This window comes from Nocardia pseudovaccinii NBRC 100343, assembly GCF_001613225.1.
Lineage (GTDB): Bacteria > Actinomycetota > Actinomycetes > Mycobacteriales > Mycobacteriaceae > Nocardia > Nocardia pseudovaccinii.
The window spans coordinates 1-54599 of record NZ_BDBY01000178.1; the positions used below are offsets into that span (position 1 = coordinate 1).

The 54599-nt window shown below is 65.6% G+C and carries 53 protein-coding genes; 29 read left to right on the forward strand and 24 right to left on the reverse strand.

The window, feature by feature from the left end; all coding sequences use genetic code 11:
- Window positions 1-53: 53 nt before the first annotated feature.
- A complete protein-coding gene (locus NP3_RS50535; RefSeq protein ID WP_245721055.1) occupies window positions 54-695 on the reverse strand; it encodes an FAD-dependent oxidoreductase in 642 nt (213 codons plus the stop codon).
- Between the two features lie 71 nt (window positions 696-766).
- Here NP3_RS50535 and NP3_RS50540 point away from each other — a divergent pair, with 71 nt between their 5' ends.
- From NP3_RS50540 to rox, 3 genes are all read left to right on the forward strand, one after another.
- Window positions 767-1219 carry a hypothetical protein gene (locus NP3_RS50540; protein ID WP_245721056.1) on the forward strand — a complete coding sequence of 151 codons (453 nt, stop codon included), beginning with the start codon at window positions 767-769 and terminating at the stop codon, window positions 1217-1219.
- The gene (locus NP3_RS51550; protein ID WP_373864775.1) at window positions 1219-1857 is read left to right on the forward strand and encodes a TetR/AcrR family transcriptional regulator C-terminal domain-containing protein; all 639 of its coding nucleotides are present in this window, start codon (window positions 1219-1221) and stop codon (window positions 1855-1857) included. Before NP3_RS50540 ends, NP3_RS51550 begins: the two co-directional genes overlap by 1 nt.
- Before the next feature lie 90 nt (window positions 1858-1947).
- Window positions 1948-3375: a rifampin monooxygenase gene (gene rox, locus NP3_RS21775; protein WP_063043448.1), complete on the forward strand. Its 1428-nt coding sequence runs from the start codon at window positions 1948-1950 to the stop codon at window positions 3373-3375.
- A 190-nt stretch (window positions 3376-3565) separates the two neighbouring features.
- Here rox and NP3_RS21780 read toward each other — a convergent pair whose 3' ends face one another.
- Together NP3_RS21780 and sigJ are read right to left on the reverse strand one after the other, a co-directional pair.
- A complete protein-coding gene (locus tag NP3_RS21780) occupies window positions 3566-4744 on the reverse strand; it encodes an NAD(P)/FAD-dependent oxidoreductase (RefSeq protein WP_063043449.1) in 1179 nt (392 codons plus the stop codon).
- A gap of 81 nt (window positions 4745-4825) precedes the next feature.
- A complete protein-coding gene (gene sigJ / locus NP3_RS21785; protein ID WP_084508774.1) occupies window positions 4826-5770 on the reverse strand; it encodes an RNA polymerase sigma factor SigJ in 945 nt (314 codons plus the stop codon).
- Between the two features lie 106 nt (window positions 5771-5876).
- On the opposite strand from sigJ, the gene NP3_RS21790 reads away from it, so the two are divergent.
- The 3 genes from NP3_RS21790 (at window position 5877) to NP3_RS21800 (ending at window position 8625) form a co-directional block, all read left to right on the forward strand.
- Window positions 5877-6524, forward strand: coding sequence for an ABC transporter ATP-binding protein (locus NP3_RS21790; protein ID WP_245721057.1), 648 nt, complete (start codon window positions 5877-5879; stop codon window positions 6522-6524).
- Window positions 6521-7297, forward strand: a complete 777-nt coding sequence (locus tag NP3_RS21795; RefSeq protein ID WP_063043451.1) for an ABC transporter permease — start codon at window positions 6521-6523, stop codon at window positions 7295-7297. The genes NP3_RS21790 and NP3_RS21795 overlap by 4 nt, the downstream gene beginning before the upstream one ends.
- Window positions 7298-7416: 119 nt before the next feature.
- Entirely contained in the window at window positions 7417-8625 is a 1209-nt protein-coding gene (locus NP3_RS21800) for a site-specific integrase (protein WP_157124451.1), read from the forward strand.
- A 64-nt stretch (window positions 8626-8689) separates the two neighbouring features.
- On the opposite strand, the gene NP3_RS21805 is transcribed toward NP3_RS21800, so the two are convergent.
- Window positions 8690-9553 carry a class I SAM-dependent methyltransferase gene (locus NP3_RS21805; RefSeq protein ID WP_063043453.1) on the reverse strand — a complete coding sequence of 288 codons (864 nt, stop codon included), beginning with the start codon at window positions 9551-9553 and terminating at the stop codon, window positions 8690-8692.
- Between the two features lie 365 nt (window positions 9554-9918).
- Between NP3_RS21805 and NP3_RS21810 the strand changes: the two genes are divergently transcribed.
- The 3 genes from NP3_RS21810 to NP3_RS21815 all read left to right on the forward strand — a co-directional run bounded on the left by NP3_RS21810 (window position 9919) and on the right by NP3_RS21815 (window position 12199).
- Window positions 9919-11367 carry an amidase gene (locus tag NP3_RS21810; protein WP_063043454.1) on the forward strand — a complete coding sequence of 483 codons (1449 nt, stop codon included), beginning with the start codon at window positions 9919-9921 and terminating at the stop codon, window positions 11365-11367.
- A gap of 21 nt (window positions 11368-11388) precedes the next feature.
- The gene (locus tag NP3_RS48100) at window positions 11389-11562 is read left to right on the forward strand and encodes a hypothetical protein (RefSeq protein ID WP_157124452.1); all 174 of its coding nucleotides are present in this window, start codon (window positions 11389-11391) and stop codon (window positions 11560-11562) included.
- Between the two features lie 85 nt (window positions 11563-11647).
- Entirely contained in the window at window positions 11648-12199 is a 552-nt protein-coding gene (locus NP3_RS21815; protein ID WP_063043455.1) for a ribonuclease FAU-1 family protein, read from the forward strand.
- Between the two features lie 6 nt (window positions 12200-12205).
- Here the strand turns inward: NP3_RS21815 and NP3_RS21820 are convergent, their stop codons facing one another.
- On the reverse strand, window positions 12206-13597 hold the full coding sequence (locus tag NP3_RS21820) for an amidase (protein ID WP_063043490.1): 1392 nt from the start codon (window positions 13595-13597) through the stop codon (window positions 12206-12208).
- 121 nt (window positions 13598-13718) lie between these two features.
- On the opposite strand from NP3_RS21820, the gene NP3_RS21825 reads away from it, so the two are divergent.
- Window positions 13719-14357 (forward strand): MspA family porin, encoded by a 639-nt coding sequence (locus tag NP3_RS21825; RefSeq protein WP_063043491.1) that lies wholly within the window; start codon window positions 13719-13721, stop codon window positions 14355-14357.
- Window positions 14358-14362: 5 nt separating this feature from the next.
- A complete protein-coding gene (locus tag NP3_RS21830; protein ID WP_157124453.1) occupies window positions 14363-14668 on the forward strand; it encodes a hypothetical protein in 306 nt (101 codons plus the stop codon).
- Window positions 14669-14670: 2 nt separating this feature from the next.
- Here the strand turns inward: NP3_RS21830 and NP3_RS21835 are convergent, their stop codons facing one another.
- The gene (locus NP3_RS21835) at window positions 14671-15147 is read right to left on the reverse strand and encodes a nitroreductase family deazaflavin-dependent oxidoreductase (RefSeq protein WP_063043457.1); all 477 of its coding nucleotides are present in this window, start codon (window positions 15145-15147) and stop codon (window positions 14671-14673) included.
- Window positions 15148-15223: 76 nt separating this feature from the next.
- Window positions 15224-17506: a molybdopterin guanine dinucleotide-containing S/N-oxide reductase gene (locus NP3_RS21840; RefSeq protein WP_063043458.1), complete on the reverse strand. Its 2283-nt coding sequence runs from the start codon at window positions 17504-17506 to the stop codon at window positions 15224-15226.
- 88 nt (window positions 17507-17594) lie between these two features.
- Here NP3_RS21840 and NP3_RS48105 point away from each other — a divergent pair, with 88 nt between their 5' ends.
- The gene (locus NP3_RS48105) at window positions 17595-17780 is read left to right on the forward strand and encodes a hypothetical protein (protein ID WP_169814539.1); all 186 of its coding nucleotides are present in this window, start codon (window positions 17595-17597) and stop codon (window positions 17778-17780) included.
- Between the two features lie 141 nt (window positions 17781-17921).
- Here NP3_RS48105 and NP3_RS21845 read toward each other — a convergent pair whose 3' ends face one another.
- A complete protein-coding gene (locus NP3_RS21845; protein ID WP_063043459.1) occupies window positions 17922-18251 on the reverse strand; it encodes a rhodanese-like domain-containing protein in 330 nt (109 codons plus the stop codon).
- A gap of 92 nt (window positions 18252-18343) precedes the next feature.
- On the opposite strand from NP3_RS21845, the gene NP3_RS21850 reads away from it, so the two are divergent.
- The 3 genes from NP3_RS21850 (at window position 18344) to NP3_RS21860 (ending at window position 22266) form a co-directional block, all read left to right on the forward strand.
- Entirely contained in the window at window positions 18344-18817 is a 474-nt protein-coding gene (locus tag NP3_RS21850) for a MarR family winged helix-turn-helix transcriptional regulator (protein WP_063043460.1), read from the forward strand.
- A 239-nt stretch (window positions 18818-19056) separates the two neighbouring features.
- Window positions 19057-21312, forward strand: a complete 2256-nt coding sequence (locus tag NP3_RS21855; RefSeq protein ID WP_063043461.1) for an MMPL family transporter — start codon at window positions 19057-19059, stop codon at window positions 21310-21312.
- 129 nt (window positions 21313-21441) lie between these two features.
- Window positions 21442-22266, forward strand: coding sequence for a class I SAM-dependent methyltransferase (locus tag NP3_RS21860; protein ID WP_063043462.1), 825 nt, complete (start codon window positions 21442-21444; stop codon window positions 22264-22266).
- Here NP3_RS21860 and NP3_RS21865 read toward each other — a convergent pair.
- Window positions 22233-22943, reverse strand: coding sequence for an SDR family oxidoreductase (locus NP3_RS21865; RefSeq protein WP_063043463.1), 711 nt, complete (start codon window positions 22941-22943; stop codon window positions 22233-22235). The genes NP3_RS21860 and NP3_RS21865 overlap by 34 nt on opposite strands.
- A gap of 494 nt (window positions 22944-23437) precedes the next feature.
- On the opposite strand from NP3_RS21865, the gene NP3_RS21870 reads away from it, so the two are divergent.
- On the forward strand, window positions 23438-24760 hold the full coding sequence (locus tag NP3_RS21870; RefSeq protein WP_063043464.1) for a family 1 glycosylhydrolase: 1323 nt from the start codon (window positions 23438-23440) through the stop codon (window positions 24758-24760).
- A 44-nt stretch (window positions 24761-24804) separates the two neighbouring features.
- Here NP3_RS21870 and NP3_RS21875 read toward each other — a convergent pair whose 3' ends face one another.
- From NP3_RS21875 to NP3_RS21905, 6 genes are all read right to left on the reverse strand, one after another.
- On the reverse strand, window positions 24805-25734 hold the full coding sequence (locus tag NP3_RS21875; RefSeq protein WP_063043465.1) for a TauD/TfdA dioxygenase family protein: 930 nt from the start codon (window positions 25732-25734) through the stop codon (window positions 24805-24807).
- A gap of 109 nt (window positions 25735-25843) precedes the next feature.
- Entirely contained in the window at window positions 25844-27190 is a 1347-nt protein-coding gene (locus tag NP3_RS21880) for an LLM class flavin-dependent oxidoreductase (RefSeq protein WP_063043466.1), read from the reverse strand.
- A gap of 8 nt (window positions 27191-27198) precedes the next feature.
- Window positions 27199-28068, reverse strand: coding sequence for an ABC transporter permease (locus NP3_RS21885; protein ID WP_063043467.1), 870 nt, complete (start codon window positions 28066-28068; stop codon window positions 27199-27201).
- Complete coding sequence (locus NP3_RS21890; RefSeq protein WP_063043468.1) at window positions 28061-28900, reverse strand: ABC transporter ATP-binding protein; 840 nt, start codon at window positions 28898-28900, stop codon at window positions 28061-28063. The genes NP3_RS21885 and NP3_RS21890 overlap by 8 nt, the downstream gene beginning before the upstream one ends.
- Window positions 28897-29982 carry an ABC transporter substrate-binding protein gene (locus tag NP3_RS21895; protein WP_063043469.1) on the reverse strand — a complete coding sequence of 362 codons (1086 nt, stop codon included), beginning with the start codon at window positions 29980-29982 and terminating at the stop codon, window positions 28897-28899. The genes NP3_RS21890 and NP3_RS21895 overlap by 4 nt, the downstream gene beginning before the upstream one ends.
- A gap of 306 nt (window positions 29983-30288) precedes the next feature.
- On the reverse strand, window positions 30289-31053 hold the full coding sequence (locus NP3_RS21905) for an IclR family transcriptional regulator (protein ID WP_063043471.1): 765 nt from the start codon (window positions 31051-31053) through the stop codon (window positions 30289-30291).
- Between the two features lie 251 nt (window positions 31054-31304).
- Between NP3_RS21905 and NP3_RS21910 the strand changes: the two genes are divergently transcribed.
- Window positions 31305-32879 (forward strand): FAD-dependent oxidoreductase, encoded by a 1575-nt coding sequence (locus NP3_RS21910; RefSeq protein WP_063043472.1) that lies wholly within the window; start codon window positions 31305-31307, stop codon window positions 32877-32879.
- A complete protein-coding gene (locus NP3_RS21915) occupies window positions 32876-33214 on the forward strand; it encodes a 4Fe-4S dicluster domain-containing protein (RefSeq protein ID WP_063043473.1) in 339 nt (112 codons plus the stop codon). Before NP3_RS21910 ends, NP3_RS21915 begins: the two co-directional genes overlap by 4 nt.
- Here NP3_RS21915 and NP3_RS21920 read toward each other — a convergent pair.
- Window positions 33211-33909: a TetR/AcrR family transcriptional regulator gene (locus NP3_RS21920; RefSeq protein WP_063043492.1), complete on the reverse strand. Its 699-nt coding sequence runs from the start codon at window positions 33907-33909 to the stop codon at window positions 33211-33213. The genes NP3_RS21915 and NP3_RS21920 overlap by 4 nt on opposite strands.
- A 130-nt stretch (window positions 33910-34039) precedes the next feature.
- Between NP3_RS21920 and NP3_RS21925 the strand changes: the two genes are divergently transcribed.
- The 3 genes from NP3_RS21925 to NP3_RS21935 all read left to right on the forward strand — a co-directional run bounded on the left by NP3_RS21925 (window position 34040) and on the right by NP3_RS21935 (window position 37934).
- Complete coding sequence (locus NP3_RS21925) at window positions 34040-34969, forward strand: NAD-dependent epimerase/dehydratase family protein (RefSeq protein WP_063043474.1); 930 nt, start codon at window positions 34040-34042, stop codon at window positions 34967-34969.
- A gap of 63 nt (window positions 34970-35032) precedes the next feature.
- Window positions 35033-36757, forward strand: a complete 1725-nt coding sequence (locus NP3_RS21930) for a GMC oxidoreductase (protein WP_063043475.1) — start codon at window positions 35033-35035, stop codon at window positions 36755-36757.
- Between the two features lie 235 nt (window positions 36758-36992).
- Entirely contained in the window at window positions 36993-37934 is a 942-nt protein-coding gene (locus NP3_RS21935; RefSeq protein WP_063043476.1) for an acyl-ACP desaturase, read from the forward strand.
- 97 nt (window positions 37935-38031) lie between these two features.
- Here the strand turns inward: NP3_RS21935 and NP3_RS21940 are convergent, their stop codons facing one another.
- The gene (locus tag NP3_RS21940) at window positions 38032-38568 is read right to left on the reverse strand and encodes a DoxX family protein (RefSeq protein WP_063043477.1); all 537 of its coding nucleotides are present in this window, start codon (window positions 38566-38568) and stop codon (window positions 38032-38034) included.
- Window positions 38569-38593: 25 nt separating this feature from the next.
- Window positions 38594-39358 carry a dioxygenase family protein gene (locus NP3_RS21945; RefSeq protein WP_063043478.1) on the reverse strand — a complete coding sequence of 255 codons (765 nt, stop codon included), beginning with the start codon at window positions 39356-39358 and terminating at the stop codon, window positions 38594-38596.
- Between the two features lie 90 nt (window positions 39359-39448).
- Here NP3_RS21945 and NP3_RS21950 point away from each other — a divergent pair, with 90 nt between their 5' ends.
- Window positions 39449-39898 carry a MarR family winged helix-turn-helix transcriptional regulator gene (locus tag NP3_RS21950; protein WP_063043493.1) on the forward strand — a complete coding sequence of 150 codons (450 nt, stop codon included), beginning with the start codon at window positions 39449-39451 and terminating at the stop codon, window positions 39896-39898.
- A 482-nt stretch (window positions 39899-40380) separates the two neighbouring features.
- A complete protein-coding gene (locus NP3_RS21955; RefSeq protein ID WP_063043479.1) occupies window positions 40381-40860 on the forward strand; it encodes a hypothetical protein in 480 nt (159 codons plus the stop codon).
- A 6-nt stretch (window positions 40861-40866) separates the two neighbouring features.
- Here NP3_RS21955 and NP3_RS21960 read toward each other — a convergent pair whose 3' ends face one another.
- On the reverse strand, window positions 40867-41937 hold the full coding sequence (locus NP3_RS21960; protein WP_307678563.1) for an MMPL family transporter: 1071 nt from the start codon (window positions 41935-41937) through the stop codon (window positions 40867-40869).
- A 13-nt stretch (window positions 41938-41950) separates the two neighbouring features.
- On the opposite strand from NP3_RS21960, the gene NP3_RS21965 reads away from it, so the two are divergent.
- Window positions 41951-42247: a hypothetical protein gene (locus NP3_RS21965; protein ID WP_063043480.1), complete on the forward strand. Its 297-nt coding sequence runs from the start codon at window positions 41951-41953 to the stop codon at window positions 42245-42247.
- On the opposite strand, the gene NP3_RS21970 is transcribed toward NP3_RS21965, so the two are convergent.
- Together NP3_RS21970 and NP3_RS21975 are read right to left on the reverse strand one after the other, a co-directional pair.
- Window positions 42240-42923, reverse strand: a complete 684-nt coding sequence (locus tag NP3_RS21970) for a hypothetical protein (protein ID WP_063043481.1) — start codon at window positions 42921-42923, stop codon at window positions 42240-42242. The genes NP3_RS21965 and NP3_RS21970 overlap by 8 nt on opposite strands.
- Before the next feature lie 20 nt (window positions 42924-42943).
- A complete protein-coding gene (locus NP3_RS21975; protein WP_063043482.1) occupies window positions 42944-43573 on the reverse strand; it encodes an alpha/beta hydrolase in 630 nt (209 codons plus the stop codon).
- A 438-nt stretch (window positions 43574-44011) separates the two neighbouring features.
- On the opposite strand from NP3_RS21975, the gene NP3_RS21980 reads away from it, so the two are divergent.
- Window positions 44012-45130, forward strand: a complete 1119-nt coding sequence (locus NP3_RS21980; protein ID WP_063043483.1) for a TetR/AcrR family transcriptional regulator — start codon at window positions 44012-44014, stop codon at window positions 45128-45130.
- Here the strand turns inward: NP3_RS21980 and NP3_RS21985 are convergent.
- Entirely contained in the window at window positions 45107-46234 is a 1128-nt protein-coding gene (locus tag NP3_RS21985; protein WP_063824851.1) for a TetR/AcrR family transcriptional regulator, read from the reverse strand. The genes NP3_RS21980 and NP3_RS21985 overlap by 24 nt on opposite strands.
- 74 nt (window positions 46235-46308) lie before the next feature.
- Between NP3_RS21985 and NP3_RS21990 the strand changes: the two genes are divergently transcribed.
- The 4 genes from NP3_RS21990 (at window position 46309) to NP3_RS22005 (ending at window position 52199) form a co-directional block, all read left to right on the forward strand.
- A complete protein-coding gene (locus NP3_RS21990; RefSeq protein ID WP_218024905.1) occupies window positions 46309-47361 on the forward strand; it encodes a polyprenyl synthetase family protein in 1053 nt (350 codons plus the stop codon).
- Window positions 47358-48737: a cytochrome P450 gene (locus tag NP3_RS21995; RefSeq protein ID WP_063043485.1), complete on the forward strand. Its 1380-nt coding sequence runs from the start codon at window positions 47358-47360 to the stop codon at window positions 48735-48737. Before NP3_RS21990 ends, NP3_RS21995 begins: the two co-directional genes overlap by 4 nt.
- Window positions 48738-48739: 2 nt before the next feature.
- Window positions 48740-49648: a UbiA family prenyltransferase gene (locus tag NP3_RS22000; RefSeq protein WP_063043486.1), complete on the forward strand. Its 909-nt coding sequence runs from the start codon at window positions 48740-48742 to the stop codon at window positions 49646-49648.
- A gap of 457 nt (window positions 49649-50105) precedes the next feature.
- Complete coding sequence (locus NP3_RS22005) at window positions 50106-52199, forward strand: AMP-binding protein (protein ID WP_063043495.1); 2094 nt, start codon at window positions 50106-50108, stop codon at window positions 52197-52199.
- On the opposite strand, the gene NP3_RS22010 is transcribed toward NP3_RS22005, so the two are convergent.
- Window positions 52191-53624 carry an MFS transporter gene (locus NP3_RS22010; protein WP_063043487.1) on the reverse strand — a complete coding sequence of 478 codons (1434 nt, stop codon included), beginning with the start codon at window positions 53622-53624 and terminating at the stop codon, window positions 52191-52193. The two genes, NP3_RS22005 and NP3_RS22010, sit on opposite strands and share 9 nt — an antisense overlap.
- A gap of 155 nt (window positions 53625-53779) precedes the next feature.
- The coding region (locus NP3_RS49225) for a hypothetical protein (protein WP_169814541.1) at window positions 53780-54599 on the reverse strand (820 nt) is incomplete at its 5' end.

A 54599-nucleotide genomic window follows, 5' to 3' on the forward strand; every position in this document is an offset into this window, starting at 1 on the left:
CTCGTTTGTCGGCCTATGGCAGCACAGCTTCAGGAGCCGTATTCGGTGACATTTCAGCCAGGTTGGAAGAATGCGAGCATTTTCTGGGCGGCGTCCGGCGACGTCAGCAATTCCTGCATTTCCACGGACATCCGGGCGGCAGTGCTGGTGCGTTCGAACATCTCGCGTTCGTATTCTTTGACGGCGACGGGAAAGTCGTCCGGGTGCGCGGCCAGTGCGAGACCGAGCAGGGCGCCGTCGAGCAGTGCCATGTTGGCGCCCTCTCCCACCGGCGGCATCAGGTGCGCGGCATCGCCGAGCAGCGTGACACCTGGGGTCGACGGCCAGGTCAGGCCGACCGGGAGAGTGGTGATCGACCGCGGCACGACCGTGTCGTCGCAGGCCGCGATCAGTGCGGTGAACCGTGAGTCCCAGCCGGGGAGCAGGTCGATCAGCCGCGCCCGGGCGGCGGCCGGGTCGTCGAACGGGATCCCGCTGGTAGCGAACCAGTCCTCGGCGGTGTGATAGAAACTGATGCCGATGCGAACGCGACCGTCGCCGTTGCGCTGCGCCGCCAGGGACAATCCGTTGCCGAGCACCCAGTAGTTGCCGCGCCCGACCATCGCCGCGAGGTCGGGGTGCGTGCGGTCGATGTCGGGAATGCCGACCTCGACGACGTTCTGGCCGATATGCGCCGGGCGGGCGTCGGTGAGCAACGCGCGGACCCCGGACTGCGCGCCATCCGCCCGACCAGCAGGTCATACGTCGCACTGCTGCCGTCGGCGAAGTGCAGCAAGCCGTTGTCGGCGGATTCGAACGCGTGCCCCCAGCGCACCACGTCTTCGGGGAGGGAATCCAGCAGCAGGTTGCGCAGATCGGCGCGGTCGACCTCGGGCCGCGCGAGCGGTGCGTCGTCGGACGTGTCCTCCTGGAGCAGCAAGGCGCCGTCCGGCTCCAGAAGGCGCATGTCCTGCCCTTCGCCGCGGGCGATCGCGTGGAACTGGTCGATCAGGCCTGCCGCACGCAGCGCTCGCTGCCCGGAATGTATGTCGAGCATGCCGCCCTGACCGCGCGCGCCGCGCGAGAGTTCACGTTCGTACACGACGGCGTCGATGTCGTTCACGTGCAACACCCTGGCGAGGGTCAGGCCGCCCAGTCCGGCTCCGACAATGGTGATGGTCATGCGGGCCGATGCGGCTCTACGGCTACATCGCCACCAAGCAGGAGTTGCTCGACCTGATGGTCGATTCGGTCTACGCCGAGATTCGGCCGGTCGGAGATGGTTGGCGAGAGGTGCTACGGTCCCTTGCCGAAACCACTCGGCAGGCCGCTCACCAGCATGAATGGTTTGCCGACCTGATCGGTGGGCGGCCCCAGCTCGGGCCGCACGCGCTGGCCAGAGGAGAGGCTGTGGTGGCCGCGATGGGCGGCCTCGACGTGGACACCGTCATGCCGGTGGTCGACGCGGTCAATGCGTACGTGATCGGCGCGGTGCGCCGGGAGATCACCGAGTCCCCGCGCTGTCCACGGTCATACGCGACGGCGCCCACCTGGACGCCGACCAAACCTTCCACACCGGCCTCTACTTCCTCCTCGACGGCATCCAAACCCGCATCTCGAGCTGACACGCAGCCGCGGGACCAAAGGGGCCGCCGCGACGTTGAACCTGACCGGTGCCTTCACCCTCGGTCAGGTGGGATGGCGGTCCCACACGGTGCGAGCGCTGGCAACAAAACGGACGCTGTCGAGACGACAAAAGAAAGGCAAGAAGGTTACTCACTCCTTATCCCTTTCAACATATATCGCGCCCCGGGGCTTGCGGCAAGACCCCGGTCGTGCTGCAGAATCTCCAGCCGAAGCCTGTACCTGCGGAAATGAGGGCAGTGCGGGTGGGTTTCGCGTGATGTCGGAGCGCCGGTGGCGGGACACGGCGTAGCCCACATTCAACTGTGCCGAAAGAGGGGTTCCATGATTGATGTGATCGTCGCTGGCGGCGGACCGACCGGCGTGATGCTGGCCGGTGAGCTGCGCATGCGCGGCGTGGACGCGCTGGTACTGGAGAAGGATGCGGAGCCGACCAAGGTCGTGCGTGCGCTCGGCATCCACGCGCGCACCGTCGAATTGATGGATCAGCGCGGGCTGCTGGATCAGGTGCTCGCGCTCGGGAAGCAGTACCCGCTCGGCGGCTTCTTCGCGGGCATCAGGAAACCCCAGCCGGAAGGGTTGGACACCACGTATCGGTATGTCCTGTCCATCCCGCAGCCCGTCACCGAGCGTCTGCTGATCGAGCGTGCCAGCGAACTCGGCGTCGAAATTCGGCGCAGCTGTCAGGTGGTCGGGCTGAGCCAAGACGATGACGGGGTGACCGTCGAACAGGCCGATGGGACGCAATTGCGTTCGCGCTACCTCGTCGGCTGTGACGGCGGACGCAGTACGGTGCGCAAACTGCTCGGCGTCGGTTTCCCCGGCGAGCCCACCCGTAACGAGACGCTGCTGGGCGAGGTGGAGCTGACCGCGCCGCCGGAAGAGATAGCCGCCGTGGTGGCCGAAGTCCGCAAAACCCAGCTGCGGTTCGGCGCCGTGCCCCTCGGAGAGGGTGTGTATCGTATCGGCGCACCCGCTGCGGGCCTAGCCGAAAACCCCAGGGTCCCACCGACTCTGGATGAGCTGAAGCATCAGTTCCGAGCGCTCGCCGGCACCGACTTCGGCGCCCACTCCGCGCGCTGGCTCTCGCGCTTCGGCGACGCGACCCGCCTGGCCGAGCATTACCGGGTCGGCCGGGTGCTACTGGCTGGCGACGCGGCGCACATCCACCCACCGATGGGTGGGCAGGGTCTCAATCTCGGCATCCAGGACGCATTCAATCTCGGCTGGAAACTGGCCGCCGAGGTCACCGGGTGGGCGCCGGACGGGTTGCTGGACAGCTACGAGACCGAACGACGTCCGGTGGCCACCGACGTGCTCGAGAACACCCGGGCGCAGGCAGAGCTGATCTCGCTCGAGCCCGGTGCCCAGGCCGTGCGCCGACTGGTGGCGAAACTGATGGACTTCGAGGAGGTGAACCGGTATCTGCTGGAGCAGATCACTGCGATCGGGGTCCGCTACGACTTCGGCGAGGGGCATGAACTGCTCGGTCGACGGCTGCGCGATGTGAAACTGAATCGGGGACGCCTCTACGAGCTGATGCGCGGCGGCCGCGGACTGCTGCTCGACCAGACCGGCCTGCTCTCGGTGACAGGCTGGGCCGACCGGATCGACCACGTCGTCGATGTCAGCGAGGAACTGGAGGTGCCCGCGGTGCTGCTGCGCCCGGACGGGCATGTGGCGTGGGTCGGTGACGATCAGCAGGATCTGATCGGCGTGCTGCCGAAGTGGTTCGGCGCTGGCGTCAGCTGAGCGAACAGTTGTGGGGCCGGAAGGTTGCCCTCGGTACGCGCCGGGCTGGATCCTCGTGCACCACCCCGCAGGCGCTCGGCTGCCGTCGAATGAAGCCCTGCCGCACCAACATTCGCACGAAACCGAAGCCACCGGTCCGTGGTCATGCGGACCGGTGGCTTCGGGCTCGAACTGCGGTCGGATGGCCGCGTCACCGGGTGACGAACTGGGGCTCCACGTCGCCGATCGCCATGAGATGGCGCCGACGACTGGGCAGCATCATGGTCGGGTGGGAGATGCTCCAGGCCGCGGACGCGCAGATGAGCTCCTTGATGCGGGCGCCCATCCGGCCCGTGGCCACCTTGGACGTGGGCTGATCGTCGGGGGTCACCTTCTGGACGATGCCATCGCGGCGGCCGAGGCTGATGCACTGGCTGGCGTAGCCGATCGGGGCGTCGGGAACCTTGCGGCCGGTCAACCGCGCGGCGATGGCGTCGGCGCCCTGCCATGCCATCGGGGTTGCGGTGGCGCAGCCCATCCGTAGCGGTTTGCCGCCGACCCCTTCGGCGTACGCGGCGTCGCCGACGGCGTACACGTCCGGATGCGAGACCGAGCGCAGTGTGGCGTCGACGACGATTCGTCCGGAGTCGGACACCGCCAGGGTGGTCGCGGCCGCGATCGGGTGCACAGTGAAACCCGCTGTCCACACGGTCATTTGGGCCGGGATGTGCTGGCCCGACCTGGTGACCACACCCTTCGCGGTGACCCGCGTGACATCGGCGTGCTCGTGGACGGTGATGCCGAACCGCTCGAAAGCGCCGCGCAGATGGCGCTGGGCCTTCTCGTCGAGCCAGTCGCCGACGCCGCCGCGCGCGGCGATCGCGACCCCGAGGTCCGGACGTGCCTCGGCGATTTCGGCGGCCACTTCGATGCTGGTCAGACCGCCGCCCACGATCAGCACGGTCTCGCCCGGCCCCAACTCGTTCAGGCGTGCCCGCAGCCGCAGCGCCGCCTGCTTGCCTGCCACGTTGTAGGCGTGCTCGGCGACACCGGGGACGCCGAAGTCGGCGATGGTGCTGCCGAGGGCGTACACGAGGGTGTCGTAGCCGATGTTCTCGCCGGTCACCTCGACGGTCTTGCGGTCCACATCGACCGCGGTGACCCGCGCGATCCGGAACTGCACGCCGGTGCCCGCGAAGACGTCGCGCAGTGAGCGGACGGGCAGATCCTGCCCGCTCGCGAGCTGGTGCATGCGCACCCGTTCGACGAATTCGGGGTCGGCATTGACCAGGGTGATCTCGACGTCGTCGCGATGCAGCCGCTTGGCGAGGCGTCCGGCGGTGATGGCTCCGGCGTATCCGGCTCCGAGGACGACGATGCGGTGCTTCATGGTCTTACTCCTGTCTCGGTGGGTTCGCTTCCTGAACCGGACAGCGGCACGAATGCTGACAGGAGTGGACTGTGATGTGGGTCACCAGGATTCGAGGAGGGGTGCTCCGTGTTCGGAAGTGGCCCACTGCCGGGTGGCACGGTCGAGCTTTTCCGGATTGGCCTGGCCGTAAATGGCCGCGATGCCATCGGATGTCACCTGCAGAGACACGATGCCGACGACCCGGTCACCGACCACCATCACCAGCGCGGGCCCGCCGTTGGCGATTGCGGCGAACATGGCGGGCCTGCCGCCCAGCATGTTCCGTTTGGCATCGGTCGGCTTGATGGCCAGACGCAGGAACCGCACGACGCGCATCGCTCCGACGAGCGGCCTGGAGAGGGTCGGGATGAAGCCGCCGCCGTCGCCGATGCTGATGGCGTCCTCGGTCAGCAGGCTGATCAGCGTCTCGGTCCGGCCGCTGACCGCCGCGGCGAGGAACTCCTCGACGATCCTGCGGGCCGCGGCCTCGTCGACCTCCACGCGAGCCCGGTCGGTGGCCAGATGCTGCTTGGCGCGCCGATAGATCTGCTGGCAGTTCGACTCGGTGATATCGAGCATCTCGGCAATCTCGTTGTGCGCGTACCCGAATGCCTCGCGCAGCACGTACGCCACGCGCTCCTTGGCCGAAAGCCGCTCCATCAGCGTGAGCATCGCGATCGACACCGATTCACGCTGCTCGACGGTATCGGCCGGGCCGAGCATCCGGTCCCCGGCGAATACGGGTTCGGGCAACCACTGGCCCACATACGTCTCCCGCCTGGCCCGCGCCGAGGTGAGCTGGTTGAGGCACAGATTGGTGAGTACCTTGGTCAGCCACGCCTCGGGCGTCTCGACATAGTCGCGGTCGGCGGCCTGCCAGCGCAGAAACGTCTCCTGCACCGCGTCCTCGGCATCACCGGCCGACCCCAGCAGCCGGTAGGCGATCGCCTCCAAACGGCCCCTGATGCTCTCGAACAGATCGACCTCATGCGTACCGAGCGACATCCGCCCATCGTCGGGCATGTGCGCAGGCCGCGTCCACTCGCCCCGTGATCGGCCGGTTTTCCGGCCCCGTCCGGAAACACTCGCGCGGATAGGGAAAGGTGGGACGGTGCCGAACATCAGTCTGGATCGGGTCAGTGCGAGCCACGGCGAAACGTCGATACTCACCGACGTCTCCGTGACGTTTCCGGGAGGTCGGTGCACCGCTGTGGGCGGGCCGAGCGGGACCGGCAAAACCACGCTGCTGCGGCTGCTCAACCGGCTCGACGAGCCGACCGGCGGCACGATTCTGCTCGATGACATGCCGATCAACCGGTTTCCCGCGCCGGACCTGCGCCGCCGTGTCGGGTTGGTGCCACAGCGGCCGACACTGCTCACCGATATCGTCGCCGACGAGATCCGTGTCGGCCGTGCCGATCTCGCATCCGATCGCATCGACATGCTGCTCGCTCGGGTGGGCTTACCGGACTTCCGTGAACGGCGCTGTCTCGAACTGTCCGGCGGTCAAGCGCAGCGGGTGTGCCTGGCGCGGGCGCTGGCCGTCGAACCCGAGGTGCTGTTACTCGACGAACCGACCTCCGCACTGGACGCGGAATCCGCCGCTGCGGTGGCAACTCTCATTCGCGAGCACACCACCTCCGGCGGCGGAGTCATCCTGGTCAGCCACGACACCGCCTTCGTGACCGATGTGGCCGACGACACCTGGACACTGCAACACGGGCACCTGTCTCCCAGCGATGAACGGAAATCCCAGTGACAGAACAGCTTTCCGTACCCGGATGGCCAGGTGTGGCGACCTCGCTGGTGCTCGTCGCACTGGCCGCCGCGATCGCCTACCGTCAGCACTTGCATCTGACCCGCGAGCTGCTCATCGCCGCCACCCGCGCCGGAGCCCAGTTGGCCGCGGTCGGCGCCATCTTGCTGATCCTGTTCCGGCACACCGGATTACCGGGTGCGCTCGCCTGGGTCGTCTTGATGGTGCTGATCGCCGGGCAGGTGGCGGGCCGACGTGGCCGGGGTGTGCCGCGTGCGCGCCGAGCCGCGACCATCGGGGTCGGCACCGGGTCGGCCATCACCCTCGGCGCTCTCATTCTGCTCGGTGTGATTTCCACGCAGGCTCGCGTGGTCGTCCCGGTCGGCGGCATGATCGTCTCGGCCGCTATGCAGGCCACCGGTATCGCACTGCGCCGACTGCACGAGGACGCGCGCAATGCGCGTCCCGCCATCGAAGCCCGCCTGTGCCTGGGTCTTTCGGCGCGCGAGGCTTTCCTGCCGCACCGCCGGTCCGCATTGCGCACCGCACTGATCCCTACGATCGACGCGACGAAGGTCGTCGGGCTCATCAGCCTGCCCGGCGCCATGACCGGCCTCATCCTCGCCGGTGTCGATCCGCTCACCGCTATCCGCTACCAGATCGTGGTCATGTACATGCTGCTCGCGGCCACCGCTCTGGCCGCGCTCACCGCGGCACGGGTCGCCGAGTCCTATCTGTTCGACGATGCCCAGCGACTGGTGCCACTTCCCGACTGATCACTGTGCGACCACACCGAAATCGCCGAGTCGCTGCGGCGCTCGGAAATCGCCGGAGAGCGCATAGTGTTGGTCGTCGAAGCTCGGCCGGGCCGGGCCGGGTGGATGGGAGCGAGCGGGTGGGCGATGCGGTGGTCGCGGTGCCGGAGTCGGTGCGCACGGAGTTGCGGCGCGGCGTGCGCAGTGTGCTGGTCGATACCGTGGCGCTGCGGTTGGTGCGAGAACGGTTCGACGATGAGCAGGCCGGGGCGTTGCGGCGCTATCTGGAGGCGTCGCAGTCGGCGAATACGTTGCGGGCGTATCGAACCGATTGGATCGCATGGGCCGGATGGTGTGCGGCCGAGGGGCGGCAGGCGCTGCCAGCGGATCCGCTCGACGTCGCGGTATATCTGGCAGCGGCAGCGGATGCGTTGCGTCACGGTGACGATGGTTCGCAGCGGTGGGCGTTCAGTGCGGCCACGCTCGAGCGCAAGTCGGCGGCCATCGCGGCGGTGCACGCCGCCAATGGACTACCGTCGCCCACGCGTTCCGATGTCGTTCGACTGACGTTGCGCGGTATCCGCCGGACCCGCCGCACGCAGCCCAAACGCAAACGCCCCGTGCTGTTGCACACCCTCGAACAACTGCTCGCAGGGCTGCCGGAGCCGGGCTGGCCCACCGAGCCCGCACGCCGCCGCGACGCGCTGGCATTGCTCGTCGGATTCGCGGGGGCATTGCGCCGCAGCGAACTCGCCGGATTGCGGATCGCCGATGTGCGCGTCGATCTCGACCACGGCACCGGTGAACCGCTACTGCTCGTGCAACTTCCGACCACCAAAACCGACCCCACCGGCATCGCGGAACAGCGCGTCGCACTCCCCCGCGGCCGGCGCCCGCACACCTGCCCGGTCTGCGCCTTCGCCGATTGGATCCAGTTGCTCGAGGTGCAACGCGAGCACGGCGATATCCGCGCCTGGCTCGCCGAGACAACGTCCCCATCTCCGGACATCCACCGCTGCCACGGCTACCAGGGCACCGCACTTTCCGAAAACGACACCCTCCCACTGTTTCCCACCATTACCCGCCACGGCGGCATCGGCACCGACGCCATGTCCGGCCGTGCCATCGCCGAACTCGTCAAACGCTATGCCGCACGCGCCGGACTCGACCCCGACCTCTTCTCCGGACACTCACTGCGCGCCGGATTCGCCACCCAAGCCGCCCTCGGCGGTGCCAGCGACCGCGAAATCATGCGCCAGGGCCGCTGGTCCAACCCGCGCACCGTACACAACTACATTCGCACCGCAAACCCATTGGAAGACAACGCCGTCACCAAACTCGGTCTCTAGTGAATCAACTGAGATAAGTTGCATTAATTGCAGCTGTGGTGCGAGTCGAGGTGGCGAGCAATCCTCAGCGGCTCGCGCGCAGTATGCGGATCGCGCGCAGTGCGCGGGGCGGTTCGGCTTCGGATTGTGCGGATCCGTCGAGGTAGCCGGTGACGAGGTCGGGGGCGGAGTGGTCTTCGAGGTCGGTGAAGCCGAGGGCGCGCAGTTGTGTGGCGATGTCGTCGGGGGTGAAGTAGCTGAACACGGGTTCGCCGACGTCGGCGAGCCGATCGGCACGTTCCTGCTGGTGCGCTCGGTCCTCGTCGCTGTTCGCGGGCTGCAGGTAGTCGAAGACCACCGCGACCGGCTGGGCTTGACCAGCGATGTATTCGAGGGTGGCGTGGGCGGCGTTCGGAGTCAGATAGAAGACGACGCCGAGCCAGACGAATACGGCCGGGTCCGTCCGTTTGAATCCGGTGGATTCCAATCCCGCTGCCAGTGTCTGGCTTTCGAAATCGACCGGCACGAAGGTCAATGTCTCAGGGCGGTCGATTCCGGCGGTAGCAAGGCGTTCGCGTTTCCACGCTTGGGTGGCGGGGTGATCGACCTCGAAGACACGCACGTCCGGGTGCGGATTGCGATAGGCGAAGGTGTCCAGGCCCGCGCCGAGGATCACAACCTGCCGCACACCAGCGGCGACGGCCGCGCCCACGGCGTCCTCGGCGAAGCGCGCACGTGCGGCGAAGAACAAGCGGCGGGACCGATCGCTGGCCCCGGCACCGAGGTGATCGGTTGTGGGCGTACCCAATTCGGCCAGTTCCTCTGCGGTGACGCCGAGCAGAGGTGCCGCCAGGGGGTCGGTGAAGATCAGTGGTCGGTCAGCGATCTGATGATAGGCGCGGGCATAGGCGGTGATGAGCGCTGTCCGGCTGGGTCCGTCGTTATCCATATTCAAGAACCTACTTGCGAAGGTGGCGCGTGCTCTATGAACTCACTCACGCTCACTCCGTAAAGGAGCAAGCGAACACGATCGGTAACACCGATTACGGCCCGGCACCGCACGTCGCCATGACCAGCGGCCGGTCGAACAGCTGCGGCCGGAGGAGGGAACACGGTCGCCAGGGTGACATCTATCCCGTTGTGCGAAACGGCATTTCATGGCCTGCGCCAATCGAGTCGGCTCTGCCGACACCGTGACCTGGGATATGACAGAACGAGTGCGTCAATTTGAACTGAAACTCACCCCGTTCGACTTTCCTGTTTGCGCGAAACGGCATTTTATGTCCGCTGCGGCAGGCCAATAACGTCGAATTCATGGAGTGGAATTTTCGGTCGGCCGAAGAGCTCGCGGCCGCATTGCGTGCCGGTGAGGTGACCTCGGTGGAACTGACCGACGAAGCGATCGCCCGTATCGAGCGCGACGACAAGTTGATCAACGCGATCTGTGTGCGGACCTTCGACCGTGCGCTGGCCGCCGCGCACCGTGCCGACCAGGCACGCGCCCGCGGCGAGGACCGGCCGCTGCTCGGCATACCTGTGACGGTCAAAGAGTCCTATAACATCGCCGGGCTCCCCACGACCTGGGGCATGCCACTGCAGAGGAACTATGTGCCCACCGAGGACGCGGTGCAGGTGTCGCGGCTCGAAGCCGCGGGCGCGGTGGTGCTCGGTAAGACCAATGTGCCGTTGATGCTGCGAGATATCCAGAGCTTCAACGAGATCTACGGCACCACCAATAATCCGTGGAATCACGGCCGCACGTCGGGCGGATCCTCCGGCGGTTCGGCGGCGGCCCTGGCGGCCGGATTCGGCGCGCTGTCCCTCGGTTCCGACCTCGCCGGTTCGCTGCGCACCCCCGCGCATTTCTGCGGTGTCTACGCGCACAAACCGACACTCGGGCTGGCGCCGACCCGCGGCATGGTCGCGCCGCCCGCGCAGGCCTTGCCGATCGACCTCGACCTCGCCGTCGTCGGCCCGATGGCGCGTACCGCCCGCGACCTCACGCTGCTGCTCGACGTCATGACCGGACCGGACCCACTGACCCACGGCATCGCCTACGACGTCGCACTGCCGCCCGCGCGCCACGAGCGGCTGTCGGACTTCCGTGTCCTGATCATCGAGGACCATCCGCTCATTGCGACCGGATCGGCGGTGCGGGCGGGCGTGAACCGGGTCGCCGAGGCGCTCGTCGAGGAGGGCGCCCGCGTCGAACGGCGCAGTCGGCTGCTGCCCGATCCGACCGAAGCGGCGACGCTCTACATGCTGCTGATGCTGTCGAACGCCGCCACGAGCCTTTCCGTCGAGGTGTACGAACAGCTGCAGACCCACGCCGCCGGCCTGAGCGCGGACGACCGGAGTCTGGATGCGGCGCGGCTGCGCGGCATGGTGCTCAGCCACCGCGAATGGGTCGAGGCGAACAACCGTCGCGAACTGCACCGCCACGGCTGGCGACAGCTCTTCGCCGAGTTCGATGCCGTGGTGTGCCCCATCACGCCCACTCCCGCCTTCCCGCACGACCACAGCGGAGGTCTGGAGAACCGGCACATCGACATCGACGGCGTCGAGTACCCGTACTTCGACCAGCTCGTCTGGGCCGGTGTGGCCACCATGCCCGGCCTGCCTGCCACCGCCGTACCGGCGGGCCGGTCCCCCGAGGGCCTGCCGGTGGGAGTGCAGCTCATCGGTCCGATGTTCGAGGACCGCACCCCGCTGCGGCTGGCCGAACTGCTCGAGCAGAAGATCGGCGGCTTCCAGGCACCGTAGTGCGCGCACCGAATCAGACCAGTGCGTCGGCGGCGGTGCCAGGCCTGCGCACTCGAGTTCAAGAGGCGTTCGAAGCCAGGCCTGCGCACTCGAGTTCAAGAGGCGTTCGAACAGGTCGCCTGGGAGATGGGCGTCCTGGCTCTCGCCCCCGACCTCATCAGCTCGGCGATCCTCGCCGATACCGATACCGACTGAATCACCGCAGCCTCGCGCAAGGCGCGCAGACTAGGCTGGCACGGTGACGCCTTTCGCGGTGGGTCGGACGATTGTGGTGCGGGACATGATCTTTGGGCGGGCATTCACCGAGTGGCCGCAGCGGGTGGTGGCGGATCGCGGCGACGAGTTGCGGGTGTTGCTGACGCCGGGGACGGAGGGCGCGGGGCCGGAGCTGTGGATCAGGTCCATGCGGGAGGACGATCGGGGCGCGCGGGAGCGCTTGCTGGAGGCCTATGCGCGGCGGGAGTGGGAGATGGGGATGTGGGTGTGGCAGCGCACCACGCGGCTGGCCATCATGTACGCCGATCGTCATTTCGCGATTGTCCCGACGTGGAATGAGCAAGGCGAATTCCTGTGGTGGTATGTCAATTTCCAGTTGCCGTTCACCCGGACCGCCGACGGCGTCGACACCAGTGATCTGCATCTGGATCTCATTGTCGAACCGGATTTGAGCTATCGCTGGAAGGACGAGGACGAATACGCACTCGCCATCCGGCTGGGATTGGTGCCCGAGCAGTGGCAGCGCGCGATCGAGGGCGCGTGTGAAGAGGCCTTGGATATGGTGGTGCGCCGTGCCGGGCCCTTCGGCGAGGATTGGCGAGCGATTCCCGGGTAGCAGAGGTCAGTCCTGGATGCGCCGCCACGGACGTTCGGATTCGAGGGCAAAGGCGATTTCGAGCAGCGTGCGTTCGTCGCCGTGGGCGGCGGAGAATTGCATGCCGATCGGGAGGCCTTCGGCGGAGGCGCCCATGGGCAGCGAGATCGCGGGTGTGCCTGCGACATTGTTCAACGGGGTGAAGGCGACCCAAGAGATCAGGCGAGCGAACAGCTCGTCGAAAGGGACGGTCGGGTTCAGGTGGCCGAGTTGCGGAGTGGTGTGGACCAGGACCGGTGAGAGGATCAGTTCATGGTCGCGGAACATGCCCGCATAGGCGCGGCGCACTTGTGAAAGGCGGTAGAGGATGGCGGGTGTGCGTGCCATGGACTTGCGATACAGCGCTCCGAGTCCGTGCGTGAACGCATCCAGATCGCCCGGCTGGAACCGCGGATCGATCGCGAATTTCCCACCCGCCTCGATCAGGAACGCCAAAAGTCCCCAGTAGGTGCTGAAGTCCTCGACGAAGCGTTGCGAGACCGGCAGTGCGATCGGAAGCACCTCATGACCCATCTTCTCCAGCAGCGCGACGGTGTCGTCGAGTACGGCCCGGGTCTGCGGGCACGTTTCGGTACCGGTGATGGAATCGGCGATCACCCCTATCCGCAGCCGCCGCCGCGCCGGGCCCTCGACCAGACCGACCGGCGGCAGCTTCGGATTGCGCCAATGACGTTCGGCCGCGGCGAAATACGCCGCGGTATCGCGCACCGATCGGGTGAGCACACCTTCGGAAACCAGATTGATCGGCATCGACCGCGCCTGCGGACCATCGATATGGCGCCCTCGACTCGGCTTCAACCCGACCAGACCGCAACACGCGGCCGGAATTCGAATCGACCCGCCACCGTCATTGCCGTGCGCGATCGGCACCACACCCGCGGCCACCAATGCGGCCGCACCACCCGATGACGCGCCCGGCGAATAGTCCGTATGCCAGGGATTGCGTGTCGGTTCGGCCGCGGCGAATTCGGTGCTCGCGTTCAAACCGAACTCCGGTAGCCGACTCTTGCCCAGCACCGACATCCCGGTGCTCAGAAACTGTTTCGCATACGGCCCGTCTTCGGCGGCGGGCCGCCCGACGAACGCCGCGGTGCCGTGATTGGTCGGCAGACCGCGCACATCGGTGTTGTCCTTGACATACGTCGGCACACCGAACAGCGGCGCATCCGGATCACCCGCCGACAGCGCGGATTCCGCCGAGACCACCAGGGCGCGCAATGTCGGATCGACCTGCGCGGCCCGCGCTCGCGCCGCCTCGGCGAGCTCGGCTGTGCCGATTTCGCCTCGACGCACCAGTTTCGCAATCGTCACAGCATCGTGGTCGGCAAGCGCATCGTCGCTGAAGGCATGGAATCTCATATCCGGATTCTGCGCGCTGTGATACCGACCACGCACCGTTTTGGACGAGCGACCTGTCGACGGAGGTTCCGTACGGCGTCGGATATCGTTCGACTGCAACGTAAGCGAGGAGATCGACAATATGAATAGCTCGACCGGCGTCCCGCTATGCCTACTGGCCGCGGGGGTGCTGAGTTTCGTTCCAGCACAATCGGCTTCGGCTGATGCACTGCCGGATCAGTCCCGCACGGTCACCACCGAGGACGGCTGGCAGCTCACGGTGACGAAAACCGCCGAAAACCTCGATCGGGTTCCCAATCTTGCCGAGACCGCTTTCACTCGAGAGGGCTTCGTCAGTGTGCGCGCGGCCGCCGATATCACCGGTGCGGGCAGTGTGTCGGTCAACTCGGGCACGCTCACGCTGGGTTACCAAATCGGTTGCCAGATCGATGTTTCCAATGGCATCTCGCTCGGGCTCGCAGCGTCGGTCGGACCGAATGTCAATGTGATGGTCGCGCCGACTCCCGGTCTGAGCGTCGGCGTCGGGGCCGCGGCACTGCCCAGCGTATCGACCACCTTCAAACCGGGCACGATCACCACCATCCCGTTCGGCACCAAAGCCCTTGCCGGACCCCATGGTTCGATCACCACCGATCAGGTGCAGATCAAAATCGATGCCTGCATGGGGCCGGTCAGCCTGCGCTCGTATGTGATCGCGACCATTTCCACCGACACCGCCGACAATTCGGCCGCGGTGTACGGCGATCCGATCTGGTTGTGATCGCCATGTCCGTCACATTCCGCCGAGCCGTCCTGGTCGCGGCCGGAGTCCTGATGATCGCCACGAGCGCGCTGTCTGTCACCCATGCGGCCCCGATCGTGCCCGCCACCTGCGGCGAATCCGATGCTCCCGACTGCACCGAACCGACCCCTGACAAGACTCGGGTCATCGTTCCCGCACCAGCCGCACCGCCATTGCTCACACCGGCGCTACCGCCGCCACCGGCAAAGCCGGGTTCGCCCGCCGCCGCATTGACCCCACCAGCGCCGGTCCCGCATCCGGGCCCGCCGATCGTGCCTGCCGCGGAGTGAATTCAGCTGCGGCGCAACTCGAAAATGCGGAAGATCCGCCCGCCGGACAGCTCGCATTCCATTTCGTAGCCCGGCCAGAACTCCACCGCCAGATCCCAGGCCCGTTTGCGGTCCATCCCGGTGACCTCGCTGACGGTCACCTCGAACCGCTCGCCTTTCAGCCCGACAATGGCGGTGTCGGCGGACCGCAGGTTTGCCGACCACACCGGATGCTCGGGGCTGCCCCAGTTGGAGCCCACCAGCAGCAAGTCGTCACCGCGCGGCACGTACAGCAGCGATGTGGTGCGCGCGATCCCGGTTTTGCGGCCCGCGACGGTCAGCTCGATCGACGGCAATCCCGCCAGATCGAGCACACCGCGCCGACCACGGCTGACCCGCCGCACAAACCGTTCCAGCCGCATCACTATCGGCGCCGTGCGCATGACCCAGCGTTTCTGCGCGATCCGGCGAGCTACCGCGGGCAGCGGATTCGACACCATAATTCGAAATCCTGACAGAAATCCGACACCGGACCACAGCCGGGACGCCGCGTTGAGACCAGCCTCACCCGCGCCATCACGAAATGCTCTCGACCGTGGCCGGTGGCCGGACAACGGCCACATCCGGTAGCTCACCCTCGTAGGGCTCGATCTCGACGAGCGCCAATTGTCCGGCGCAGCTCTGACTCAGGGTCGATGCGGGACGGTCCGCGGTGAGCACATTCGGGTTGCCGTGCCGACAGAAGGTGGGGTCGGCCGGATCCGGGTCGTACCAGGCCCCCGTCGACAGCTGCGCGACCTGCGGCCGGACCGCGTCGTCGACGACCAGCCCGGCCAGGCAGCTTCCGCGATCGTTGAAGATCCGCACGATATCCCCGTCCCACAGACCTCGTGCCGCGGCATCGTCGGGATGTAGCCGCACCGGTTCTCGCCCACCGATTTTCACCGACTGACTGTGCGCGCCGACATCGAGCTGACTGTGCAGTTTGGCGCGCGGCTGATTCGCGACGAGCTGCAGCGGAAATCGTGTCGCGGCACCCAGCCATTCCTCCGGTTCCAACCACACCGGGTAACCCGGCGTATCGGCATATCCGAATCCGTCGATCGTTTCGGAAAAGATCTCGATCTTGCCGCTGGGAGTGGTGAGCGGGAAGCGCTCCGGATCCGCGCGGAAATCTGCGAACAGCACCTGCTCTGGATCGGGCACCTCGACCGTGAACGACTCGCTGTCCCAGAATTCGTCGAACTCCGGCACCGTCGGATCGGCGAGCCCGGCGCGCCATTGCTCGTACAGGTGCCGCAACCATTCCTCGACGGTGCGCCCCTCGGTGAATTCCTTACCGACACCGATACTTTCGGCCAGTTCAGCGAAGATTGCGTAGTCGTCACGGGAGGTACCATGCGGCCGGGTAAGCGCTTTCATCGGGAAGAACTCGCGATCGTTCTGCCCGGAGCCGAAATCATCGCGTTCGATGCTCATAGTCGCCGGGAGGACGACATCGGCGTGGCGCGCGGTGGCGGTCCAGAACGCATCGTGCACGACCACCGTCTGCGGCCGGGTGAACGCCGAGTGCAGCCGGGCCAGATCCTGGTGGTGGTGAAAGGGGTTCCCGCCGCACCAGTACACCAACTTGATATCCGGATAAACCAACCGCATACCGTTGAAATCGAAGGGCGCCCCCGGATTCAGCAGCATATCGGCGATTCTGGCAACTGGAATGAACGTCGAAACACCGTTGCCGCCTTGCGGAAACCTCGGCACCGACTGCCCGCGCGCCGGATCACCGACATGCGCGCACGATCCGTAACTGTGCCCGAATCCCCCACCCGGCAGACCGATCTGGCCCAGCATCGCCGCAAGCACCACGCCGAGCCACAGCGGTTGTACACCGTGCTCGGCACGCTGCAACGACCAGCTCACATTGATCATCGTGCGCGCGGCAGCCATCTCCCGTGCCAGCGACCGGATCCGCCCGGCCGACAACCCGGTGATCGCTTCCGCCCACGCGGGATCCTTGACGACGCCATCGGTTTCGCCCCGCACATAACCGATGAACCGCTCGTACCCGACCGTGTACCGATGCAGAAAGTCGTTGTCCGCCAACCCCTCCGCATCCAATACCTGGGCCAGCGCCAGCATCAGCGCCGCATCGCTACCTGGCCGCAGTGCGATCCACTCGGCCGCGGCCTCCGCCGGAATGTCATCGCGCAGTGGGCTGATGGATACGAATCGGCAGCCGCGCGCCCGCGCGGCCGCGATCCAGGCTCTGGTGTTGTGCCGCGACACACCACCCGGCGAGACCGCGGAGTTCTTCGGCGACAGCCCACCGAAGGCCACCACCAACTCCGTGTTCTCGACGAGCACGCTCTTCGCGGTCGCGTGCCCCTCGAACAGCCCCATCGAGCCGATCACATGCGGCAACAACACCTGTGAAGTTCCCAGACTGTAGCTGTGCACACTCCGGACATAACCGCCGAGACAGTTCAGAAACCGATGCACCTGACTCTGCGCGTGATGAAACCGCCCCGCACTCGACCACCCGTACGAGCCGCCGTACACCGACTCCGCGCCGTACTCGCCGTACACCCGATTCAACTCACCGGACACCAACTGCACCGCGGTGTCCCACGACACCGGGACAAACGACTCATCGCCGCGCCCCGGTGCACCCGGCCCGTGCGCCGACCACCCCTGTCGCACATAAGGCTGATCGATCCGCGTCGGATGATGTTGTGCCGAGGCCACATTCTCGATCAATGCCGTCGGTTCCGGATCCCCGCGCCACGGACGCACTGCGGTCAACCGCTGCCCGTCGCTCTCGGCTTCGAACACTCCCCAGTGCGTCAGATGCGCGGCCATCACTCCACGGTAGCCCGGCCCACCGACAGGTTCACTTTGTTATGAACGCCGCGCTGGTTCGCGGTTTCTGCCCGCCCGGCAATCTCAGATGCAGATGCTGAAGCTGAAGAAGGGACCCAGCGGGACGTTGAAGCAGAAAGCGACCGAACCGAACGCAGGTGTAACCGGTTCCGCCGATGCCGCGGGAGCGGCCAGAGCGCCAACAGATACGGTGATGGCGATCGCGGCGATCGCCGAGGCAATTCTGGTGGTCATTACAACGTTTCCTGACTGATCGACGATGATGATGCCCCCGACCAGAAATCGTTACGTCTACGATGATCCACTGATCCCCTAGCGGGCACAAGACCGCGCATCGTCTCGTCAATAGGCGCGCGGTCGGGCGGTGCACCGCCCGACCGCGATCCGGCCGGACTCAGGATTCGGATTCGATCGGCAGGCCCGCTTCGGTCCAATCCTGGATGCCTGCGCGGTAGGCACGGACGTTCGTATATCCGAGGGAGCGCAGTTTGACCGCGACGACCTCGCTGTTCTGGCAGGCGTTGTTCGAGCAGTAGGTCACGATGGGTGCGTGCTGGTCCGGAAGCAAACGCGCAGCTCGGGATTCCACATCAGCTTCGACCAAGGTGAGCGCGCCCGGCAGATGCGCCTTCTCGTAGTAGCCCGCACCGAGTGTGTCCAGGACCGTCACCGTACCGGCCTCGATCGCGGCGGCCAGTTCGTCACGGGCGATGACTGTGCTCATGAGATTTCCTTCCCGATGGCATACACAAATTGTATGTGCGTGCGCACGCTATTATATGCGTGCGGATGCACGCAAGTGGTTAGAATCGGCCCGTGACGCAATCGGAGAAGCAACGCGAGGCGGCCCGCAGCGCATGGTCGGCACTGCTGCGGGTGCACGCGAACCTGGTCCCACGCTTGGATGCCGAGCTGCGCAGGGACTTCGGACTCCCACTCGCGTGGTATGACGTGCTGCTCGAACTCGACGGCATCGAACCGCTGCGCATGACCGATCTCGGCGAACGCGTCGTGCTCAGCCGCACTCGGGTCAGCAGGCTCGTCACCGAGATGGCCGCCGCGGGTCTGGTCGCGCGCGAATCCAATCCCGACGACGGCCGATCCGCATTCGTCACTATCACCGACGCGGGCCGCGAGCGTCTGCGCGCGGCCGCGCCCGGCTATCTCGCGGGCATCGAGCGATGCTTCGCCGACAAGCTCGATCCAGACGAATTGCGCTCGCTCGCCGCGACTCTCGGCAAGATCATGGGCCCGACCGATCTCGCTATCACGCCCCCGCGGACTTCATAAGCCGCAAGTCCGCATCGACTGCCAGTGGGCACGAATCAGACACTCTGGCAGTCGATGCAATCCGCGTCACATCCGCGCACAAGTCGGCATCATTTCTGAAACACTTACACTTCACACCGGCCTGTACCTTTGATTACAGGCACATCGAGCGTGCACCCCCGGAAAGGATGCAGCCCCTTGGCGATCGGCGCGGCAGAGCAAGCAGCACACCAATTTTCCCGTCGGCAAGGAGCGCGCTGATGTTCACGCGCTGGGGGAAACTCGTCTACCGGCTGCGCTTCGCCGTACTCGCCGTCGTGGTGGGCGCACTCCTCGCACTCGGTGCATACGGCTTCGGACTCGAGGACCACCTCAGCTCAGGCGGTATGGACGATCCCACTTCCGAATCCGCACAGGCCGCACGCCTCGCCGACGCCGCATTCGGACGCAATCACGACTTCGACGTCGTTTTGCTCTACACCGCACCGGACGGAAAGACCGTCGACGACCCGGAATTCAGCCAACCGATCATCGACAATCTCAACAGCCTGCCGCACAAGTATCCGAACGAAATCACCGGCGTCAACGCGTCCTACTGGCGCGTCGACGGCGCGAAGATCAGCGGCGCGAAGGCTGCCACCGAAGACAAGAAGCGCGCCGTGGCCGCGATCGCCATCGCGGGCGATAACGACACCGACTCCGTGCGCAACTTCCGGAAAGTCAAGGACGACTTCGCAATACCCGGCATCGACGTGCAGGTCAGTGGCCTGCAAGCGGTGGCGGGCACACTCAACGACACGATGGCCGACGATGTGCACCGCATGGAAGTCCTGGCCATCCCGGCCGTCGCGGTGCTGCTGTTCTTCATCTTCGGCGGTCTCGTCGCGGCCGCCCTACCGCTGCTCGTCGGTGGACTCACCGTGATCAGCGCCTCCGGCATCATCATGTTCCTGACCCGCTTCACCGAGGTCAATTCCTTTGTCTCCTCGGTGCTCTCGATGATCGGACTCGGCCTGGCCATCGACTACGGCCTGTTCATCGTGAGCCGATTCCGCGAGGAACTGGCCGCAGGCTACGACACCCGCGCCGCGGTGCGCCGCACCGTCGTCACCGCCGGACGCACCGTCGTGTTCTCGGCGACCATGATCATCGCGAGCCTCGGCAGCATGCTGCTGTTCCCCCAGGGCTTCCTCAAATCCATGGCCTACGGCGCCATCGCGACCGTCCTGCTGGCCGCATTCACCGCCATCACCATCCTGCCCGCCAGCCTGGCCGTCCTCGGTCCGCGCGTGGATATGTTGGGGTTCAACCGGTTCCGAAGAACCAAGACCGCCGAACAAATCGAGGGCGGTTTCTGGGGCAAGACAACACGCTGGGTGATGCAGCGACCGCTCACCGTCGCGATCCCACTGGTCATCGTGCTCTTCCTGCTGATCATCCCGGTCAAGAACCTCATCTTCGGCGGCTTCAGCGAGCGATATCTGCCACCCGACAACCCGACTCGCGTCGCACAGGAACAGATCGACACCTTCTTCCCACAGCGCCGATCCGATCCCATCGAACTCGTCTTCGTCGCCGACAACAGCACGCCGGTCGGCGAGGCCTGGCGCGCGGCCGGACACGCCCCCGGGTTGGCCAGTCAGTTCGAGATGCCGTCCAAATCCTCGACCCGCGACAACGTGTACCGCTCCAAGGCAACACTGGTGAACCCGAACGAAGGCGGGGAAACCATCGAATACCTACGCGAGATGGAACTCCCCGACGGCGTCAGCATGTACGTCGGCGGCATTCCGGCCATGCAGAAGGACAGCATCGACGCACTGCTCTACCGCATCCCGGTCATGATCGCGCTGGTCCTGTTCGTGACCACGCTGCTGATGTTCCTCACCTTCGGCTCGCTGGTGCTGCCGATCAAGGCCGCACTGATGAGCGCGCTCGGCCTCGGCTCCACCCTCGGCATCCTGACGTGGATCTTCGTCGACGGCCACGCCGCAGGACTATTGAACTTCACCCCGCAACCGATCCAGTCGAATGTGCTCGTGCTGATCATCGCGATCATCTACGGTCTGTCCACCGATTACGAAGTCTTCCTGCTCTCCCGCATGGTCGAGGCCAGGGCCGAAGGCGCGAGCACCAGCGACGCGGTGCACACCGGCACCGCGCACACCGGCCGCATCATCACCGCCGCAGCGCTGATCCTGCTCGTGGTGACCGGCGCGTTCGCCTTCTCCGATCTGGTGATGATGCAGTACATCGCCTACGGAATGATCGCCGCACTGTTCATTGATGCGACCGTGCTGCGCATGCTGCTGGTACCCGCGGTCATGAAGCTGCTCGGCGACGACTGCTGGTGGGCGCCGTCCTGGATGAAGCGTGTCCAGGAGAAAATCGGGCTCGGCGAACCTATTCTGGACGATGAACGCCCGGGCACCGAGGATATGCACGAGCCGATCGAGACCACACCGATCACGCCGCGGCTCCCCACCGTCACCGCTGGACGGTCGAACGGTTCGTAGTCGCCCCCACCAAAGGGAACTCCGCGCGCCGCCTCGGGAGGTACGCTCACCGCCGGAGAGCCCGCGGACCCGATCGCCGAACCGGCGACCTGGTCAACCACCGGCCAACTGGACCGAAGGACGACCGCGATGTGCAGCTACCGTCTCGATGCCGAATACGCCGATCCGACACCGTTGAAGGTGCGGATCGATACCCACGAGCGCTATTCGGAGCGTCCCGACGACCCCACCGCGAATGTGCTGACCGCGCTGGAACTCACCGGAGCCGAACACCTAGCCGATATCGGCTGCGGCGATGCCCGGTTCCTCGCCCACCTCGCCGACACCGGTCACCGGGGTCCGCTGGTCGGTATCGACACCTCTCCCGCAATGGTCGCCGCCGCCAATGCCGTACCCGGGGTCCGCGGCGTATTCGGCAGCGCCGACCGGATCCCGTTCGACGACAACAGCTTCGATGCGCTCACCGCACGACATATGCTGTACCACCTCGCGAATCCGCTGGCCGCGCTCAGGGAATTCCGGCGCACGACCAAACCCGGCGGGACGGTTGCCGTGGTCGTCAATCATCCCGGAACCTACCCGTACACCACCGAACTCGTGGCCGCGCATGCCGCGACCTACGGCCTCGGCGTTGGCGAGGCGATGACCGTCGACTCCGACACCTTGCCGGAGCTGATGTCCGAGGTTTTCGGCGAGGTGCGGATCCATCGATCGGATAATGCGCTCGTCTTCGAAACTCCGGATCCACTGGTGCGCTTCGCCGAGGCGCTGTTCACGTTCTACGGCGTCACGCCGAATCACCCACGACGGCAGGCGATTCTGAACGATCTGCGCGAGGACGTCGAGGATTGGTTCACCCACCATCCGGGGCAGACGTGGCGCGATCCCAAGGGGTACATCGTCGCCACGGCCGTCGTCGATCACCAGGGCAGCGCGCCTTCGGCATCGACGTAGCTCCCGGTCGGCCCATCCGGGCGCAGCTGCGCCATGCGCACGATGATCTCGGCACCTTGCTCGACCGTCTGGGTGCCGGTATTCCCGTTGAGATCGGTCTTGGTGAAACCGGGCTCCACCGCATTGATCCGGATATCAGGGAACGCCTTCGCGTACTGCACGGTGAGCATGTTGACCACCGTCTTCGACGCCGGATATGCGACGCCCGGATAGGCGTATGCCGGGGTGCCCGGGGTCGAGACCCTGGTCAGCGACGCAAGACCGCTGCTGACATTGACCACGACCGGCGCCGCCGAGCGCCGCAGCAGCGGCAGGAAGGCGTGCAGGACGCGCACCGTGCCGAAGACGTTCGTATCGAACGTCTTTCGCATCACATCCGCGGTGAGGTCCGCGGCGCCGATGACGTCGCTCCGGTCGGTCATCTCTGCCTGGATACCGGCATTGTTGACCAGGACATCCAGACCGCCGTCGGCCGCGATGGTCTGCACCGCGGCCGCGACGGACGCATCGTCGGTGATATCGAGCTGAACTGCCCGCGCGCCCAACTCCTCGGCCGCCTGACGACCTCGTTGGGCGTCCCGGCTACCGAGGTAGACGGTGTGACCTGCCGCGACGAGTTGGCGGGCGGCCTCGAAGCCGAGACCCTTGTTCGCTCCGGTGATCAATATTGCTGCCATGCCAACCCACGCTAGGTTTTAGAGCGCGCTCGAAGTCAAGGACCTTCCTGGTAGCGCAACATAGTCTGGTCTCTCCTCTAGGTCTGCTTTGGTCGCTGGGTGCCGAGCGGTCTTTGGTAGGTGATTTGTGGTGGGGTTTGGAAGGTGAGGTTACATAATTAGATGCGCATATCTACCTACCTAAATGTAATATTGGACTCGCGTTGCCCTCAACTCCTTCAGGCCCACCTTCGCATCTAGGACGCCGACATGAACCGATTCCCCTGTGCCTCAATTTGTTTCCCACTGCCCTACCCTGCGCACCCCAACACCTCGCTCCCCCCAGCCAGATTCACCAGGACAAGCGTTGCTGTCGAGGCCGGTGCACAACACCGATAACCGCATCCTCCCTGCTAGAAGACGACCGACCAGTTACTCTCGTCGCGTGGTCCCGCCCGACCCGACCTGCGCCGGAGGTCCACAGCGCCCGTCACCGCCCAGGAAGCAGGAGTTCGATGCGATCGCTGCGTAGCCGCCATATCTTGATCACGCTGGTAGCCGGCACCGCCGCCGTAATAGCCGGTGGTCCAACGCCCGCGATGGCGCAGCCCGCACCGCCTGCGCAGGTGCGGCCGCTCGGCTCGGACTTTCTCTGGGGCGTGGCCGCGTCGGGATATCAGTCCGAAGGGTATGCGCCGGATAGCAATTGGTCCCGGTACGTCGCCGCGGGCAAGACGGACGACCCCTATCTGGAGTCCGTCGACTTCTACCACCGCTACCGTTCCGATATCGATCTGGCCGCGCAGCTCGGGGTCAAGGTCTATCGAATCGGCATCGAGTGGGCGCGCGTGCAGCCGCGGCCGGGTGAATGGGATGAGGCCGGACTTCGCTTCTACGACAATGTGATCGCCGCGATCACGGCTGCTGGGATGCGCCCGATGCTCACCATCGATCACTGGGTGTATCCGGGTTGGGAGGTCGACCGCGGCGGCTGGTCGAATCCGGATATCGTCGAGGACTGGCTCGCCAACGCGCGCGCCGTCGTCGACCGATATGCCGCGGCCGACCCGATGTGGGTCACCTTCAACGAACCCGGGGCCTACATCATGAACGAGACCTCGCACGGCGGCCTCTCCCCCGCCGCCATTCCGATGATGCAGGACCGAATCGCCCAGGCGCACAATGCCGTCTACGACTACATCCACACCGTGCAGCCAGGCGCGATGGTCACCAGCAACGTCGCCTACATTCCGGCCGGTGAGGATGCGGTCAACGGCTCGTTCATCAATGCGGTCGCCGCGAAACTCGACTACATCGGCATCGATTACTACTACGGCGCATCCCCCGATACCGTTACCGAGCTGAGCTTCAGCCAGTTGTGGAACAACCCTTTGGAGCCCGAGGGCATTTACTATGCCCTGCAACACTATTCACGAAAATTTCCGGGCCGCCCGCTCTACATCGTCGAGAACGGCATGCCCACCGAAAACGGCATGCCCCGATCCGACGGCTACACCCGCGCCGACGACCTCCGCGACACCGTCTACTGGCTGCAGCGCGCCAAGGCCGACGGCATGAACCTCATCGGCTACAACTACTGGAGCCTCACCGACAACTACGAATGGGGTTCCTACACACCGCGTTTCGGCCTCTACACGGTCGACGTCCGCACCGACCCGACCCTCACCCGCAAGCCCACCGACGCAGTACCCGCTTACACCGCCATCACCCACCAGGGCGGCGTCACCCCCGACTACCGCCCGACCCGCGCCCCCAAACCCTGTTCCTTCGTCGACGCCGCCGCGAGTTGCGCGGACCCGGTCACCGTCCCCCGCTAGCCGGATCAAGGGTCGGCACCCGTGGGTGCCGACCCCAACTCATGTCAGGATCCGGTGAACTGATCGCCCGAGATCGAGCGCGACTGCTCACCATCGACGCCGACCGGGATGTCGCCCTCGAGTGTGGTGCGGTACAGCACGCGGGTGACATCGAGGTGGTTGAGGTCGCCCGGGGCCAGGTGGGCGGTGGCGCGGTTGTCCCAGAATGCCAAGCTGCCCTTTTCCCAACGGAATCGGACGGTGTAGGCCGGGTTCGACAGTTCGTCGAACAGCAGCTGGAGTACGGCGTCGCTCTGGGCCGGGCTCAGGCCGACGATGTGGGTGGTGAAGCCGGGGTTGACGAAGAGCACCTTCTCGCCGGTCACCGGGTGCACGCGCACCACCGGATGTTCGGTCACCAGCGGGGCATCGGCGACCTTCTTGGCGTAGTCGCTTTCCTCGTTCCATGCCGGACGGCTGCCGCCGAACCGGTGCACGGCCCGCAGCCCCTCGACGAAGTTACGCAGCGTCTCGGGCAGGTTCGCGTAGGCGGCTGCGAGATTCGTCCAGCTGGTGTCCCCACCGCGCTCTGGCGCGATCTCGGCCCGCAGCAGTGAGGCGGCGGGCGGATTGATCAGTGCGGAGACATCGGTGTGCCAGTGGTTGGTGTAGGTGAATTTCTTGATGCCGAACCGCTTTTCGTAGAGTCGGCTGTCGACGGCCAGAATTTCGGGGAACTCGGTCGGCGCGTCATCGTCGTAGGGATGTGACGGCGTTACGGCACCGAATCGCCGGGAGAAGGCGATGTGTTCGGCGTGACCGATGTGCTGGTCGCGGAAGAACAGCACCTTGTATTCGTAGAGGGCCGCGGTGATGTCGGCGACCTCCTGATCGGTGAGTTCGGCCCGCAGGTCGACGCCCGCGATCTCGGCGCCGATATGTCCGGCGACGGGCGTGATCCGGAGGGTGGTGGTGGGCTCGCTGACAGTGGTCATGGTCGTACCTTCTTCGGCAATGGATGGGGATGGTCGGCAGAGCCCGGGCGACAACCGCTGCTGCCCATTCGCATGAAGTCGACGGCGCGCCGCCTGGTCAGCCGGGGACTCATGCGCCGAGTTCGGTTCGTACCTGGGTGAATTGGCTTTCCACCGGTGCCAGCCCGTAGTGCCCGCGCAGCGTCGTCGCGGTGTAGTCGGTGCGGAACAAGCCGCGCTCCTGCAGGATCGGAACCACCCGGTCCACGAAGTCCTCGAGACCGCCCGGCAGATACGGCGGCATGATGTTGAAGCCGTCGGCGGCGCCGTTCTCGAACCACGACTGCAGTTCGTCGGCAACATCGGTGGGTGTGCCCGCGAATGTCCGGTGCCCTCGCCCGCCGCCCAGTTTGCCGATGAGCTGGCGCACCGTGAGGTTCTCGCGCTCGGCGAGTTCCTTGACCAGTGTGAATCTGCTCTTTCCGCCCTCGATTTCGCTCTCCGCGGGCAGCGGCGGCAGTGGTGCGTCGAGTGAGTGTTCGGTGAGATCGACGCCGAGCAGCGCGGACAGTTGCCGCAGTGCGTAATCCGGTGAGATGAGGTCGGTGAATTCCTGTTCGAGGGCCAGTGCTTCTTCGCGGGTGTCGGCGATGAACGGCACCAGACCGGGCAGCACCTTCAGTTCATCGGCCGAGCGACCGTACTTCGCCAGCCGCGCCTTCAGATCGCGATAGAACGCTTGCCCCTCCGCGAGCGAGCGCTGTGCGGTGAACACAGCCTCGGCGTAGCGCGCGGCGAAATCCTTACCGCTCTCCGACGATCCGGCCTGTACGAGCAGCGGCCGCCCCTGTGGGCTGCGCGGCGAATTCAGCGGGCCGCGCACCCGGAACCGATCGCTGGCGTACTCGATGGTGTGCACCTTGTCCGGGTCGGCGAAGATGCCCTCGTCCGGATCGAGCACGATCGCCGAGGACTCCCAGCTATCCCAGAGCCGCACGGTGACATCGACAAACTCCTGTGCCCGCTCGTAGCGTCTGGCATGTTCGGGAATCGCGTCGAAGCCGAAGTTGAAGGCCTCGTCCTCGTTGCCCGAGGTGACGATATTCCAGCCCGCTCGACCGCTGCTGATGTGATCGAGGGAGGCGAATTTGCGGGCCAGGTTGAACGGTTCGTTGTAGGTGGTCGACGCCGTCGCGATGAGCCCGACCCGTTCGGTCGCCGCGGCGATCGCGGCGAGCAAGGTGACCGGCTCGAATACGGCGAGGGTATTGCGCTTGATCCGCGGTCCGACAGCCAATCCGTCGGCGAAGAAGACCGAATCGAGTTTGCCGCGTTCGGCGATCCGGCCGAGCTCCTGGAAGTGCCGCACATCCAGTACCCGGCGCTCCTCGGTCCGGGGATGGCGCCAGGCCGCCTCGTGATGACCAACGCCCATCAGGAAGGCGTTGAGGTGGAACTGCTTGCGGGGTAACGACATCGGAGTCCTTAGCGGGAGGGCTCGGCGCGCCACCGGGACAGGCGGCGTTCGAGAGCGACGAGTAGGCCGTTGAAACTCAGCCCGAGCAGCGAGATGGCGATGATGCCCGCATACATGTTCGGGATCTGGAAGTTCTGCTGGGCCGCGGTGATCAGATAGCCGAGTCCGGCACGGGCGCCGACCATTTCGGCGGCGATGAGCACCAGGATCGAGGACGCCGCCGCCATGCGCACGCCGGTGAAGATCGATGGCACCGCAGCGGGCAGGATCACCTTCTGGAACAGCCGAATCGGCGAGAAGCCGAGCGAAACGGCGGATTTGATCAGCAGCGGGTCCACGGTGCGCACACCGGTGATGGTGTTCAACAGGATCGGGAAGAAGCTCGCGTACACCACGAGTGCGATCTTGGAGGTCTCCCCGATGCCCAGGATCAGGATGAACACGGGCAACAGCGCCAGTGCCGCGGTGTTGCGGAACAATTCGAGGATCGGGTTCAAAAAGTCGGCCACCGGTCGATACCAGGCGATGGCGACACCGACCGGAATAGCCACCGCGAGCGCGAGCGAGAACCCGGTCGCCGACCGGGTCAGGCTGGTCGAGACGTGCTCCCACATCTCACCGCTGCGCACCAGATCGATGAAGGCCTGCGCGACGGTGGAAAACGGCGGCAGGAAGACCTCGTCCACCAAACCGAGCCGCGGCGCCGCCTCCCACACCGCGACCAGCAGACCGATGGCGAAGGTGGGCTTGAAGATGCGCCACGCCAGCAGCGCGACCGCCCGCAATATCCGCGACAGGTCGACTGTCGGCGCGGACTCCGCCCGACTGCGGACGACGACCGGCCGTGACTTCTCGACGACTTGTACTGCGCTAGACATGAACCGGCTTCCTCTCGGTGCTCGTGGTCGACAACGACTCGCGTTCGAGTCCCTGCGCCCGGGTGACTTCGCTCTGCAACTGCGACCAGATCTGGTGCCGCGCCTCCCGGAAGGGTTCGCTGGAACGCACATCCGCACCGGAGTTCCGATCGATATCGATATCGATCACCGCCTTGACCCGCCCAGGGCGTGAGGTCAGCACGGCGACTCGCTGACCGAGGTAGACGGCCTCATCGATGCCGTGGGTGATGAACAGAATCGTTTTACCGGTGGCCCGCCAGATCCGTAACAGCTCGTCCTGCAACGACTCCCGGGTCTGGGCGTCGAGTGCGGCGAACGGCTCGTCCATCAGCAGCACCCCGGGATCGAAGGCGAGGCTGCGGGCGATGGCGACTCGCTGTTTCATGCCGCCGGACAGCTCATGTGGATATCGGTCGCCGAATCCGGCCAGGCCCACCAGTTCCAGGTATTCGTCGGCGATCTTCCGGCGTTCCCGACGCCGGACACCCTTCGCCTCCAAACCGAATTCGATATTTGCCCGGGCGGTGCGCCACGGCAGCAGCGCGTACTGCTGGAAGACGATGCCGCGGTCGAGACCAGGCCCGCTGATCGGCTTGCCGTCCAACAGGATTCGCCCGGCACTCGGCTTGCTGAGCCCGCCGAGCAGGTCGAGCAGCGTCGACTTCCCGGAACCGCTCGGCCCGACGAGTACCAGGAACTCGCCATCGTGCAGTTCCAGCGAAATGTCCTCGATCGCGGTGAACTCCTCGTTCGACCCGCGGACCGGGAACTGTTTGCGCACTCCGGTGAGTGCGAGTTTCACCTGACTCATTTCGCCGCGACCACCTCTCCGGTCGGCCCGGTGGTCGGACCGTAGGTCCCGTTGGCGTACGGGTTGTCCTTGTTGGTGTACAGATCCTTCGCCGTCAGCTTTCCGGCGGGCACATCACCGTTGCGGACCAGCCAATCGATCCAGATCTGCAGTTCCTTCTCCGCGATCACCGCACCGGGGACCGGCAGGCCTGGGCTGCGCCAGAATTTCAGCAGATCGGTGTTCTCATTGCGTCCGCGCTTGTTGATGATCGAGGCGAAGCGCGCCACCACCTCGTCACGCGGGGTCACCTGCAGCCAGCGCGTCGCCCGCGCGGTCCCCTGGACGAAGTCCTTGACCGCCTCCGGGTTCTGAGCGATGTAGTCCTTCCGGAAAACATAAGTGCCGTAGTCGAATTGACCGAAAAGGTCCTTATCGGTGTACAGCGCGTGGATACCGCCGCGCCCGACCGCGCTCTCCCGGAAGACTCCGCCCAGCGCGCCGACATCTATCTGGCCTTTGCGCAGGGCGTCCTCGGTATTGGCAGGCGGCACCACGATCAACTCGACCTGTTTGATCTCCTGGTCGGTCAGGCCCTGCTGGTGCAGCCATTCGCGGGTGATGAATTCATGGTGTGCGCCAAGGGTATTGATGCCGACCTTCTTGCCGATCAGATCCCGTGGCGAGTTGATGCCCGAATCGTCACGAACGAAGTAACCGGTGAACGACTGCGCATCCGCGCCATACGAGCTGAGCACCGATGTGACGGGCGCGCCGCCCGCGGCCAACTTGACGACTGCGCCATTGAAGGCGCTGCCGAACTCGATCTGGCGGGTCGCGGCGGCCTGGATATTCGCCGGACCGCTGGTGGTGTCACCCTCCCAGTGCAGCGCGATCTTGGTGAAGTAGCCGAGATCGTCCGCCAGTTCGTAGGCCGAGACCTGGCCGGTCGATCCCTGGTAGCGCAGTACGGCCTTGCCGTCGGCATTGGTGCCCGGCTCGGATTTGCCGCAGCCGGCGAGCACCGCGACCACGGTGGGAATGGTGAGTACGGCGGCCACCGCACGGACGAACCGTGGCCTGGTTTTCTGGGACAGCGTCATGGGAGTTCTTTCACGGAATGCGCACTGCCGCAGCGCTATAGGGCACGCCACAACGGCAGGTAAAGCGCGGAGGATTACCTGATTCGACCAATGCGGCGACCAATTTCGGCGACCGCGGATTCAGGCGCGCGACAGACTCCATGGGGCAGGCGCATGAAATCCACCGTGCGACGGCGGATCAGCGCAATGGATTCGATCATGTCAACGACCTTCGTGGGATTCGGATAGAAGCGGCGACCCCGCGGCTTTGTGTCCATGGTGGGGTCGCCCGCCATGGACGACAATGCCGATTTCACATTGTGAAAATCACCGTGAGTACAACTCCACCGGCGCATCGGTGATGGCGGCGGTGGACTGGAACAGTGGGCTGATCCGGCCCGCGATCTGCCGCATAGCAGGCACGATGCCGCGCACCAGTTCCTCGTTCAGCCGCGCGGAACGGGCCTGTACGCCGAGCGCACCCCACACCTGCTTGTCGGGGCCGAGGACCGGCACCGCCACCGAGCGGACCGGATCCTCGCGCTCGATGAGCTCTACGGCGAAACCGCTGCGCCGCACGCGATCCAGATCCGTCAGCGGCGCTGGCCGTCGATCGAGTCCGTCGACAACGGGCGAGAAGGCCAGCAGTGCCTGGCCGACGGCACTGGACCGCAGCGGCTGGCGGGCCTGCGGCAACTGGTTGGGGCAGAAGTACACCGGCGGCCGCGCCTGAAAGACCGTGACCGCGTCTCGGTCGTCGGCGATGCTCAAGCTGACGGTGATCTTGATGCCCGCGGCCAGCGCATACAGGTGCGGTGCGGCCGCATCGATGCCCAGCCGCGACAGAGCGGGCCGGGCCAGCGAGGCGAGCCCGTGCCCGATGCGATAGCGATCGGTCGCCGGATCCTGTTCCAGCAACCGACCCCGCACCAATGCCTGGGCCAGCCGGTAAGTAGTGCTGACCGGAAGTCCGGCCCGATGCGCCAATTCGCTCACCGACAGTTCGGGATCACCGCCCTCGAAGCAGTTCAGTACGTGAATTGCGCGGTCGACCGCTTGGGCACCCGAACGGGGTTGATCGGCGGCTGTCATGGTTCCTCCTGATATTTCTACCGATCGGGATGTGGCCAGAACTATCGCCGGATGATCCGGGCGCGGCAATGGTTCTGCGCCCGCTGCGCCGATTCCTCGCGCAAGAATGTCGGCAGCGTCAAAATCGCGCTGATTCGAAGGGTTTTGCGATCCCGACGACGCGCACAGAATCGAATTCCCCGCGCTGACCCCGCATTCCGCCGACGATTGCCGCTTTCTCGCCGCAATCCCGACGTATCAGGAGCAGACGCATGAGTGAACTCTGGCAGACCAGCACCGATGTACTGGTGATCGGCGGCGGTCCGGCCGCCGCATGGGCGGCCATCAACGCCCGGGAGGCCGGTGCCGAGGTGACCCTGGTCGACAAGGGCTATTGCGGAACCAGCGGCGCCACAGCACCTTCCGGCACCGGCGTCTGGTACGTCGCCCCGGAGGCGACCGCCCGTGCGAATGCCAAGGCCAGCCGGGAGGCGCTCGGCGGCCATCTCGCCGATCACTATTGGATGGATCGGGTCCTCGACCAGACCTACACCAACATGAATCGGCTTGCGGTGGAAGGCAAGTACCCGTTCCCGACCGATCCGGCGACCGGTGAGCAGCTGCGCACCGGGGTCCAAGGCCCGGAGTACATGCGCCGGATGCGCGCGTGGGTCAAGCGGATCGGCGTCCGGATCCTCGACCATTCACCAGCTCTCGAACTACTCGTCGACGATGCGGGCACGGTCCGCGGCGCGGCCGGATACCAGCGTCAACTCGACCGTGACTACCGCATATCGGCGGGTGCGGTGGTGCTGGCCAGTGGCGGGTGCGCATTCCTGTCGCGCGCGTTGGGCACCAATGTCGATACCGGTGACGGCGCGCTGATGGCCGCCGAGGTGGGCGCGCGCTTCTCCGGGATGGAATTCTCCAATGCCTACGCGATCGTGCCGAAGGGTTCGACCATCACCAAGACCGCCTACTACGGCTACGCGACGTTCTTCCACGAGGACGGACAGGTACTCGAGGGCGCGGGCTCCACGAAAGGCCGATCGGTGATCGCCCGAACCCTGTTGTCGGAGAAGGTATTCGCCCAACTCGACCGCGCCGATCGGACGGTGCAGGCGCAGATGCGGCTCGGGCAGCCCAACTTCTTTCTGCAGTTCGATCGGCGCGGTATCAATCCGTTCACCGATCGTTTCGAGGTCGATCTGCTCGCCGAGGGCACGGTGCGCGGCACCGGCGGCATCGATGTCGTGGACAACGACTGCGCGACCACGGCGCCCGGTCTGTTCGCGGCGGGCGATGCGGCGACCAGGGAACGCATCTGCGGTGGTTTCACCGGTGGCGGCAGCCACAATTCGGCATGGGCGATGTCGTCGGGGAGTTGGGCCGGTGCGGGTGCGGCACGGTTCGCGCTCGCCTCGTCTCGGCCCGACGATGCCGCTCTGTGCGGCGCGGGACGAACCGGCTTGCGGCCCGGCGACTCCCCCACGCTCGATGCCGCCGAGGTTGTCGAGGCCGCGCAGGCCGAGCTGATTCCGTTCCAGAAGAACTACCTGCGCCACGGCGAGCGACTGCGGCCCGCACTCGACGCACTCGACACGCTCTGGGAACGCATAGGTAAGGAGCTCGGTGGCCGCACCGGTGACGATCGCATCCGGGCCAGGCAGGCCGCCGCCATCACCGCGGTCGGTCGGCTCATGTACGAATCGACTCTGGCGCGCACCGAGACTCGCGGTATGAGCAAGCGCGCAGACCACCCGGAACAGGATCCGGCGCAGCGTCATCACATTCTGTCCGGCGGCCTCGACGCTGTGTGGACCGAGACCGCCGAGGTCGCGTCATGATCGAAGTCGTACTCGCCGAGGCCTGCATCGGCTGCGATAAATGTGTGGACGCCTGCCCGACCAACGTATTCGACCGCACCGAATCCGGAATTCCGGTCATCGCAAGGCAATCCGACTGCCAGACCTGCTTCATGTGCGAGGCCTACTGCCCCACCGACGCCCTCTATGTCGACCCCGAATCGACCCCACTACCTCCCGGCAGCCCGATCGCACAGGACCAGATCGGCCGCTACCGCCAGAAAATCGGCTGGGGCAAAGGCCGAACCGCGGGCAGTCTGCTCGCCATCGGCCCCCGACTCCCGCACGGCGCACCCCCGCCCCGCCTGCGGCACTAACCGCGGTAGCCGAGTTGTTCGAGGAGACCGTCGAGTTGGAGTTCGAATAGTTCGGCACGGTCTGTGAAGGTGTCGGTGCCGTACTGATCGAAGACATCGAAGGTTACGGCACCGAAGAGGCCGACCCACATGGTGATGCCGCGGGCGACGAGCCAGTCCGGAAGGTCGTGGTCGAATGCGGCCCTGATATTCGCGAAATTGGCTGCGAGCGCGGAGGATAACAGTCGCTTCTCGACCGGAGCGGTGAGCATGTCTTCGCGGTAGGCGCGGGCGAAGAGGGTTTGCATGGTCGCGATGACCCGCGTACCGGGGACGGTGGTCTCCTCGGCGGGGGCGTCGTAGCCCGGCACCGGTGTGCCGAACAAGAGTCCGTAGCGGGCCGGTTCGGCCAGCGCCCAGCCGCGGACGGTACGGCCGACGATGCGCAGGCCCTCGATCGGATCGTCGGGGGCATCGGCCAGCGCCGCATCGACCGCGTCGCCGAGTGCGTGGTAGCCGTCGATCACCAGCAGCGTGAGCAGTTCATCGCGGCTGCGCACATAGCGGTATACCGCCGACGACACCACACCGAGATCGCGGGCGACCGCGCGCAGCGAGAGGGCGGCCGCGCCATCGGTGGCCAGATGTTCGCGGCCGATCCGGACGATATCGTTCATGGTCTGGGCCCTGGCACGGGCACGTGGTGTCGTCGCCATATCGATCACCATGCGCGCTCCTGAGAGCGATGTCAACTAATGCGAGCACTGCTCTTGACTTTGTTCGGCGCCGATTGCATGCTTGTGCACAATAGAGAGCACCGCTCGCCAAAGTAGACTAGGACGCACCATGCCGGAGCTGCACATCGTCACCGGAGCCGGGCCCACCGGAACCACCATCGCCGAGCAATTGGCCGCGGCGGGCAAACAGGTCCGGGTGCTCACTCGCTCCGGGAGCGGTCCCGACCATCCTCTCGTCGAGCGACGCGAGGTCGATGTGACACTGCCCGAACAGCTTTCGGGCGAATTCGATGGCGCGACGGCCGTTTACCACTGCCTGGGCGGCTCGGAATATACGGCGAAGGCCTGGCGCGCGGAGCTGCCACCGGCCGAGCGCACCGTTCTCGACGAGGCCGAAAAGGCTGGCGTGGTAGTGGTTTTCGCGGAAAACATCTACTCCTATGGCAAGGTGGACGGTCCGATTACCGAAGACCTGCCTCGCAATGCCGATTTCGGTAAACCCAGCGTCCGCACCCAGTTGGTGCGCGCTCGCGAGGCGCACGCCGCCGCGACGGTGAGCGTCGCCGCCGCGGACTTCCTCGGCCCATATGTGCGGGCGTCGCTGGCCGGGGAGCAGGTCTTCGTCCCGATCCTCACCGGCAAGCGGGTGCAGGCATTCGGCAAGCTGAACCTGCCGCACTCCTACACGTATATGCCCGACCTCGCCGCCGCCATGATCCGCGCGGCCGCCGACGAATCGGTCTGGAATTCCTTCCTGCACGCCCCGACCGCGCCGCCGATCACCCAGCAGCAACTCTTCGACGCGATCGCCTCCGCCGCGGGAGTCGCAGCTCCCAAAGTCTTCGCGGCACCGGCCGCCCTACTGCGCATGATGGGACTCACCAATGAGACGATGCGCGAGCTCGCCGAGATGAGTTACCAGGTCACGCGGCCGTTCGTGCTCGACTCGTCCGCCAGCGAGCAGCGCCTCGGCCTGCATCCGACGCCGATCGACGAGGCCATCGCGGCCACCGTCGCCTGGTGGCAGACCCAGCTCTGAGTCTTTACTACTCGGTAGTAGTGTTACCGGTGTCACTGGCGACACGGATCGAGGAGCACCACAATGGACCAGCGAGAAACGGATTTCGACGTACTCGTGGTCGGTTCGGGATTCGGCGGCAGCGTCACCGCGCTGCGGCTGATCGAGAAGGGCTACCGGGTCGGTGTGCTCGAGGCCGGTCGACGCTATACCGATGACGAGCTACCCGAAACCAGCTGGGACCTGCGCAAATTCCTATGGGCGCCCAAGCTCGGCTGCTACGGCATCCAGCGCATCCACCCGCTGCGCAACGTGTTGATCCTCGGCGGTGCGGGTGTCGGCGGCGGTTCGCTCAACTACGCCAATACCCTCTATGTGCCGCCGGAGCCGTTCTTCCAGGATCAGCAGTGGCGCGATATCACCGACTGGCGCGCCGAACTCACCCCGTACTACGAGCGCGCGAAGACGATGCTCGGCGTGGTGCAGAACCCGCATCTGACACCGGCGGACGAGGTGTTCAAGAAGGTCGCCGACGATATGGGCTGCGGCGAGACCTTCGTGCAGACCCCGGTCGGCGTCTTCTTCGGCGAGCCGGGAAAGACCGTGGCGGATCCGTACTTCGGCGGTGTCGGACCGGACCGCACCGGCTGCCTCGAATGCGGTGAATGCATGACCGGCTGCCGCCACGGCGCGAAGAACACCCTGGTGAAGAATTACCTGTACCTCGCGGAAAAGGCTGGCGCGCAGGTGATTCCGATGACAACAGTGACCTCGATCCGCCCGCTGCCCGACGGCACCTGGGATGTCTGCACCGAACGCACCGGCGCATGGTTCCGCAAGCGCCCGCACACCTACACCACGTGCCAGGTCGTACTCGCCGCGGGCACGCTCGGCACCCAGAAGTTGTTGCACGCCATGCGGGATCGGGGCGTGCTCCCCGAGTTGTCCGGCCGACTCGGCCAACTCACCCGCACCAACTCCGAATCCATTGTGGGCGCGGCGACCCGCAAGGTGAATCCGGACGTCGACTTCACCCGTGGCGTCGCGATCACGTCATCGATCCACCCGACCCACGACACCCATATCGAGCCGGTGCGCTACGGCAAGGGCTCGAATGCGATGGGTCTGCTGCAGACCCTCATGGTCGACGGCGGCGGCCGGATGCCGCGCTGGCTGCGCTTCCTCGGTCTGGTCGTGCGAAACCCGTTCACGCTCATCAGTTTCCTGAGCGTGAAGAACTGGAGTGAGCGCACCATTATCTCGCTGGTGATGCAGCACCTCGACAATTCGATCACCACCTACACCAAGCGCACCCTGTTCGGCCGCAAGCTCACCAGCAAACAGGGCCACGGCCAACCCAATCCGACCTGGATTCCGGCGGGCAACGAGGTGACCCGCAAGGTAGCGGAGGAAATCGGCGGCGTCGCGGGCGGCAGCTGGGGCGAAGTCTTCAATATCCCGCTCACCGCCCATTTCCTCGGCGGCGCACCTATCGGCGCGGACCGCGATACCGGCGTAATCGACGCCTACCACCGAGTTTTCGGCTACCCGACGCTCAGCGTCGTCGATGGCGCCGCCGTCTCCGCGAACCTCGGCGTCAACCCGTCGCTCACCATCACCGCCCAAGCCGAACGCTGCGCCGCCTATTGGCCCAACAAGGGCGAACAGGACCTGCGTCCCGCGCAGGGCATTGCCTACCAGCAGATCCAGCCCATCGCTCCCAATAACCCCGTCGTCCCAGCCCACGCCCCGGCTGCCCTGGTCCTGCCGATAGTCGAAATCCGCACCCCCAAGTCCGCCGCCAGCTGAGGCTGCGCTCCATCTGCCCGAGACCTGCAAGAAAGCTACTTTGGGGCAAATGCCCGTTTTCTACGCGACCCGCACATCTCGTCATGGTCGACCACCAGGTGCAGGGAAGTAGGTCTGGTGCGCACTGAACCGAAGGCGCTCGTTTAGGGTGTGGGGGGCGGCTCTGCCGCATCGTCAGTAATGCGTGAACAGCGGTACGTTCCGTGGATGGTTCCACCGAATCGAAAGGCGCTGCATGACAGAGGACTTGACGCAACTTGAACTGCTGACGGAGCTGGAACCGGTTGTCGGTGCCAACATCGACCGGCATCTGGCCACAGTCAAGGACTGGTATCCGCACGATTATGTACCCTGGGACGAGGCTCGCAACTTTGCAGCAATGGGCGGGCAGGATTGGGATCCCGCGCAGTCACGGCTCTCGGAAGTCGCCAAAGTCGCGATGATCACGAATCTGCTCACCGAAGACAATTTGCCGTCCTACCACCGCGTGATCTCCGACAACTTCACCAACGACGGTGCGTGGGGCACCTGGGTCGGTCGGTGGACCGCCGAGGAAAACCGCCACGCCATCGCCATGCGCGACTACCTCGTGTGCACCCGCGCTGTCGATCCTGTCGCCCTGGAGAACGACCGGATGGTGCATCTGACGCGCGGCGTGCACGCGCCGGAGAACTTCGGCGGTGTGCTCGATCAGGTCGCATACGTGACTTTCCAGGAGTTGGCTACCCGAATCAGTCACCGCACCACCGCACGAGTCTGCGACGACCCGATCGCGGATCGGATGTTGCAACGCATCGCGGCCGACGAGAATTTGCACATGATGTTCTATCGCAACATCACCGGCGCCGCCTTCGACATCGCACCTGACCAGACGATCGAGGCGGTGACCAAGATCGTGAAAACGTTTTCCATGCCCGGCACCGGAATGCCGAATTGGCGTCGCAATGGCGTGCTGATGGTCAAGCACGGGATCTACGACCTGCGCCAGCATCTGGACGAGGTCCTATTGCCGGTCCTGCGGATCTGGAAAGTCTTCAACCGCACGGACTTCACCGCACGCGGCGAACGCAGCCGCGAAGAACTTGGCGAGTACCTCGAGAAACTCACTCGCGACGTGATGAAGTTCGAAGAACAGCGCGACCGCATCCTCGCCCGCGAGGCGGCGCGCGTCGGGTAGCGCACCGCTGGATGTCACAGTCGCGCAGAAACATTCACGCGACTGTGACATCCGGCGCCCGACAGTCTGCCTAGTAGGTCTACCCGGATTGATCGCGTCAGTTGCGGACGATCAGGACCGCGCCCGCAACCACCAAGGCCAGCACGATGGCGGCAATGCCGAAGACGAGGCGGTGGTTGCGCAGAGCCGGAATCAGGCGGTCGACGGCGTAGCGGCCCGGACCGGTAAGGGCGAGCGATGCGGCGGCCAGGGTGAGGAGCAGTTCGTACTCGATGCCCTTCGGCGCGAAGAACCCGCCGCCCCATTTGACAGCGATCGCATTGAGCAGGGTCCCGACCAGCGCCGCGGCGGCGAGCGGAGTGAGCAGGCCGACAGCGAGGGCGAGTCCGCCGAGTGTTTCACTCAGTCCGGCGACCACAGCCATCGCCTTGCCCGACGGGTAGCCGCTCATCGTGAAGAATGCGCCGGTGCCATCGAGGCCGCCGCCGTCGAACCAGCCGAACAGTTTCTGCGCGCCGTGTGCGGCCATGGTCAGTCCGACGGCCAGCCGCAGGACGAGTAGACCGAGGTCGTAAGTGTGTGTGGGCGTTGCGGTTTCGGCGTTCGCGGCGGGGGCGGTGATGGTCGCGGTCATGGGGTGCCTTTCGTTGTGGGGCGGATCAGCCGAGCTGTATGGAGCGCCGGGCCATGCCAAGCCAGAAGCCGTCGATGACGGTGCGCTGGTCGGCGAAATCGTCGCCGCTTGCACCGAGGGCGACGAACAGCGGTGCGAAATGGTCGGTGCGCGGATGCGCGAGGTGTGCCGCGGGGGCCTTGTTTTCGAAGTCGAGCAGGGCGTCGAGATCGTGAGCGGCGAGGGTTTCGCGGCCCCAATCGTCGAATTCCGCGGTGAAGCCGTAGACGTGCTCATCATCGGCGGTGATGGCGCGCAGGTTATGGGTGAAGAAACCACTGCCGACGATCAGCACGCCCTCCTCGCGCAGCGGTGCGAGCCGACGGCCCACTTCCAACAGCCGCCGCGGATCCAGCGTCGGCATCGACAGCTGCAATACCGGGACATCGGCCTCGGGATACATCTCCTTCAGCGGCACGTAGGCCCCGTGGTCCAGCCCACGATCCGGCACATCGACGACACCGCCAACGAGCAGTCTGCGCACCGTGTCCGCCAGTTCCGGCGCGCCCGGTGCGGCGTATCGCACGTGGTAGTAGCGCTCCGGAAACCCGCCGAAGTCATAGACCAGCGGCACCGTCGTGGTGGCGCCGAGCGCGATCGGCGCGGCCTCCCAGTGCGCGGAAATCATCAGAATCGCCGTGGGACGCGGCAATTCGCGCGACCATGCGGCCAGCTCACCGGGCCACCGCGGGTGATCGGCCAGCGGCGGTGCGCCGTGTGAGAGGTAGAGCACCGGCATCTGTCCGGCCATCGCCGCCCTCCATCCAGCTAGTTCAAATTTGAACGCAAACCGACTATAGCTTGTTGTTCAAATTTGAACAACCCCGGTAGGATGGTTGATGTGGCTGACGCGAAATGGCTGAACGAGCGGGAGATGCGCACCTGGCAGGGATTCCTGGCGGCGGGGGCGCTCGTCGGCCGACAGGTCGAACAGCACCTCAAACACGAGGGGCTTTCGCACACCCAGTACGAGGTCCTGGTCCGCCTCGCCGCGGCTCCCGAGGGCCAACTGCGCATGACCGAATTGGCCGATGCCCTCTACACCTCGAAAAGCGGTCTGAACTACCAGGTCACCCAAATGGAGAAGGCCGGTTTGGTACGCCGCGCAGCATGCCCCACCGATATCCGCGGCGTCATCGCCAACCTCACCGCAGCGGGCCGCGACCGCCTCGAGCAGATCGCCCCCGGGCACGTCGAAACGGTGCGCCGTGTCCTCATCGATGCGCTCACCCCCGAACAGCAGGAGGCCATCGCCACCGGCCTCGGCGAGGTCGCGCGCCGACTCGACTGACCGGCACCGGATGGGACGGACGCGCGATCTCCTGGTGCCGCACCAGCGTTCAAGACGTCCGGCTCCTTCGAGCCCGAGACTGTGACATCGCTCATCACACTTCTGCAAGGAGGAAGCGCGGGCCGCCCCTCCCGTCCACTCGCCCGAATAGACCACCCTGCACCACGGCGACCTTCCAGCAATCGATGTGTCAGCGAATGGAATCCGGAGATACCAGGCGCGATCCAGCCTCCGCCGCAACCTGTTTCGCACGTGTCGGACTCCACGGGCAATTCCGTGGTTTGCCCGCATGACTCGGCATGCGAGTACGACCAAAGGAGGACAGCGGCCGCTACCTCGGGGCGATGTCACCGGCGTTGGGAACGCCGCACAATCAGGGCCGTAAGAAATCTGTTGGGAAACTCTAAGCCCGAACAGATTTGATGCCCAGGTACGGATGTGACGCTGATGGTCGCAGATTTGAGCCGAGAACGGAGAAGATAGTGCCGACGACGTTTCCGAGTTCCGTCACCGAGGCCACATTGGATACGGTGCAGGACTGCCGCCGACGTGGTTGGACGGTCGCGGAAACGACCAATGGTGTCTGCCTGATCACCGACGCGCAGATTTCGGCCATCGAACTCACCGGGGCATTGGCCGCCACCGTGCGCCGGTACCTTCGCGCCAACAATCTGTCCGGTCCGGTGATCGAAATTCCAGGCCCGCAGCGCCGCGAGATCCACCTCGTCGTCGGCGCGGCCAAGGCGGCTATGGCGATCGGCGCATTGCGCGGTGTCGGCGCGATCGTGCACACCGACGGTGCGAGCATCCCGCTCCCGCCGACCCGCCTGTCGGCCGGTTCGGCCTGCTGGGGCATTTCCCCGAGTGAGGCTCGCTGGGTTCCGCCGGTAGTCGCGATCGCCGCCGCGGTCCGGGCCGCCGAATCCGGTCGTAAGCGGCAGGTCGCCGATCTGGCGAGCTGAGGAGCGTCAGACCGAGGTCGGGTCCGATTCCGATCGACGGGTCGTCGGCATCACATCCGCGCTGTCCGGAACTGGTTCGCGGACAACGACTTTCCACTGGATGCGCCGCAGCCACGCCGGGGCCCACCAGCACGCGTCACCGAGCAGCTGCATGGTCGCGGGGACCAGCAGCATGCGCAGCACGGTGGCATCGATGAACAGCGCGGTGACCATCCCGAGGGCGATGTACTGCATCATCACCAGATCGGACAGGGCGAAGACGCCGGTCACTACTATCAAGATCAGCGCGGCGGCGGAGATGATCCGGCCCGTCCGCGCGACTCCGGTGCGGACCGCCTCGGTCGTCGACGCGCCCGTGCGGCGCGCCTCGACTATGCGGGCGAGCAGGAACACCTCGTAATCGGTGGACAGACCGTAGATCACCGACACGATCAGCATCAGCACCAGCGACATGATCGGCTGCGGCGTGAAGCCCAGCAGTCCGGCCCCGTGACCCTCGACGAAGATCCAGGTCAGCACCCCGATGGTGGCCCCGAGGCCGAGCAGGTTCAGCACAGCCGCTTTGAGCGGCAACACGATTGAGCCGAAAGTCAGGAACAGCAGTGCGGAGGTGGCGATGAACACGAGCGCGAGCATCAGCGGTAGCCGGTGCAGCAGCGCGTCGATGCTGTCGCGCTGCGCTGCTGGTTCGCCCCCGACCATCACCTTCGGCAGTTCCATGGAGCGCAGGTAGTCGATGGTCGCGTCGGCGTCCGCGGGGCTGGCCAGCACCGTCTCGGTGGTGTAGATGAACGGTTGCGCCGGGCGCTGGGTGGGTTTGGGGAACGGTGCCGCGAGCCCGGGGGCCTGATCTGCGTGCGTGACCACGGTCTCGATATCCGGGCTGTTGTAGGTGATCATGACCAGGTAGATCGGATCGATCCGGCGCAAGGGGAAGATCTCGTCGAAGTGCTGCTGCGCCGATCGAGTCGGGTGGTCCGGCGGGAGAAACCGCTCGGTGATGCCACCGAATGCCAGATGCCGCACCGGCACGATGAGCAGTAGCAGTCCGACGAAGACCGGAATCGCCACGGCCACGTCGATTCACCGTGTGCTGGAGCTACTGCCCGCCGACACCGATATCAAGGCGCGGCCCGGCTGGTCGACTCCGATGATCTCGTATGTGGACGCGCGCGACTTTGTCGGGCACGAATTCTTCGGCGAGGTGCGCGGGGGCGTGTACGCCAATCGCGCTGCGTCCGAGGAGGTTCTGGTGTGGATCAACCGGCTGCCGACAGGGACGTCGTTGAGCGTCATCTATCCCGATACCCCGGTGGCGCACGAATCGGTGGATCGCTATGTGTCCGCGATGCAGGCGGTATTCGCGTCGGTCCTCGGTACTACGTGACCAACTCCATCAGTCCGCGTGGATCGGATGGCATCGCCTCGATCGGAAAGCTGAACCGCACCAGCCGGTGCGGCGGGGCGGCGTCGAAGTGTGCGATGCATGACGGTATGAGACCTCCGATCACCTTGTCCAAGAAGCTGTTCACGTGTGCGAAGCCGGGCCGCAGGTGAACGGGCCAACTGCTCAGGCGTCCGGCGGGCACATCGACGGTCGCCTGCTTCGCCACCCGCGCCGCCAGCGGCCAATGCACCGAGAAAGCCAGCCACAGATCCAGGGATTCCACCGCGCCCTCGGTGAAATCCAGCCCGCGTAGCAGCGTCAGACCACCGATGAGCGGCATGATATTCGACGGGAACGGCGCTGTGCCGCTGCCGAATTGCAGGTGTGTGGTGTCGACGAAATGCGCCTCCTCGCGCGAGACCACCGTATTGCCGGAGCGCGTTTCGGCGCGATAGTCTTCCGCGCGCAGCCAGCCGTCGACTCGTCGGAAGCGCTGTTCGATCCGGATCGTCGGATCCCCGGCACCCGGCCGCATTTCGACCATCGAGCGATAGCCGTCGTCCTCGTGCGCCACCACACTGGTCACCTCGAATCGGTGCGGCTGATCCGCGATACCGACGGTGTACACGGATTTCTCGCCATCGGGAATCCCGGGATCACGGAACGCGGTGCGCACAAGTCCTCCTGTCGGCGACGCTATGCAGCGTATTCAAATCGCTTGCGGCAGTTGCGGATAATGGCACGGTAGAGCCCGGGTGCCGCGATGGCGAGTCGGAATACCGCCGAACTCGCCATCGAAAGCCCCGTAATCGCATTCGCACCGCTACCGCGAAATGCCGAGTCGATGATCGACGGCAGTTCCCCGGTGAGAAAGGTGGTCCAGCGCTGTCTGCCGATCACCGGATCGTCCACCTGCCAATCGGCGAAGAAGGTGCCACCGCCGCCGACCGGCATCACCACGGTGACCTGCTTATCGGCGAAGAATCGCTCGACATCGGTCTTGGTCAGCCAATTGCTGCCGTCGCTCCAGACCCCGGTATCGGTGCCGCCGTCGACGCCATTGAGCAGATACAAGACGGGTGCCGGATTCGAATTGTCCACCGCAGGTAGGACTTCGATGGGAACGGTCCGCCCCATCGCCTCGGAATACACGGTCAGATCGAGTACTCGCCCCGGACCTTGCGCCGCGGCGAGCATTCGTGACCCATCGGGTGCCTGCCGCGCGGCCGCCAAGGCACGCACCGGAATCGGCGCATCCGCGTCCCGTGCGGAATCCGCGAGCGATATACCGCCCGAACATGCGAGGACGGCAGCCGCACCCAGCACGGCCGAACGCAGGCCACAGCACACCTCGCACCTCCGATCAGCAAGCGGCGCTGTTCGGCCCGAACATAAGCCGGGATCGCGTTGCCGCGGATCCGCACGGCCAGAATTTGGGTGATCTCGTCAGTCGCCGCCGAACCATCTGGTATCCACCACAAATGCGGCGCGAACCGGAATCCACTCGGCGGGCACCCTGTGCCCAGGTGCCGTCTGACCATCCCCTCCACGGTCAGACGGCGGCAACTGACGCGCGAGGACATCGGCAGTCGAGATGTTGTTACCATTTGGATGATAGACGCATCCGAATGTGCATGACAACGCCGAACAGGGCACGATCGCCGCGCCACCAGCTACATCTCGGCCATTCGTAGCGCCGCGCGCGAGTATCGAACCGGTACGCTGCGCGGTGCCGCAGGAAGCAAGGGAACAGCGAAGGGACCGATGGTTCGTCTGACGAGGGCACAGCAGCAGGACGCCACCCGCAGAAAGGTGTTGGCCGCGGCCAAGTCCGAGTTCGCGCAGCGCGGATTCCGCGGCGCGACGGTCGACGGCATCGCCGAGCGCGCCGATATGACGCGGGGAGCGGTCTATTCCAATTTTCCGGGCAAGCGGGCGCTATATCTCGCGGTGCTCGCACACGAAGCCGAACAGGCTCCCGCGCCCGCGGGCGGCGCGAAGTCCGACACACCGGCCGCCGCGCTCGGCGCGTTCGCCAGCACCTGGCTCGAGCAACTGCCGCAGTCGAGCCAATATGAATACGGCGAGGACGAGCAGTTCACCTCCCCCGCGCTCAGCGTCGATTTCGTACCCGAAGTCCTGATGAGCGAACAGATCCGGCGGCCGTTCGCACAGCTGCTCGCGCTCGACGCGCTGCTGCTCGCCGTGTCACTGCGGGCAATCAGCCAGCCGACATCCGCGCCGCTGGAAAGTTTTGTCGCCAGTGCCGAATCCGTGCTGACGATCCTGTACGGGACGACCCAGCTGTCCTACGTCGCGCCCGAATTCACCGATCCGGCACGGGCCATCGCGCTGTGCGAACAGGTCGCACTACTCGGCGGGGTGAAGACGCCGAGCCCGCCCTCCCCGACCGACGCGCGCGTCACCCGGGTCGACGAGCCTTGGGAACCGCCGAGCTGCATCGATCGCATCCGCGCCGACTCGGCCCGGCTCGACGGCGACGGCCTGATCGCCGTCGTCGGCATGCACCGGATCGCCACCATCGAAGCGGCGCTCTCGATCTGGCCCGAGCACACCGATATCACGCTGGCGCTGGTGAGCGATCGTCCCGCGGAACTCGCACCACTCGCGCGGCTGGCGATCGCGGACATCTGCCGGTCACTGCGCCATGCGTTTCCGGCCGCGGCGCTTCCGCGGTTACAGGTGATCGTCGATGATGCCGGAACACTCGCGGCCGCATGTGGATTCGACCGGGTCGACGACAATTCCGAGTTCGCGGTCCTCATCGAGAACGGCCGAATCACGACGCGGGCCGAGGGGCGGGGCGCGGGCAAGGCCGCCGCGACCGAATACGCGAGTTCATCGGCTCCGGACCGAGCGTGAGTCTTCGAGGGTGCCGAGCGTTTTCGCCAGCGCCTGACAGGCACCCGCGCCCGTCGCCCGCGCCACCACCCGTTCGCCGTCGACGAAGACCGCACTCTCGGTGTCGTCATCGACGGTGACGACACCGCACGCCCGTGCGAGTTTGCCGGATTCGTCGAGAACCACCTGCATGCCGGGAACCGCGGGGCACGGAAACGCGGCACGCAGCGACCGGCTGATATCGCTGACCGCGAGGCGAGCCAGCTGTGCCACCTCCGTGCCGTCGGCCGTGGCCATCGCGATCGTGGTGCGACCTCCACTGGGCTGGTCACGCAGGATATCCGCGACGGCGCCGAGCTTGTTCATCCCGAGTACGGCAACCACGTTCGCACCCGCGAGATCCGCGGCCACCGTGTGGACCAGGTCGCGGCACGGTGGTGGCGTCCACGGCTCGTCGACGCCCGTCACCGCGACGGTGTCCGCCGTGGCCCGCGTGGTGTCGTCGATTCGGTGGTGCACCATCTGCTCGCATGCGGCGATCACTTTCGCCCCGTCCACGAATTCCGGTGCGACGAAAGACAATTGGGTCGCACCATACAGCAAGGTGATCACCGATTCGGCGATACCGAGCCACCGGCCGGGCAGTACGGACGCACCACTGCCGTCCAGGCCCGCCAGCGCGAGGCCGAGCAGGATGGCGTCCAGTTTGATCAGCTGCACGAACGAGCCGCGCAGACATTCATCGGCGACGAGTTCGGGAATGAGGTCGTGCGCCAGCATCGGTGAGTGCAGCTGCGAGACCCCGGCCACCGGACAGTTTGCCGAACCGGGGAGCCGGTCGACCCAGGTCCGGGCGAAGCGGCCGATGGCCGCCACCGGGGTCCGCGCCGGGCGACCATCCAGCAGATCCGGCGCCCCCTCGGCCTCCGCGGCCAGCACCGCCAGGTACAACGCCCGCTTACCAGCGAAGTTGGAGTACACCGCGCCGCGCGTCAGCTCCGCACGCTCGGCGATGTCATCCACCGTCGCGCCGCGAAAACCGCGTTCGGCGAATTCCGCCTTGGCCGCCGCTAGGACCCGGTCGCGATTGCGTTGCTGCAATGCGGCTCTGCTCTGACGACTCATCGGTTCTCCACCAACCGTTCTGTTCGTTTACAGATGCGCATACCATCCAAATGTTGATACCATCTCAATGCTACGTGCGACTGAGTACGAGCGAGGCGGGCATCGAAGGACGGGTAGTGGGCATCACCAGGTACGAATCCGGGTCGCGAACCGCGGCCACGGTGCTCGACGAGGCCAAGCGACTGGTCGAGCCCGCATACCGCTCCTCCCTGGACCGCATTGCCCCACCGATCAGAATGATCGTCGGCTACCACGCCGGTTGGCTGGACGCCACGGGGCGGCCGAGCAAACAGGTCGGCAAATCGATCCGTCCGGCGCTGGTGCTCGCATCCGCCAAAGCCGTAGCGTCCGCGGAGCCACCGCAGGGTGTCACCGAGGCCGTCGCGGTCGAGCTGGTGCACGATTTCTCGCTGCTGCACGACGACCTGACCGACGGCGACGAGCAGCGACGCAACCGCCGATCGGCCTGGTCGGTCTATGGCGAACGCGGCGCCCAGCTCGCCGGAGATGCGCTACTCGCCATGGCGATCAACGAGATGGTCGGCCGCCCCGGCATCACGCTGCTGTCGAAAGCCCTCGACGCGTTATGCAACGAAAAATCCGCGGATATCGAGTCCGAACACCGCGAAACCGTCGACGAATCCCTCGCCATGATCGAGTCGAAAACCGCGGCGCTGCTGTCCTGCGCCTGCGAGATGGGTGCGATCGCCGGTGGCGCCGACCAGCAACAAGCCAGAGCGCTGGCCGAATTCGGACATCATCTCGGCATCGCATTCCAACTGATCGATGACATGCTCGGCATCTGGGGCAATCCGAGCGTGACCGGTAAGCCGCTCTACCCCGACCTCGCCAACCGCAAGAAATCCCCGCCGATCGCGCGCGCTCTGGATTCGACCGGGCCCACCGCGGATGCGCTTCGCGAGTTGTATCGAGATGTCGGCCGAGATACCGAAACGCTGCACCGGATCGCCTGCCTGATCGAACTCACCGGAGCTCGCGAGTGGGCCGAACGCGAGGCCCAGCGGGAGCTCGATGCCGCGTTGGACTGCCTCACCAGCGTATCCGCCGACGATGCCACCGAGGATCTTCGACTACTCGCCGCGATGATGACCAGCAGGTCCGTATGAAGAACCCGATCGAGTCGATCCCGCTAGCTCCGAACACAGTCCCGATTCTCGGCCACGGCATGCGTTTTCTCACCGACCCGATCGGATTCCTCTCCTCACTCCCCACGCACGGCCGCCTCAGCCGAGTCCAATTGGGCCCGCTGCCGGTCGTGGTGGTCTGCGATCCCGAGTTGGCCCGGGTGGTACTCCTCGACGACCGTACCTTCGATCGCGGCGGACCACTCTACGATCGCTCCCGCGAAGTCGCAGGCGACGGTATCGGAACCTGCCCGCACAGCAGGCACCGCCGACAGCGCCGCCTGAGCCAACCCGCCTTCCAACCGGGACGTATGCCCGGATACTCCGAGGCCATGGTCGACTCGATCGAAGACGTGATCGGGTCCTGGCAGGACGGACTGCAAATCCAACTCGGCGCGGAAATGTCGAAACTCACTGTCCGAGTGGCAGTTCGGACAATGTTCTCCTCGTCGTTTCCGGAGACCTCGGTGCAGCAGGTCGCCGACGATTTCACGACGATCGCCGGGAGCATATTCCGGCGGATGGTGCTGCCACCGGCCGTCAATCGACTGCCCACACCGGCCAACCGGCGCTACTACCAGGCTCGGAACCGGCTGCGGGCGGTGGCCGCCGAACTCATCGACCAGCGGCGCGCCGACAATCGCGACCACGGTGATCTGCTGTCCTCCCTCATGCGTGCCCGCGATCCCGACTCCACCGGCGCGCAGGTCGCGATGAGCGACGATGAACTCATCGACCAGGTATTCACCTTTCTGTTCGCGGGTGCGGAAACCACCGCGAGCACCTTGACCTGGGCGCTGTATCTGCTCGGACGAAATCCGGAGCTACGAAGGCAGCTTCAGCACGAGGTCGATACCGTGCTGAGCGATAGCACCGCCCGCTATCAGGACCTGGCGAATCTGCCGGTCGTCAATCGGGTGGTGACCGAAACGCTGCGGTTGTATCCGGCCGGATGGTTGCTCACGAGGGTGGTTTCTGCGGACACCACCCTCGACGGCGTCCCGCTTCCGGCGGGTACGACCGTCGCGGTCAGTCCGCACGTCATTCATCGGCGCGATGAAATCTATGATAGGGCAGGCGAATTCGTGCCCGATCGGTGGATCGGCACGGAGCCGGACCGAACGCTGTTCATATCCTTCGGCGCCGGTGCGCGACGCTGCATAGGTGACCAGTTCGGACTCGTCGAGGCCAGCTTGGCATTGGCGACGATCGCGGCACGCTGGCGCGTCGATCCACTGTCGACCCGGCCCGTGCACGTATCGCTCGCACATCTGCCCGCACCGACGAAACTCGGCATGCGGGTGTGGCGCCGAGATCCGGTGGCCGTCGATGCATCCGCATCGGAGCCGGGTAGATAGTTATGGCCGCACCCCCCGAGGCGGCCACGCGCCGCAGGGTCGGCGTGCTGACCAGCGGCCTACTGCGCGAGTTCCACATCTGCTGGTCGTTCAGCGCAGGCGACCTTACGGCAACCGTTGTACCCGCGACGACCTTCGCCGTCGCCGCATGGGCGAGCACCCGTGCGGGTGTCGTTGCACTACCGCTGGTGTTGGCCGAATGTCTGGTCTATTTCTGGCTTTACATCTACACGTTCAACCTTTCCAACCAGCTGACCGGCATCGAAGAGGATCGCCACAACAAGCCGCACCGGCCGCTCGTCGTCGGACTCGTCACCCCGCAGGGCGCCAAGTGGCGGCTGCTCTGGGTCACTGCCGCCTTCCTCGCGCTGGGTGCGGTGCTGCAGGTCCTGGAATGGACGGTGCTCTGGATCGTGGCGTGGGCCTTCCACAATCATTTCGGCGGTGCCCGCGCACTGTGGGGTAAGAATGCCGCCATGGTCGCGGGCACGATCGCCCAACTCGCGGCCGCCTGGCAAATCGTGACTCCCCTGACCCCGGCGGCCTGGACCTGGATCGCGGCGATCGCCATACCCCTGGGTGTGCTGGTATCCCTGCAAGATCTACGCGATATCGACGGTGATGTGGCGGTCGGAAGACGCACCGCCGCAGTGGTTTTCGGCGAGTCGGCCTGCCGCCGGTTCTTGGCGGCGGCATTCGTGATCTATCCGGTTGCCATGCATTTCCTCGTCTACCGCGGCGTACCGCTCCCCGCGGCACTGCTCGGAGTGGCCGCGGCGCTGCTGTCCTTCGTCATCGCCTACCGCGTGTTCCGGCGGCGCGATCGCCGCGCCGACCACACCACCTACCTCTTCTATACCTACTGGTACTGCCTGACTCTGGCCAGCGCGATCCTCGCTTTCGGAAGGTAATCCTCGGCAGGACGCGCCCACGCAGATCCGGGGAGGGATCGGATTACCCGAACCGGATGAGCGCGGCCTGCCCTCGAACACCGCCACGCCAGCGGCACCGACTGCGGCCTCGGTGTCGCGCCTGCGAGTATTCGAGACACGGTGTCGGCGACGGTGCCCGGTGATCACCATGTATTCCCAGCTTAGGTTTGCCTGAACATTTGGGCAATCCTATTGGAGCACAACATTATTGGCCCGCGTGTGCATTGTGATCGAGCCCAGGGCTGGTGCGCGCGGCCCGGCGGGGTGGATTCCGGCGATTATTGGGGTCATTCACATGGGTCCCGGTCGCCGGTTGGGCGCGAACCCAACTTCGCAGTGAATGGTGGGCAACACCGGTGGTGCCTCGCATACTTGCGTTCATAGGGGTTTCCCGCCGACCCGAGCTGTTCGAACCGGCCGACGAGAAGTGCATGAGTTGGTTACCGACATCATCGATGTGGGCGCGGAATTCGCGATCGCCCGGCGAGCGCTCTGGGATCTGCTGCTCGAACCGCAAACCTATCCGCGCTTATTCGCAGGCATCGGCGCCTGCGAACGCGTGGAATCCCGTACCGACAACGGTATTCTGGAACTACGGGTCGGCACCCCGGAATCCGGAATCCGCACTCACCAGGTGCGGTTCCGGGTGTGTCGCTGGTACGAGAGCTTCGAATTGGAGTGCGTTGGCACCGGCAGTTTCGCCTCGGTCCGCCTGCGCGGTGACGAGGAGCGCACCAAGATCGTCATCACCCTGTTCGCACCGGGCCGGATGCATCCGCTGCTGCCGGAGCAGTCCAATGCCGCAGTGGTGGCGTGGGTCGACAGCGGATTGCGGCACGCGGTCGACGTCATTCGCGGCGCGCACACCTCGGTCGCGGTCAATGCCGAGAATTCACCGCTGCGGCGGCAGGTGGGTGTGGCCAAGCAGATCATGAGTACCGGTGTCGCGCGGCCCACCAACCCCGCGACCAGCATCAAACAGGTTCGCTCCCTGGCGAAATGGGGCTTCAATCTGGCGGGCGGATACGCGGCGGGAGCCGCGCATTCGCCGGATCGGATCGCTGTCGTCGACGACTCCGGCACCCGCACCTTCGCTCAGATGCACGAACGCACGAACGCGCTGGCCGGGGCCATGGCCACCCTGGGGCTCGCGTCCGGTGACGCGGTGGGCTTGCTGTCGCGCAACCATGCGGGCATGGTCGAAACCATGGTCGCCGCCGGGAAACTCGGCGTCGACGTCGCGCTGTTGAATGCGGGGCTGTCCGGGCGGCGCATCGAGGAAATCGTACAGCGCCACCGGCTTTCGGCACTGTTCGTCGACGGTGATCTGGAACAGCTGGTTCGCTACCTGCATACCGATCTGCCGCGGTTCAATACCGACGGTCGCCCGCCGGTACCGGGGCGTTCCACCATCGACGACCTGATCGCCATGGGGCAGTCCGAATTTCGCATCCCGGCACAGCCCGGCAGGCTGATCGTGCTGACCTCGGGAACCAGCGGCACACCGAAGGGCGCGCGCCGCCCCCATCCGAAGGGTTTCGGCACCATCGCAGCCCTGCTGTCGCGGATTCCGCTCGCAATGGATGCGGCGATGCTGATCCCGGCCCCGCTGTTCCACACCTGGGGTCTGGCCGGGCTGCAGCTCAGCACGGCACTGCGGGCAACTGTCGTGTTGCCGGAGCGGTTCGAGGCGCAGGACTGTCTGCGGCTGGTCGCCGAACACCAGGTCGAGAGCATGATCGTGGTGCCGACCATGGTGAATCGCATCCTCGATCTGCCCACCGCCGTGCGTGCTCGCTATGACACATCCAGTCTGCGCACCGTGATCAGCTGCGGCGCACCGCTGGCCGGGGCGACCGTGCTGCGATTCATGGACACCTATGGCGAGATCCTCTACAACGTCTACGGTTCCACCGAGGTGTCCTGGGCCACCATCGCGACTCCGGACGATCTGCGCACCGCACCGACCACCGCGGGCCGACCGCCGCTCGGCACCAGGGTCGCGGTGCTCGGTCCGGATCAGCGTCCGGTTCCGATCGGCGTCACCGGGCATATCTTCGTCGGCAACCACATGCTGTTCGACGGCTACGTCAATTCGGCGCCGCCCGCCGAGGCCGACGGCATGCTCGACACTGGTGACCTCGGCTATCTCGATGTCGCGGGTCGAATGTTCATTGCCGGACGCGACGACGAGATGATCATCTCGGGCGGTGAGAATGTGTTTCCGCGTCCGGTCGAGGAGGCCCTCGCGCATCTGCCACAGGTCAGTGAGGTCGCCGTGGTCGGCGTGCCGGATACCGAGTTCGGGCAGCGTCTGGCGGCTTTCGTGGTGAAACGCGAAGGCGCGGGGCTGGATTCGGATATGATTCGGTCTTACATTCGTAATCGGCTCAGCCGTTTCTCCGTTCCGCGCGATGTCACCTTCCTCAACGCACTCCCCCGGGGCGAAACCGGGAAGATTCTCAAGCGGCTGCTCATCGGATCCGAGCCCGGCGAACCGTCTCCACTGGGCACCACCGGGTCAGCCTGACCTTATGTGGGTTCCTGCGACGGTGCGGGCAACGGCCAGGGTCGGCACCGCCATCGCGATGGCGATGACCGCGATGGCCGCCAGCATGACAATGCTGCCGTCCAGGGTGTGGGTGCGGAAGAACACGACGCTGAGCAGTGCGAGCCCGACCGCATTGCCGATCTGCTCGATGGTGGGTAGTTGCCCGGATGCTTCGGCCATTTGGCGCTGGTCCAAACCCGCCAGCATCAGCGGTTGCACTTGCACACCGAACAGGCCGACCCCCAATCCGGCGATGAAGACCGGGCCGAGCGCCAAAGTGAGATTCACCTCGCCCGCGGTGAGCCGCAGATATGCCGCGCCGATCGCCACGCAGCAGCCATACATCGCAATTCCGAATGCGAGTGCCTTTACCCCCCAACGCTTTACCAGCAGCATGGCGGCGAGGGCGCCGGTACCCGCGCCGAGTGCGAATGGCGTCATCGCCACACCGGTGCGCAGTGCGGACCAATGCAACTCGTCCTGCAGGGTGATCGATACGGTGAAGACGAATGCGGTGAACAAGCCGAAGAAGCTGGCCACCAGCGCAGCACCGATGGCGAAGCCGCGATCGGCGAACAGATCCAAGCGCACCAGTGGACTGCCGCCGCGTCGAGCCAGCCTGCGCTCGTAGCCGAAGAACACCGCACCCAGCGCGAAAGCCGCGGCGACCACACCGAAAGGCCATGGCCGCCAACCATTCTGCTGAACGTCCGCGAGAGCGGCGAGTAAGGCGAACAGGCTCACGGTGGACAATGCCACCCCGCCCAGGTCGAGGCGATCGCGTTCCGGTGGCCTGCCGAGGTGCAGATATTTGAAGCCGAGCACGAAGGCGAGCACGCCGACGGGCAGATTCAGCAGGAATATCGAATGCCAACCGAGTCCGCCGATATCGGCGGTGACCAGCGCACCGCCGAGGATCGGCCCGAGCATTCCGGCGAATCCGGCGGTCGCACCGTAGAGCGCGAAGACCTTTTGATGGCGATTCGGCGGGAAGCTCGCGATGAGGATGGCAATGGTCTGTGCCGCCATCCCGGCGCCCGCGACCCCCTGGGCGATTCTTGCGATTACCAATTCGGTTGCGCTCGAGGATATTCCGCACCACACCGAGGCCGCGGTGAATGCCGTGACCGAGATCAGGAATACGGTGCGGCGGCCGACGATGGCGCCGATGCGCGCCGCGGTCAGCAGCGTGCACGCGAAGGCCAGCGAATACCCGGAGACCACAAGCACCTGCGCCGACTGCGAGGCCCGCAGGTCCGCGCTGAGATTCGGCAGTGCGGTATTGACGATGGTCACGTCGATCATCTGCATGAAAACCGCGATGAGGCAGCCGGTGAAGGCGAGCCACGCGCCGAATTCACCGCCCGCCCGCTCGTCGGATCGTTGTGTTTCGATCTCCGTCACAGCTGATCCTCCCGAAAGCGGGCAATCGAACGCGATGACGGTAACGAACAATCCGGTGGCTACCGCGGGTCAGCGATAAAAGACTCCGCCAACACACAAGTCGGCACTCACCCATCTTGTGAACCGGCCCAAGTCGAGGATCGGCCCTGGCCCGATCAGGCCGACAGGTCGGTCGACTCGGCTCGCGCCATCTTCACCAGCATGTCGTGCAACTCCTTCGCCAACTTCCCCGCACGATCCCCGTGCAGCGCGAAATCGGTGAACGCATCGAGCAGGGCGAGGCTCGGATCCAGCGGGTTGTAGGTGAGATCCGCACTGCCACGCAGTGATTCGGTAATCAGTCGGCGTTGCGCCTCGTGCCGGGCCCGAAAGTCCCCCGCGACATCGAGCGCACAACCGAACTCACGCACAACCGCGGCATACACCGGCCGATCGGCATTGCGCCGCCGCCGCAACCACCGGCGCGGCCGCGCACTCCCGGCCGCCGGTACCAAGGTCGCCAAGGCACCCCCATCGAGCACCATCCAAATCGCTGACGCATCTGATTGCGGCAATGACGGAGACGCCCCACGCACTGGGGGCGCGCTATCGTCCTGAACGGTAATCCGTATGCCGCGCAAGGCAATCGGATACCGGGTGAGCATGTCGTCCACCGCTGCCGTGACCTCCCGGACAACATACTTGTCGACATTCGGCCCATCGAATCCGACAAGGTCCAGACCATGCTGCGCCGCCAACTCGACAGCGGTGACAGGCGTCGCCGAATCGACGGAATACGCACGGGAGCCCGGCATCTCGATGTCAGGATATATCGGAAGTCGTGCTGTCTCGGATTCCTGAGAATGGATCGGCAGCGGTACGGCCTCCGACTGCGGTTGCACCGCGGGCGGCCACACCACCTCGGGCTCTCGCACATAGACCGGCAGCGATGCCGCGTCGGGCTCCTGCACGTATGCCGGTACCGCCACTGCCTGC

Coding starts and splice junctions, on each gene's coding strand:
- NP3_RS21810 (WP_063043454.1), top strand. CDS start 9,919: ATGGAGTGGAATTTTCGGTCGGCCGAAGAGCTCGCGGCCGCATTGCGT.
- NP3_RS21930 (WP_063043475.1), top strand. CDS start 35,033: ATGGACCAGCGAGAAACGGATTTCGACGTACTCGTGGTCGGTTCGGGA.
- NP3_RS48105 (WP_169814539.1), top strand. CDS start 17,595: ATGCAGATGCTGAAGCTGAAGAAGGGACCCAGCGGGACGTTGAAGCAG.
- NP3_RS21780 (WP_063043449.1), bottom strand. CDS start 4,744: ATGAAGCACCGCATCGTCGTCCTCGGAGCCGGATACGCCGGAGCCATC.
- sigJ (WP_084508774.1), bottom strand. CDS start 5,770: ATGTCGCTCGGTACGCATGAGGTCGATCTGTTCGAGAGCATCAGGGGC.
- NP3_RS21995 (WP_063043485.1), top strand. CDS start 47,358: ATGAAGAACCCGATCGAGTCGATCCCGCTAGCTCCGAACACAGTCCCG.
- NP3_RS21855 (WP_063043461.1), top strand. CDS start 19,057: ATGTTCACGCGCTGGGGGAAACTCGTCTACCGGCTGCGCTTCGCCGTA.
- NP3_RS21915 (WP_063043473.1), top strand. CDS start 32,876: ATGATCGAAGTCGTACTCGCCGAGGCCTGCATCGGCTGCGATAAATGT.
- NP3_RS21920 (WP_063043492.1), bottom strand. CDS start 33,909: ATGGCGACGACACCACGTGCCCGTGCCAGGGCCCAGACCATGAACGAT.
- NP3_RS21845 (WP_063043459.1), bottom strand. CDS start 18,251: ATGAGCACAGTCATCGCCCGTGACGAACTGGCCGCCGCGATCGAGGCC.
- NP3_RS21815 (WP_063043455.1), top strand. CDS start 11,648: ATGATCTTTGGGCGGGCATTCACCGAGTGGCCGCAGCGGGTGGTGGCG.
- rox (WP_063043448.1), top strand. CDS start 1,948: ATGATTGATGTGATCGTCGCTGGCGGCGGACCGACCGGCGTGATGCTG.
- NP3_RS21910 (WP_063043472.1), top strand. CDS start 31,305: ATGAGTGAACTCTGGCAGACCAGCACCGATGTACTGGTGATCGGCGGC.
- NP3_RS51550 (WP_373864775.1), top strand. CDS start 1,219: ATGGTCGATTCGGTCTACGCCGAGATTCGGCCGGTCGGAGATGGTTGG.
- NP3_RS21895 (WP_063043469.1), bottom strand. CDS start 29,982: ATGACGCTGTCCCAGAAAACCAGGCCACGGTTCGTCCGTGCGGTGGCC.
- NP3_RS21940 (WP_063043477.1), bottom strand. CDS start 38,568: ATGACCGCGACCATCACCGCCCCCGCCGCGAACGCCGAAACCGCAACG.
- NP3_RS21885 (WP_063043467.1), bottom strand. CDS start 28,068: ATGTCTAGCGCAGTACAAGTCGTCGAGAAGTCACGGCCGGTCGTCGTC.
- NP3_RS21980 (WP_063043483.1), top strand. CDS start 44,012: ATGGTTCGTCTGACGAGGGCACAGCAGCAGGACGCCACCCGCAGAAAG.
- NP3_RS21935 (WP_063043476.1), top strand. CDS start 36,993: ATGACAGAGGACTTGACGCAACTTGAACTGCTGACGGAGCTGGAACCG.
- NP3_RS21805 (WP_063043453.1), bottom strand. CDS start 9,553: ATGGATAACGACGGACCCAGCCGGACAGCGCTCATCACCGCCTATGCC.
- NP3_RS22000 (WP_063043486.1), top strand. CDS start 48,740: ATGGCCGCACCCCCCGAGGCGGCCACGCGCCGCAGGGTCGGCGTGCTG.
- NP3_RS21820 (WP_063043490.1), bottom strand. CDS start 13,597: ATGAGATTCCATGCCTTCAGCGACGATGCGCTTGCCGACCACGATGCT.
- NP3_RS21860 (WP_063043462.1), top strand. CDS start 21,442: ATGTGCAGCTACCGTCTCGATGCCGAATACGCCGATCCGACACCGTTG.
- NP3_RS21945 (WP_063043478.1), bottom strand. CDS start 39,358: ATGGCCGGACAGATGCCGGTGCTCTACCTCTCACACGGCGCACCGCCG.
- NP3_RS21985 (WP_063824851.1), bottom strand. CDS start 46,234: ATGAGTCGTCAGAGCAGAGCCGCATTGCAGCAACGCAATCGCGACCGG.
- NP3_RS21835 (WP_063043457.1), bottom strand. CDS start 15,147: ATGGTGTCGAATCCGCTGCCCGCGGTAGCTCGCCGGATCGCGCAGAAA.
- NP3_RS21840 (WP_063043458.1), bottom strand. CDS start 17,506: ATGGCCGCGCATCTGACGCACTGGGGAGTGTTCGAAGCCGAGAGCGAC.
- NP3_RS21865 (WP_063043463.1), bottom strand. CDS start 22,943: ATGGCAGCAATATTGATCACCGGAGCGAACAAGGGTCTCGGCTTCGAG.
- NP3_RS21880 (WP_063043466.1), bottom strand. CDS start 27,190: ATGTCGTTACCCCGCAAGCAGTTCCACCTCAACGCCTTCCTGATGGGC.
- NP3_RS21905 (WP_063043471.1), bottom strand. CDS start 31,053: ATGACAGCCGCCGATCAACCCCGTTCGGGTGCCCAAGCGGTCGACCGC.
- NP3_RS21870 (WP_063043464.1), top strand. CDS start 23,438: ATGCGATCGCTGCGTAGCCGCCATATCTTGATCACGCTGGTAGCCGGC.
- NP3_RS21830 (WP_157124453.1), top strand. CDS start 14,363: ATGTCCGTCACATTCCGCCGAGCCGTCCTGGTCGCGGCCGGAGTCCTG.
- NP3_RS21825 (WP_063043491.1), top strand. CDS start 13,719: ATGAATAGCTCGACCGGCGTCCCGCTATGCCTACTGGCCGCGGGGGTG.
- NP3_RS21890 (WP_063043468.1), bottom strand. CDS start 28,900: ATGAGTCAGGTGAAACTCGCACTCACCGGAGTGCGCAAACAGTTCCCG.
- NP3_RS21875 (WP_063043465.1), bottom strand. CDS start 25,734: ATGACCACTGTCAGCGAGCCCACCACCACCCTCCGGATCACGCCCGTC.
- NP3_RS21925 (WP_063043474.1), top strand. CDS start 34,040: ATGCCGGAGCTGCACATCGTCACCGGAGCCGGGCCCACCGGAACCACC.